We start from the raw sequence: 57,671 nt of genomic DNA, 5'->3' as shown, positions 1-57,671 counted from the left end.
CCTTAACGCCCAATGGAAAAATAGATCGTAAAGCCCTTCCTGATCAGAATACACCTATCTTATTAACTGACATTGAATTACCTGAAAACCCTACAGAAGAATTACTGGCAGGTTTATGGGCTAAACTACTTAAGTATGAGGTAATTTCTCGACAAGATAATTTCTTTAATTTGGGAGGACATTCACTTTTAGCGACCCAGTTAATTGCCCGTATTCGTGACCAATTAAAAATAGAATTACCCCTAAGTAAAGTATTTGAATATCCCATTCTCAAGGAATTAGCGAACTATCTTGATACCTGTTTATGGGTTAATGCTTCAGAGGATTCTCAACCTTTAGATGAAGAGGAAATTGAATTATGAGTAATGATCAACAAATTATTAAGTTAATGGGCCGGTTGCGGGAACTCGGATGTCGCATTTCCGCTGATGGCGACAATTTACGCCTTCGGAAAACAAAAAATGACATTCCAGCTGAATTAATCCAACAAATAAAAATTAATAAAACAGAAATTTTAGCTTTTTTAAATACAGCTAAAGACCAAGCTGTTACATCTCAAAAAGATATTCCTAAATTACCTACAAATGCCTTAAAACAGCTTTCGTTCGCTCAACAAAGACTTTGGTTTTTAGGGCAAATTGAAAACTCTAATGCCACATATAATATGCCCATGAGTTTACAATTGGAGGGAAAACTTAATGTTGATGCTCTCTTTGAGAGTTTAGCCTATGTCATCGATCGCCATGAAAGTTTGCGAATGTATTTTCCCACTGTGGAAGGGCAACCCAAAATTCGGATTAAAAATATAGAAAATTTTAACATTTTGAGCGTACAAGATTTAAGCAATCTTGATCAACCAACTCAGTCTATAATGGTTCAAACCTTAATCAATAATCATGTTCAAGAACCGTTTAATCTCAAAACTGGCCCTTTATTTAAAGCTAAATTACTACAATTAAAAGACGACCAATTTATTTTGCTGCTAAATATGCACCATATCAGCAGTGATGGCTGGTCAATAGGTATCTTTATTCGTGAATTATGCCATGCTTATCTTACCTTTTCCCAAGGACAAAAACCAACCCTTGAACCCTTACCAATTCAATATAGCGACTTTGCAACTTGGCAGCGAAATTGGTTACAGGGAGAGGTATTAGAAACCCAGATTAACTATTGGAAAAAACAACTAAAAGACGCACCACCACGATTAGAATTACCCACAGATTATCCCCGTCCCCCAATACAAAGTTATAAAGGATCTCATTATAGCCATACCTTAACCCCTGAATTAACTGAGCAATTAAAAACCCTCAGCCAACAAGAGGGGGTGAGTTTATATATGCTTTTATTGGCGGTTTTTAATCTTTTACTCTCTCGTTATAGCCGCCAAGATGATTTATGTATTGGTTCCCCTATTGCCAATCGTCCCCATCCTCAAACTGAAGGATTAATCGGCTTTTTTGCCAATACCTTAGTGCTGCGAAATCAAATAAAGTCGGAACAAAGTTTTCAACAATTTTTACACCAAACTCGTCAAACTTGTTTAGACGCTTATCAGCATCAGGATATTCCTTTTGAGTTTCTTGTCGAACAATTAAAGCCTGTTCGTAGCCTTAGCTATAATCCTATTTTTCAAGTAATGTTTGCTGTGGAAAATAATGACAGTGAAGCTCTCAATTTGCCAGGATTAAAGATTGAATGGATAGACTCAAGTTATCCCTTTGCTAAGTTTGATTTATCCCTTTTAGCTTTAGAATCTGATGGTCAATTAAATTGTAACTGGGAATACGCAACTGATTTATTTGAAACAATAACCATTCAGCGAATGGCAGAACATTGGGAAGTTTTATTACAACAAATTGTTACTAACCCACAGCAAACAATTTCGACCCTATCTTGGCTAACCAAAGCTGACCAAAAACAATTAGAACTTTGGAATCAAACCAATACAAATTATCCTCAAGATAAAACCTTAGTTGATTTATTTGAAGAACAAGTAAATAAAACCCCTGACAATATAGCATTAGTCTTTGAAGAACAAAGTTTAACTTATCAAGAACTAAGTCAAAAAGCTAACCAGTTAGCTCATTTCTTGCATCAAAATTATCAAATTAAACCTGATACCTTGATTGGAATTTGTATTGAACGTTCTTTAGACATGGCGACCGCCTTATTGGCAGTTCTTAAAGCAGGTGCAGCTTATGTTCCGATTGACTCCAATTATCCAGAAGAGCGAATTAAATATATATTAGAAAATAGTAAAATTTCGCTCTTATTAACGCAAAGTTTTATCAATGATAAATTATCTGGGTTTTTCTCGGAGTTTTCTGGTCAGTTAATTAATTTAGATCGGCTTAATTTTGAGTCATTTCCCTGCCATAATTTAGCACTTCAAAGTAAGCCTAATGACCTGGCTTATGTGATTTATACTTCGGGTTCAACAGGACAACCCAAAGGGGTGATGGTTGAACATAAAGGGTTGTGTAACTTAGCTCTGGTTGAAATTGAAACTTTTGATGTGCATCCCTCAAGTCGAGTGCTTCAGTTTGCTTCCTTTAGTTTTGATGCTTTTATCTGGGAAGTTTTGATGGCTTGGGGAGGGGGAGCAACGCTTTATTTGGGAAATAAAGACAATTTAATGCCTGGTTTACCCTTAGTTGAGCGATTACGGGATGATGCTATCACCCATATTACTTTACCGCCGTCAGCCTTAGCAGTGCTACCCTGGGAAAATCTACCCTCTTTGCAAACTATCATTGTTGCGGGGGAAGCTTGTTCCCCTGAATTGGTGAAAAAATGGTCACAAGGACGAAATTTCTTTAATGGTTATGGCCCAACAGAGGGAAGTGTTTGTGCAACGATCGCAAAATATACATCTTTTGAGGAGAAAATAACCATTGGTCGTCCGATTCCCAATGTGCAGGTTTATATTTTAGACTCTCACTTACAACCAGTTTCTATCGGAGTACCAGGGGAATTACATATAGGAGGAGCAGGATTAGCCAGGGGTTATCTGGATCGTCCTGACTTAACGGCGGAGAAATTTATTGAAGTTAACCTATTAGGAAAAATCGAACGAATTTACAAAACGGGAGACTTAGCTAAATGGCAAAATGATGGCAATATTGAATTTTTAGGACGCATTGATCATCAAATCAAATTGCGGGGATTTCGCATTGAATTAGGGGAAATTGAAGCAGTGTTGTTAAAGCATCCTGCCATTAAAGAAGTAATTGTCAATTTACATAAAACTGAAAATAATCAGCAATTAGTGGCCTATGTCACAGGCGAACTAATTGATGATCTTTCCCAACAATTAAAACAACACCTGAAAACTCATTTACCTGATTATATGATTCCTAGCCAAATTATAAGGTTAGATGAATTTCCCTTAACCCCCAATGGCAAAATTGATCGTCAAGCTTTACCCCATCCTAACCATGAATCCCAAAGTCTATATGAAGCTCCTCGTAACAACATTGAACAACAATTAACCGAAATTTGGTCTTTAATAGTTGAATGTGAAAAAATTAGCATTCATGATAACTTTTTTGATTTAGGCGGCCATTCAATACTAGCAATTAAGCTCCTAAATGAGATTCAAAAAAACTTTAACCAGGAACTGTCTTTAACCAGTTTGTTTCAGAATCCCACCATTGCTCAATTGGCACAACAACTATCTCAATTTGAGGTACAACCGTCTATTTCTGACTTATTAGTATTGCAACCTTCAGGGCAGAAAATCTCTATATTTTGTGTTGCTGGGTCTAATGGACACGCCTTCTATTTTCGAGATTTTGCCATGAATTTTGCCGATGAACATCCTGTTTATGGACTAGAAACACCAGGCAGGGACGGTTCTCATTCTCTCCCCATTTCAGTAGAAGATCATGCCAGTTCGCTGATCAAAACCTTACAACAAAAACAACCGAAAGGGCCTTATATCTTAATAGGATATTCATCGGGTTGTTCTGTTGCCTTAGAAATGGCTTTTCAACTAGAACAACAAGGGGAAATAATCAGTTTACTGGGAATATTTGATGCGGGACTGGTGGCTAATCCTGATTATATTACCAAAAGAAGCGACCTAGATTGGATCTGGAATATGATTGAACGAATTGAGGCTGTTAAAGGAATTTCTTTAGGTCTTAACTATGAACAATTAGCCGCCCAATCCGATGATCAAAACCGTTGGTATCTTGCGGCGGAGGCGTTATATCATCACAATGTTTTACCAGAACACTCTACCCTATCTTTGCTGAAAACCAATCTTGAGGTGATGAAACGAGTTACTCTTAATTATGCGGCTTATCAACCTAATTTTGTAATTTCTGCCCCTATTGTTTTATTTCGCGCCCAAGATGTCAAAGAAATTGTGGTGCAAGAACATCAAGCCATGTCCCATTATCAGCAATCCGATTGGGGATGGCAACCTTATAGTAACAAACCTGTGCAAGTGATTTCCGTACCAGGAAATCATGGACAAATGCTCTATGAACCCAATGTCAAAATTTTGGCTGATCAACTTAAAAAATCAATACAAGAGCATTTTAATCAACCTGAAACCTAAAGCAAAGTTTTGCTTGCTGATCTGTAATTTAATCAACTACCCTATTGGAAAAATTCATTTACTTAATTTATAACTATGCAATCACAACATATTCCTAAGCAAGCGCAAAAAAAATCTGATTCAAAGCTTAATTTTCTAGAATTTTGGAATAAACTGAAGTTAGTTCTTGAAGCCTATTGGTATCCAATGGAAGCAGATGGTAGAGTTTTTTCTGAGGTTATTAAATCCTGGGGAATGTTAATACTTTTGCTATCATTAATCATCTGTTTAGTGGCTGTTACTGCCTTCAATAGTTTTATTTTGCGTCAATTGGTTAATGTAATTGATGAGAAAAATTTATCTGGGTTTACGAACAATCTTTTTATTTTGGTTGTTAGCTTTGTGTTGATCACTCTCTTAACGGGACTTTCTAAGTTTGTGAGAGAGAAAATAGCCCTTGACTGGTATGAATGGCTGAATGATTATATGTTGCAGAAATATTTTAGCAATCGTGCCTATTATAAGATTAACTTTGACTCAAACATTGATAATCCTGATCAACGTCTAACCCAAGAAATTAAACCCATCGCCAAAACAACCCTCAGTTTTTTTGCAACTTGTGTCGAGAAAATCTTGGAAATGATAGTTTTTTTCGTGATTCTCTGGCAGATTTCTAAAACCATTGGAGTGGTTTTGATTATTTATACCACTATCGGTAATTTGATTGCCTTTTATTTAAGCCAAGAATTTAATAACATTAATCAAGAAGAACTCGAAGTTGAAGCCAATTATAATTATGCTGTTACCCATGTTCGTAATCATGCCGAATCCATTGCTTTTTTTCAGGGAGAAGATCAAGAATTTAATATTCTTAAAAAACGATTTAGTTCTTTAATTCAAACTGCTTTACAAAAGATTAATTGGGAAAGAAATAAGAACTTTTTTGATCGAGGCTATCAGTCAATTATTAACGTGTTTCCCTTTTTACTCGTCGCCCCTTTATATATTAGAGATGAAATTGATTTTGGACAGGTAAATCAGGCTAGTTTAGCCGCCAATCTTTTTGCCACAGCTTTGGGTACATTGATCACTGAATTTGCAACTTCAGGACGACTTTCTAGTTATATTGAGCGTTTAGTGACTTTTTCAGAAACCTTAGAAACGATTACCCAGGAAGTTGAGGGTGTAAGCACCATTAAAAGCATTGAAGAAAACCGCCTCGCTTTTGATCATGTCACCTTACAAACTCCTAATTATGAAAAAGTAATCGTTGAAAATTTAACAATTGAGTTAGCATCAGAACAGGGTTTATTAATTGTTGGACCGAGTGGACGTGGCAAAAGTTCTCTTTTAAGAGCGATCGCCGGTTTATGGAATTCAGGCACTGGACGTTTAATACGACCACCAGGCAAAGAAATCCTCTTTTTACCCCAGCGTCCATATATCATTCTAGGAACATTACGCGAACAATTACTTTATCCGAATGTAGATCGTCAAGTGAGCGATCAAGAACTCAGTGAAGTTCTACAACAAGTAAACCTTCAAGATGTGCTTACCAGAGTTGGAGGCTTTGATCAAGAAGTCCCCTGGGAAAATATATTATCACTAGGGGAACAACAACGTCTGGCTTTTGCCCGAGTATTAGTGACCCGTCCTCATTTTGTTATCTTAGATGAATCAACTAGTGCTTTGGATTTGATCAATGAAAAGAATTTATATCAACAGTTAAAAGAAATAAAAACAACGTTTATTAGTGTGGGACATCGAGAAAGTTTATTTGATTATCATCAAACAGTTCTAGAACTTTTGCCAGATTCGACTTGGAAAATTTCTCCCGTTTCTGGGTGATTAAATATAAAATGTGGGATAGGCATCCTGCCCGTCCAAAGGCTAGAAGCTTGTTCTACTTCTAAGAACTAATTAAGCCCACTTACTTGTCCCAATTTCTTCAAGTTCTTGTCTGGATTAATTCCAAAACTTCCATTAGGTAATTTTAAAAATGAAACATCTGATCAACGAACATATTAGAGCATTAAATGCTCCTAAAGCTGACTTATTGAATCACGACAGAGGCGTTTTTTTGGACAAAAGTGAGTTGCCCTATGGACCGTCTCCTCTCGTCATCCAAGAAATGATCAAGGCCGCAACGACAGTTAACAGATATCCGGAAATTTTGCATCATTCTCTACGGACTGCAATAGCTAATTATACGAATACTAGAAAAGAACAAATTTTTGTAGGAAATGGCTCAGATGCTATCATTGAATTACTGCTCAAGATTTTTGTCAAATTCGGCGAGAATGTTTTAATTCCGATTCCAACATTTTTTGTTTACCAACACGCAACAAAAATTGTTGGCGGTAATCCAATTTTTGTTAATAGATTAGATGACTTTGGGTTAGAAGTTCCTCGTCTTTTACAGAAAGTCACCCCTGAAGTAAAACTTATTTTTATTGCTAATCCGAATAATCCTACCGCTAATTATGTCTCACGAGAGATTATTATCAAAATTCTTAATGAAGTGGATTGCATTGTAGTGGTGGATGAATGCTATTATGAATTTTGCCAAGAAACGGTAATAGACCTAGTTGATCAATATCCTAATTTAGTCGTTTTGCGTAGTTTCTCAAAAAGTTTTGGTCTGGCTGGGCTTAGGGTAGGTTATAGTATTGCTAATGAAACAATCATTGATTATCTTTATCGAGTTGCTAACCCATTTTCAGTCAATGCGATCGCTCTTGCGGCTGCTGTTGTTGCCTTAAAAGATATAGATTATGTAAATTCCAATATTGAAAAAATCTGTCAAGAAAGAGAAATTATGGCAAAGAATCTAGCGCAATTGGGTTGTTTGGTATATCCATCATCCACCAACTTCTTGTTTATTGGAACCCATTCATTGAGAATTCCATCAAAGCAGTTGGTTCAAGCACTTCAGGACAAGCAAATTTTTGTTCAGGATTGTGGTTTGCAAGCTGGTTTAGATGAATATTGTTTTAAAGCTTCGATTGGTACATCTGCGGATAATCAGGTTTTACTTAAAGGTCTGAAGGAAATTCTTCAAATTAGACCTAATTAAACAACAACTTTGGGAGGCAATTGGTAAATGAACGTAACGGAGACATTAACTATGTATCAGTCTATTAATTCTCAAAATATTACAGCCAATGAAGAATTAATCGTTAATTTATTTGAGGCTATTGATTCTTCTGATTTTAAATTATTAGTCAAGTATTTTGATAAAAATATTATCTATCAACGTCCAGGTTATCACGATTTGATTGGTATTGATAAACTTCTGCATTTTTATCAGTATGACAGAATCATTGTATCTGGTAAACATCTTATTGAACATATTGTTGTCGCAGAGAAGTATGGTTCATGCTGGGGACAGTTTATTGGCATACATAAAAATGGCTCTCAACTGAATGAGGGTTTTGCTGATGTGTACTCTTTTGAAAACAATAAAATTAAAACTCGGCGCAGCTACTTTTTTAGACCAGCAATCTAGCTGTCAGTAGTTAGCTATCAGCCCTCAGCTTTTTGGCTCTTCGTTACTTGGTATGGTTCGATAGGGGGGCATAAATCGACTAAATCCTTATCTGGCAAGAAATTTAATTGATTAGTTCGCTCTAGATCAAAAACAATTGACAAAAATCGCCAAATATCTTTCTCTATCTATAAGGGTTTCATCTCTTATAATCCTGTCCGTTGCATAAGACAAACCGAAGAGCCTTAAACTCTTCAGACTTTTTGCTGTCACATTGCTCCAACAAGCGCGTCAAATTAGCTTGAAAAACCTGAATTGTTTCATCAGGCTTGATTTTCAAGTAAACCCGATTTAAGGCTTGTTTGAGTTCTCGCTTATTGACAATCATAAAAGTTTACCTCTAGGGAAACTACCGACTAATCTTATTATAGCATTGCCAAATGATCGGTTAAAATAGAAGGATAAAAGTTGCAATCGAGGTCAATCTGTAGAAGCCAAGAATTTCTAACAGCAATGGGGAAAAAATCCCCCGTCACAGCCTAGCTTTACGGGGGGAGTATGTCACTGTTGTAATGCTTTTAAGAAGCGTCCCATAGTAGCAAATAAACCAGACTTTTTGGCTTTATTAGCAGGATTAGAACCATCATTAGGAGTATTACTAGAAGCTTTCAGAATCAGATTTTCTAAAGCTTCGCCCATGGGTTTAGTGGATTGTTCAGAAATTAACTCATAACCGTCTTCTTTTTCTAGCCAAACTTGCCACAAGGAAGGATAGGAACGATACACGATCGCTGATTCCAAGGGACGAAAATAATAACAACTTTCTAGGATACTTAAAAATCTTTCTCGCAATTGTCGGGCTGCGTAACCGATACCCACTACCGATACATCTTCCAATTGAGGAATTAGAAGAACTACGGGGCGATCTTCGGCAAGGTAACAGAGTTTTTCTACGGAATTAATCTCAACCGAGGAGGGGCAAACAACTAAAAAAACTTCATCTTCGGGCTTAATTTTGTTTTCGACAGGAATAAAACGACTACCTAAATCTCCCAGTTGAAAAACTGTTTCTCCCCAATCCCTTCGAGCTAACATGGCAGCCCCAGTATCGGGAAAAATTACCCTTAAACCAGAACCATAACTGTCAAAAATAGAGGCAAAATCAAGGGCTAAAGCTTGCGCTTGCAGGGCAATTTCTGGGATGACTAATTCCACTTGTATGCGTCTAGCTCCCGATTCTAGAGCCAGTTGGGTGGCGGCTTTCGCTTGCAGGATAGTTTCTTCTAGGGAATTGGGTAGGGTCATTTCAGTTATCAGTTATCAGTTATCAGTTATCAGTTATCAGTGACTACCTCTGGTCGTCGGTGACTTAAAATCAGAAAGATTTTAATTTTTATAAAAGGTAGGGTTGATTCATAGTAGGGTTGATTCATAGTAGGGTTGATTCATGAATCAACCCTACCCTTAATAGATGAAGTGTGACGGGATTTGGCATCATCCCCAGCATTAAGATAACTCCTATAAAATACCTTTAGTTTTTAAGAAGAAAGTCGGTAATCGGAGAAAAGGTGAAGAGAGAAAGCTTAGGAAAGCTGATAGGAGCCGTGACGTTGGGCATAATAATCGAGAATTGCCGTCACCAGAGCGCGATCGCTTTCCTGAAAAGTCTCGGTATAGTTAATTTCTAGACTACCGATCTGACTTTGGTGATAATCGAATTGTTGGAACTGCTGGGGAGTGAGATGGGTTTCCACACCCTGAACCTGTTGTAAATGGCTGGCTAACTCTCGATAGATAGCCAAGGGCATTTGGGGATAAATAATGGTTTGTTTTTGTTGAATAGCAATCGATCGCACGGGTTTTATTCTCCTGATTCGGAAATATTATAGCTGATCGAGGCTTGCGGTGCTGCGGCTGGTCTGGGGACATCATCCCCTAAGCGACGGGTAATAGTTTGACCGTATTGTTCTAAGACAATATAGAGGTTATCGGGATTAGTATCGATCGCTTTAACTAAAATTAAACCATTAGAGAGGGTAGAACCGGGGATAACTCGGCGTTCCGTGGCTTCTCCGGGGGCTTTCACGATCGCCATGGCAGTGGTAGGTAACTGGAAGATGCCCGATACTTGCACTTCTTCCGCTTCCGTCGGTTGCGGTGGTGGTGGTGGAGCTTTTACTATCGATCCTCCGGGGGTGGGAGGATTGCCCGTGGCTGCGGCTGCGGCTGCGGGGGTGGAACGATTGCCTGTGGCTGCGGCTGCGGGGGTGGAACGATTGCCCATTGCTGCGGGTGCGGTAGCCGCCGGAGTCCCAGCCGGGGGTTTTTCCGCCACTGTAATCGTAATATTTGGTTGTAGGGTAAAAGGGGCAAAGGGATCGCTGCGACCGCGATTAATTTCCGCCCGTTTTTGGTCAGGATCGGTGGCGGGAATCAATCCAGGTACTTTTGGGGTGGCTGGTTTGGTAGCCGGTTGCACAGCACCGCTAAAGGCAGGAGGTTGGGCAGCTGGGGGACTAGGAGAGGGGGTGGGGGTGGGGGTTTCTTGGGTAATCGGTGGGGATTGATTAGCTTGGTTAGAAGCTGGACATCCCACCAACAATAAAGCGACACTCCCCACCGATAGGATTAGCGGCAATTTTTTCATGGGGAAACAAAGACAAAATAGCCCGGTCGGACAGCCTCACATACTAACATAACCTATGCTTTCCAGAAATCTAGGCCGATGATAGGGGAAAAGTCAGGAATTTTGCGCCGCTAGTCCAGTTTTAGTACTGACTACCGGATTTACGATGACCGATGGCGGTGACACCGTTACTATCCAAAACTTGACCCCGCTCGACGGTAGCATAGACTAACCAGCGATCGCCGCAGAGTTGTCGCTCTTTGACCGTACACTCTAGATAGGCGAGACTTTCGCTTAAAATCAGACAGCCATTTTCCCCGACTTGGGTTTCTAATCCTGTAAAGACATCGCCGCCAGATTTGATGCGATTGGAAAAATGGCGGCGTAAATTGCGCCCTTCCTTGAGAATATTCAAGATAAAGACGGTTCCCGAGTTAATTAGGCGATCAGCGGCTTGCTCGTCAGCAACGGCGATAATTAGCCCCGGGGGGTTAAAACTGGCTTGGGATACCCAAGAGGTCAAGAAACCAGCATGATCCTCGCCCTGACGAGTGGTGAGAACAGAGAGGGAACCGACGATCCGACCAACGGCCTGGGCAGTGCGATCGATTTGTGTTTCGGTCATTCCCTGTTGGGGAACCCGCAATTTTTTGGTTTTTTTCAAGGTCTGGGCAAAAGTTTCTCCGGCTAAATAACCTGCTTGTAAACTGGTTTCTGTGGGGTTAAAACGCACGCGCAAGGATTCAAAACCAAGGCGATAATTGGCATCTTTGAGTTTAGTTTCAATTAAATCTACCGCTTCCCCACTCCAACCGTAGGAACCAAAAACCCCAGCTAATTTAGTTTTTGCTGCCGTGGAAAGAACGATTCCTAAAGCAGTTTGGATCTGGGTAGGAGCGTGACCGGCTAAGGTGGGAGAACCGATAATAAATCCGTCACAATTTTCGATCGCTTGACTAATTTCGGCAGGGGTGGCAAACTCACAATTTATTGATTCTACGGCCAGATCATTTTCTAATAATCCTCGTTCGATCGAGCGGGCCAAGGTGGCAGTATTTCCGTAGGCAGAAGCATATAATAAAGCCACTTGTAGGGGTCTAGTTTTTTGTTCTTGACACCAATAGCGATAATCGTGGGCAAGACGACTAAGACTATAGCGAATTATCGGACCGTGGGCGGGTGCATAATATTGGGCGGGAAATTCTTTAATTTTGTCGAGGGCTGTTTCTACCGCTTTGGATTGCACGGCATGGAGACAATCAAAATAATAACGACGATCTGCGTCTAATTGTTTCCAATTTTTATCCCAAATATCGTCACTGCACAGATGCACACTAAAGAATTTATCGCTGTATAAAATTTGGGTTTTTTGGTCAAAAGTGCAGATACCATCAGGCCAGCGGGGGGTAGGGACATTAATAAAACTGAGTTGATGACCTTGCCCTAAATCAAGGATTTCATCGGTTCGTATGCCCAAAATTTGGGCATCGGGAAAAGCATTTTTCAGGGTATTGACGGCAGATTTAGAACAGAGGATGCTGATTTGATGGGTTTGGTCTAATAATGCCTTTAAAGTGACGATACGATTGGGATTAACGTGACTGAGAATCAGATAATCGAGACGATGTAAGGGGACATATTGACGAATTTCTTCCAAATAAATTTCGGTGAAGGATTCTCCGGGGGGATCGATTAAGGCGGTTTTATCGCCCCGGATAAGATAGGAATTCGCGGTGGTTCCCCGTTGACGAGCATATTCTATTTCAAATTTTAATCTTTCCCAAGTACGCGAGCGAAAAACCCACGTTTGCTCGGCAATTTCGGCGGTTTGAACATCGCGGGGGCGATTATTAATAGCAGGATTGGAAATTAAAGTATTAGTGGTCATAATTGTTAAGTTGTTTATTAGCTGTACTGATAAATGATAACTGATAACTGATTAAGTTTTGCTGTTTATTTCAGTTAATTCTTTAACTAAATGTTGACGATAACGTTCAGAAACTTTTTGTTCAGGATCGATACCTTCAAAGGTGGGAGGCAGCCAAACTCTTAACACCATTAATGTACCGAGAACTATTAGAAAAGCACAGGCGGCTAATACTTGTGTCCAATTAGTTTCTAGGACTCCTCTGACAATTAATTCTCGCAAAACCGAAACGATAGAAACTTCCACGGCAACACCGATAGAAACTCGTTTTTCTTGCAAATAAATAATTAACAATCGGAACAATTCTACTAGAATTAAGAGGAATAAAATATCGGCGGTAATAATCCGAAATTGAATCGGTGGCAGCAGCGACATAAACATTTCTCTGACTTCTAACACCATGAAGCTAAATAAACCAATACAGAGAGAAATGACAATTAAATCTTGAATCATTTCTAAGACTTGCACTACCCGCACCATCATTGGGGAAGGTTTTTTAATTGGTTCGTACATTTTATTCCTCCTAAGATTGATAGAATTGGATGTTTCAGTTATCAGTGAGCAGTAAACAGTAATCAGTGAAAATAAAGCGGCAACTTCCTACTTAACACTATCCACTGAAAACTTAAATCTGATAACTGATAACTGATAACTGATAACTGATAACTGTTAATAATGGTTGCCAACTTTGCGATGATGGACAGCAGTTAAGACATCTAAACGGGCAACTCGTCCACTATTAACGGTACAATAAACTACCCAATGATCGCCGCAATCTAAACGACTGGTGACTTCACATTCTATGTAAGCTAAGGCATCGGCTAAAATTGGTGATCCATTATTGGCAGTATAGGTTTTAATGCCTTCAAAACGATTGGCACCGGGAGAGAAACGCTTGAGGAAATGTTTCATTAATTTCTGGTAATTATCCTCAGCCAAAACATTTAAAACAAAGGTATCGCTAGGCTGTAAAAATGATACCATTGCCCGATCTTTGGCCACTGCAATCGCCACACCTAAAGGATTTAAACTTGCTTGTGTCACCCAAGAGGCAATCATGGCACTGGATAAATCGGCTTTTTGGGAAGTAATTAGATACAATCCGGTACTAATACGGCCTAAAGCCTTTTCTAAGTCGTTGTTAATCGACTTAATTTGTTTAATCGTTTTTTCTCGGCTTAACCATTGGCCGAGGTCGGTTCCTGCTTCATCGGCAATAAAATCGAGGGATTGATTGGTATTATCTTTAACTAAAAGAGGAGGAAAAGCTTCGATCACGACCATTTCCTGTAATTTATTTCTTAAGGGAAAAATTGGTTCATCTTCCCCACCTCCTGACTCAAATAATCCTACCGCTTGTTTGCCATTGACCGAAGCAAGAATCGTGCTTAAAATCGTCTGGTTAATCGGGGAAGATTGGGGAGGCATTCCGATGACAACTCCTTTAGACTGATTGATTAATTCTCTGACTTCGTGGGGATCAGCATTATTCATGTCGACTAATTCTGTCACCACATCAGTTTTAGTCAAACCCTGACTAATCATAGTAGCTAAATGTTCGCTTTGTCCGTAATCTTGGGTAAAGAATATAGCCACTAAAGTATCGGCAGAAGTTTGTTCTTGACTCCAAGCTTGATAGCGTCCCACCCAATCAGAAATATGGTGTTTTAATAGGGGACCGTGACCGGTGGCAATGAGATTAATCTCGAATTTCTCGATTCTTTTAATTGCCCCTAAAACTGAACGAGCATTCGGTCGCATCAGACAGTCATAATAGGTTTGAAAATCGGCTTCTAGCAGGTCTTTTTCTAGATCATAGGTTTGATCATCACAAAAGTGCATTCCGAAGGCATCACAGGTAAAAAGGGTGGCAGTTTTAGCATCAAAAGTGAAGATAGTATCAGGCCAATGAAGATTAGGGGCTGAAACAAATTCTAAAACATGACCATTACCTAAGTCTAAAGTATCACCACTTTTAACGATTAACTGTTTAAAGGGTCTGTGTACCATGTTTTCGAGGAATTGCATGGCAACTTTTGCCCCCACCACGGTAACTTCTGGGACTAATTCCAAAACTTCTTTGACTAAACCACTGTGGTCGGGTTCGGTGTGACTGATAATTAAATAATCAAGATGATTGATGTTGATTAGTTTAGTTAATTCATCCAGATAAAGGCGATCAAATTTGCGGTGAGATGTATCAATTAGGGCGGTTTTTTCCCCTTGAATAACAAAAGAGTTATAAGTCGTACCGTTTTCTAAACCAAACTCGATATCAAAACGATCGCGGTCCCAATCCAAACAGCGTAAGGTAAAAGTATTTTCGGCGATTTCTTGGATTTGTGTGGTTAAACGGCTGGTTTTAGCGGGTTTTGGAGTGATTAAAGCCACCATAATTTCTATCTCCCACAGGATTTGATTCGGAACTGCATTTGCTTAATTCCTATGGTGACTTGCTTTCAGCGATTTGTAAAATACCAATTACTCAAGTAAATGATTAGTTGAATTTATATAACCTTTTGTCTATGGTTGCGCCTATTAAACCCCCACCAGCTAGAGAACTAGAATTTTTTGGCAAGAGCAGATAGACTCTAGAGACTGGGAACGAAAAAGAGACCTAAAATGCCGAAAGTGGATTGGAAACGTTGCCATCAAAGTCTAGAAACCAGAAGAGCCATAATTCATAATTCATAATTCATAATTCATAATTCATAATTCATAATTCATAATTCATAATTCATAATTCATAATTCATAATTCCCACGCGAGCATTTTTGGGGATTAATCCCCTTCCTCTAGCCATTTTTGCCAGAGATCTGGACGACGCTCCTTCGTGCGATCGAGTTGTTGTTGATAGCGCCAATCAGCGATATCCTGATGATTACCCGATCGCAAAACCGGCGGCACTTGCCAACCGCGAAAGACTGGGGGCCGGGTATATTGGGGATAATCCAATAAACCCGCCTCAAAACTCTCCAATTTCAACGATTCCGCCTTACCTACTGTACCGGGTAACAACCGGGTCACCCCGTTAATAATCGCTAAAGCAGGAATTTCCCCACAAGTTAGGACAAAATCCCCTAAAGATACCTCTTTAGTCACCAAATGCTCACAAACCCGCTCATCTACCCCTTCATAATGCCCACAGATGAGAATTAACTGCTGATAACTACTGGCCCAAGTTTTCAGTAAAGCTTGATTGAGAGGTTCCCCCTGGGGAGTCATCAGCACGATCTCCCGGGGTGGTAAAATTTCTAAAGACTCGATCGCCTCAAAAATTGGCTCTGGTTTTAATAACATTCCCACACCACCACCGTAGGGTTCATCATCGACGCGACGGTGTTTATCGTGGGCAAAATCCCGGAGATTGACCAAATTTACCCTAGCGATGTCGCGTTCGAGAGCTTTTGCCAACAACCCCGACTGCAGCGGTGAAGTAAAAAAATCGGGAAAGAGAGTAACAATGTCAAACTGCACGGGAAAAATTAAGGCCTAGACTGGAATAGTGTTTAATGTATCATTTTGTCACGGCTCGATCGGTTAAAATCTTGCTAATTTTGCGATAGTCTATCTCAATAACATGATAGACTATGCTGTACTGTCTAGGGGTTTTTCTGGCTCTAGCTTGAGTGATCGAAGTCTAGCCTAGACTTAAAGTTAACTAAAAGTCCGTGATTGCCAGTGGATCGAAGAAAATTGCTAAAATCGCCTCTACTATTGCTTGATGTCCCGAAAAATATCCCCAAACCGCATTTTTTTCCGTCAACCGTTCAGGGAAAATAACATCAAGATACTTGTCCATCTTCCCGAAAAACCTTCCATCCCTAAAAATGTCTATTCGTTCAGTGACATGATCATCGAGCTAGAAACCCAACACCACGAAAATCCTGCCCCCATATCTCTCAAAACGGCGATTTTAGTCATTGGAGGTGCCGAGGATAAAGTCCACGGTAAAGAGATACTGCACACCTTTTGGAATCGCGCTGGGGGTAGCGAAGCAGTGATCGCTATTGTTCCCTCCGCTTCCAGAGAACCAGTTTTAATCGGCGATCGCTATCAGAAGATTTTCGAGGAAATGGGGGCAAAATACGTCAAAGTTATCGATATTCGTGATCGCGTACAGGGAGAAGACCCCCAATTCCAGGCCTACATCGAAGAATGTACAGGTGTATTTATGACCGGAGGCGACCAGCTGCGTTTATGCGGTTTGCTCTCCGATACTCCCCTGATGGAAAGAATCAGACAAAGAGTGCAACAGGGAGAATTAACCCTAGCTGGAACTAGCGCCGGGGCCGCCGTTATGGGTCATCACATGATTGCTGGGGGCAGCAGCGGGGAAGCACCTAATCGGGCCTTAGTGGATATGGCCATGGGATTAGGTCTCATTCCTGAAGTCATTGTCGATCAACACTTCCACAATCGCAACCGCATGGCTCGGTTAATGAGCGCTATCTCTGGTTATCCCGAACGTTTAGGAATTGGCATCGATGAGGATACCTGCGCTATGTTTGAACGGGATGGCACGATGACGGTAATCGGCTGCGGTACAGTAACGGTAATTGATGCTAGGGAAATGTCCCACACCAACCACCATCACGTCACCGCAAACGAACCTCTGAGTCTGCATAATCTGCGGGTACATATTCTTGCCTACGGTGATGGCTATCATCTCAAAAAACAGCAAGTGATCCCTAAATTGGGGTAAAAAAACTCCTGAAAAACTGTTCACGATGAACAGTTTACCCATCTCGGAAAACCAGACAATAAACAACGGCTTCTTTGTGCTTCTCAACAGCGAACATCAGCTATATCATGAAAATTCTCAGAACCCAAACCCTGCGCGGTCCCAACTACTGGAGTATTCGTCGCGACAAGCTCATTGTTATGCGTCTAGATCTCGAAGATCTCGCAGAGAAGCCATCGAATGAAATCCCAGGCTTTTACGAGGGATTAATCGACGTTCTCCCCAGTTTAGTCGAACATTACTGCTCCCCCGGTTATCGCGGTGGTTTCTTTGAACGAGTCCGCACTGGCACTTATATGGGCCACATCATTGAACATATCGCCCTAGAATTGCAGGAATTGGCAGGAACTCCCGTCGGGTTTGGTCGCACGAGAGGCACCTCCACCCCCGGAGTCTATAACGTGGTGTTTGAATACGTTGAGGAGCAAGCGGGACGTTATGCGGGTCGGGCTGCCGTGCGGTTGTGTCAATCGATTGTCGATACGGGAACCTATCCTAAGCAAGAATTAGCCCAAGATTTAGCCGATTTACGCGATTTATGCAATAATGCCTCCCTCGGTCCGAGTACAGAAACCATCGTCAAAGAAGCACAAGCTAGAAATATCCCCTGGTTACTCCTGAGCGCTCGTGCCATGGTGCAATTGGGCTATGGCGTTCACCAAAAGCGCATTCAAGCCACTTTAAGCAGTTTTTCGGGGATTTTAGCCGTTGAGTTGGCCTGTGACAAGGAAGGCACAAAAACTATCCTCAAGGATGGTGGGATTCCAGTCCCCCGGGGTACGGTGATTCAATACTTGGATGAGTTGTCAGCGGCAATCGAGGAAGTGGGAGGGTTTCCCATCGTGATTAAACCCCTCGATGGCAACCACGGCCGGGGCATCAGCATCGATGTTAAAACTCAACAGGAAGCAGAGGAAGCCTATGATCTAGCCAGTGCCGCCTCGAAAACCCGCAGCGTGATCGTAGAAAGATACTATAAAGGCAGTGATCACCGAATTTTAGTCATAAATGGCAAAGTTGCCGCCGTGGCCGAACGGATTCCCGCTCACGTCGTCGGTGATGGGCGCTCAACTATAGAAGAATTAATCGAAATTACTAATCAAGATCCCAACCGGGGTGACGGTCATGCCAACGTTTTAACTAAAATAACTATTGACAAAACCGCCCTTAATGTGCTAGAGAAACAGGGCTATGAATTAACCAGCATTTTACCCCAAGGTGCAATCGCCTATCTGCGGGCCACCGCTAATTTAAGCACCGGCGGCATCGCCGTGGATCGTACCGACGAAATTCACCCCGAAAACGTCTGGATCGCCCAAAGAGTGGCAAAATTAATCGGTTTAGACATTGCCGGGATCGATGTGGTCACAGATGATATCCGCAAACCCCTGAAAGAAGTGGACGGGGTAATCGTAGAAGTCAACGCCGCTCCCGGTTTTCGGATGCACGTCGCCCCCAGTCGCGGTTTACCCCGCAATATCGCCGCTCCAGTTATCGATATGTTATTCCCCCCCGGTACTCCCAGTCGCGTGCCAATTCTGGCGATTACGGGAACTAACGGCAAAACCACCACTAGCCGCTTAATCTCTCATATTTGCCGGCAAACGGGGAAAGTAGTCGGATTTACCACGACGGACGGCGTATATATCGATGATTATCTGGTAGAAAAGGGCGATAACACCGGTCCCTACAGTGCCAGTATGATTTTGAAGGATCCCACGGTGGAGATTGCCGTGCTAGAAACGGCCCGGGGTGGTATCCTGCGATCGGGTTTAGCTTTTAATCAGTGCGATGTGGGAGTGGTGTTAAATGTGGCCGCCGACCATTTGGGTATCGGCGATATCGACACCATCGAACAAATGGCGAAGGTAAAAAGCGTTGTGGCCGAGGTGGTTAGCGCCGAGGGTTACGCGGTTTTAAATGCCGATGACCCCTTGACCGCTAGTATGGCCGAAAAAGTCAAGGGAAGAGTCGCTTATTTTTCCATGAGTCCCGATAACCCGATTATTCACGACCATATCCGTCGCGGTGGCATGGCCGCCATCTATGAGAATGGCTATCTGTCGATTCTAGAGGGAGAATGGACGCTGAGAATCGAGGAAGCGGTCAATATTCCCGTGACTATGCAGGGAATGGCTCCTTTTATGATTGCTAACGCCCTGGCCGCCTGTTTAGCCACTTTTGTGCAGGGTATCGATATCGAGTTAATTCGCCAAGGGGTGCGGACTTTTAAACCTTCCGTGGCCCAGACCCCCGGCAGGATGAACCTGTTTGACTTGGGACACCATCACGCTTTAATCGATTATGCCCATAATCCCGCCGGATACGAAGCCGTCGGCGGTTTTGTCGGCAATTGGTCCGGGGAAAAAGTCGGCGTGGTTGGGGGGCCGGGCGATCGACGCGATGATGATTTAATTTTATTAGGGAAATTATCGGCCCAAATGTTCGATCGAATTATTGTTAAGGAAGATAACGATACTCGCGGTCGCCGCCGAGGAGAAGTGGCCGATTTAATTCTCCGGGGAATTAGCCAAGAAAATGCCAGTTTGCGACCAGAAGTTATTCTCGATGAAACGGAAGCTTTAGAGAAGGCTTTAAGCACGGTTTCCGAGGGTGGTTTAGTGGTAATTTTCCCGGAAAGTGTCACCCAGGCGATCGATTTGATCGAGAAACATCGACCCCTGACCGATAATCAGGGTTAAAAGTTGGGATATTCTGCCTATAGAGTCACTTCTAGCCCGATGGTCTGTTCCCCTCTCTAGGCAATCGTTGATCTACAATGATTATTGTAGGCTTTCATCGAAGGAATAATAATATTGATGCAGTTATTCACCATCGGTCACTCTAATCACGAAATTGCCTCATTTATGCTTCTACTTAAGAAGCATAATATAACTGCCCTTGCTGATGTTCGTTCTCATCCTTATAGCCGATTTCTCAAGCATTTTAATCAGTCAATATTGTCAAATGCTTTAAAAAGTGAAGGCATTTACTATGTGTTTTTGGGCAAAGAATTAGGAGCCAGACCGAGCAGCGAAGAATGTTATGTCAATGGTAAGGCTTTATACGAAAAAATTGCTAAAACATCTGATTTTAATCATGGAATTGAACGAATTTTACAGGGAGTGAAAAAACATCGAATTGCCCTTATGTGTGCGGAGAAAGACCCGATTGAATGTCATAGAGCGATTCTGGTTTGTCAACATCTACGTCATTGCGATTTAGATATTTATCATATTCTAAAAAATGGTGACTTGGAATCTCATGACCATTTGGAAGAAAGAATGCTGTTCAAACATAGTTTGACCGATTTTTCAGCCAGTAGTCAAAAAGAAATTCAGCTTTCTTTATTTGTCGAGCCAAATAGCAATCTTCTCACAAAAGCAGAATGTTTGGAGAAAGCTTATAAGCTTCAGGGTGATGCAATTGCTTATATAGAAACAAGTGGTAATTATGATGAACAGGACAATCAATCTCTTTACAATTGGCTTTACTCAAAAGACTGCACAGAAGTTCTTTGATGACTTACAAAAAGCTGGTGTTAAGAGAGTTATAGATACTCGTTTAAATAATGTTTCCCAATTAGCAGGATTTAGTAAAAAAGCTGACCTAGAATATTTTTTAAAAGTCATCGGTGGCATTGACTATGTTCATGTTTTAGACTTAGCTCCAACTCAAGATATTCTTGATGAATATAAAAAGAAAAAAGTTGATTGGACAATATACGAACAAAAATTTAGACAACTTATTAGTAGCCGGAGGATTGAAACAAAAGTTTCTCCAGATGTAATTAATAACGCTTGTTTACTCTGTAGTGAGGCAAAACCTCATAATTGTCACCGTCGTTTAGTGGCCGAATATTTAAAGGAGAAATGGGGGAATGTCAATATATGTCATCTCTGAAAAAAATTGTCTGTCTTGCTAATTCATGGAAATTAAATGAACGCTGTATCGCTGGAATTGATATTGGTTCAGGAAATTGGGTTCGTCCTGTGTGTGATTCTCTTTATCCAGAAGATGGCAGGGTTCCACGAGCAGTTAGACTAATTTCTGGTAAAGAACCAAAAGTTTTAGATATTCTCGAAATTCCCCTGGCTGATACTGGCAATGATTTTGGGTTTGAATCGGAAAATTTTTCCGTTTTACCCGGTGAGTGGAAATGTGTAGGTAGATTCAATATCAATAATTTGGGAAAGTATTGTAGAACCCCAACAAAAATACTGCACAATTCAATTAAATATGTTAATCCTTCTTATTTGAAAAACCTTAATTTCAATCAACGTTATACTCTCCAGTTGATTCAAGTGCAGAGTTTTAGAGTATATCAAAAAGAAAATTCAAAAGGAAATTTTGAGTGGCGTGGCACAATTACAACAGCGAATGGTAACAGTTTGACAGAAGCAAAGATAACTGATCCCGTATTTGTCGAGAAATTAAATACAGGCTATCAACCTCAGCAAAACTGTTTTGTTACCGTCAGTCTTAGTCTGCCTTGGATCTCTTCGGCAAATTGGGAAGGAGAAGCTCCCTGCTGGAAATTAATAGCAGCTGTAATTGAATTATAGGAATTACGGCTAGACAACTTTTTTATAGGTTGTTGGCTCGAAAAAATCTCTGTTCGTGAAATTTTCAGAGCTATGAACAGTTGAGTTTAACAGACTGAAGTGGGCGAGGTAAATTTAGCATAAATGCTGGAGCGATCAAGCGAAAATAAGGCTCTTCTCAACTTTGTGTGATAAGTTTAACTTATATAGTAGCGATCGATCTTTGTGTCCTCTGTGTCTCTGTGGTTCCTTCGACTCCCTCGCCCGCAAGACTGTATCTTAGAATACATTTTACCCACCAAATCCAAAAGAACCCCATTTCCCTATCCTTGTCAATTGTGGATCAAAGCAGCTTGACATTCATATCTTGATAAAATTATCAAAGTTACTCTGGTTTGAGACTATCTAAAATTAATTGTATATCTAAATCAAGAGCTTGAGCAATTTGTTCGATCGTTAATCCTAATCCTATTAGTTTGGGAACAGTTTCTAGTTTTGCTTTAATAACATTGTTTTCAGTTTTATAAATATGATAATTTTCTATTTCTCGATTATTAGAAGGGTTATGACAGAAAGTAACCTGATCAATTTTTACAGATTTATTACCCAAATTATTAATACTATTGCTGACAATTAACCTTTCAATTGCTGATCGAACAGTTGATTTATTTAATTCTTCCCCTAACACTTCCGAAAGAATGCGCCAAAGTTCATAGGCTTTATCTCTGGCATGACCTTCAGAACAATTATATTCTTCTGCTATTTTTGCATATTTCTGACCATCAAAAACGTTCTTTAAAATCCCTAATTGCAATGTATCGAGATGCTTTCCCGTGTGGCCAAAAACCAGATTATCAATAAGTGAGAAGACTTCTTGGGTATCCATGGGAGTAATGTTAAGATTTGGGGACATAATACCGTCATTATCCGTTATTTTCCGATATTTGTAAACATAGTTAACAAAACCTCCGACAATATCCGTTTTTTTCCGTCTTGAAATAATTTTAACTGGTTGATACATTGTCGGTAGTGTGGCTTGTTAGTTGTGTCAAATTTTCAGGAAATAAAATTATGCTCTATCCAACAAAAAAATCAATCAGTGTGTTGACTTTAGCAGGGTTTTTTTCAATCCTCCAGTTTACAGTATGGGTAACTAATTCTAACGCACAAAGTAGTGAAGTTCAGCAATTGTTGAGAGAATTAAACAGTATGGAGGGGGAAGCTGGCCAGCTAATACAGCAAATGATAGCTGAAGACTGGCAAAGAATTTATAGGCTTTCTTGTCAAGGATTAATTCAAGAGGCCAATCAACTCACGAAAAATGGAGATTATTGGGCGACTCAAGTTAATATACCACATTATGCAGCTAGGGCATCGGGAAATTATGCCGCCTCTGAACGGAGATATCAAGAATATAATAGAAGATGTCGGTAATGCCAGTCCATTAATCGGGTGTATCTCAAAATGTTTTTAACCTCAAAGTCAAATCAAACTTATCGCTCAATTTGGTAAAAATCACATGAAAAGTATTCTCGTAACAGCTTCAGCATTTTTATTGGTCATGTCTCCTATTAACCAAGCAAAAGCTTCTACTCCTGATAATGTACAAACTAAAAACATATTGTGTTTAGACGTGTCAACAAATCAAACTTTTGCTAATACCGAAACTATTTTGTTGGTACAGCAACCTGTAGACCCGGTGTATATTGCTCCATCAACAGGACCAGACAGCAAATGTACTTATTATATAGTGCGTGGTAAAGATGGAAAAATTTATGACTGCCGAAAATGTACATATGGCGGGCCGTATTGTTTTAGAAGAGAGTAGTGCGACTGTTATTTAAGATTCTAGACATCTGGTCAACAGAACTTCTCGCAATACTTCACTTTTCATGTCTCTGGGGATGCAAGAGAAAACCCTATCGCCATTAGACGATTTAGGTTTAAGGGAAAAATGAAAAATAAACTATAGCAAAGAGCGGGGTGGTTAGGACAATCAATCGCTGAAACCCTTGACCGATAAGAGTTTGAAAATTGAAAGCGTCCTAACTAACTCGTTCTATGCCATACTATTGATCTTGAATGTCTTAAACTTATGTTTTTGCATAGCTTTAGCTACCTTGTTGGCTATTATGGGTGAGCCAATACCTGCATTTTTGATTGGATTTATTGTGTTTATCTTACTAGGGATAGTTCTTGGAATAATCTTCCCAAGTCGGTAGCCTTAATATCTTAGCCCAGACTCTTGAAAAATGGCTTAAATTCATTTTAAATAGGTTGTTATAAACTTACTACTGTTGCTGTTCCTTTTGTTACTGTTGCCAAAACTTCTAAAACTTTAGGAACCAAACGATTTGATTGTGATTGTAAAATAATAATAGCTAGATTAAACTGCGGTAAATTTTGCTCAAATGGCAAATTGTTATCCACTGTAATAAAAATATCAAATTCTTGTGAAGCTAAACCTAACAGTTGACCATTCTTGATCCCAGTCCATCCCATTTGCGGAACAGTTTTGATATTATAACCTGTAAACTCCCTCATTAATCTTCGGTCAATACATTCATCTAAAAAAAGCCTCATTTCACGCTACCCTATCAATAAGCTCTTTTTCAAATTCTGCAAGTAAGCTAATAACTCGTTCTCTTGTTACCGTCGGAAAACCCTCTAAAAAATCATCAATTGATTCTCCTGCTTTAAGATAATCAAAAAGTGTTTGTATCGGAACTCTAGTACCTGAAAAAACAGGAACACCACTCATAGTTTCAGGAGATACATTGATAAGAGGCGAATATTTAGCCATTTTGATTACCTTCTTAGCTTCTACAGAGTAGATTAACCCAGAGCAATGCGTCTTGTCTTCATATTCTAGCCTAGATTCTTGAAAAATGGGTTAAACTGATGCTAAATAGGGTTTGCTGACAAAGTACGGGCGAAGCATTCGGGCAATAACCTATCGGTGAAACCGTAGATTGGCTCTTCTAGGTTCTGTGTGATGAGTTTAACTTACTATATGATCGATCTTTGTGTCCTTTGTGTCTTTGTGGTTCGTTCCACCCCCTCGGCGGGCCGATGAAGACGCAAGGTTTTGAAGCACGATTCTCTCAAAATCTTGCACCTGTTTCGCGAGAAAAGCCACAAAACCCTTACCTTGCCTACATTTCACCTTTATTCAGCAGACCCTAAATAGGTTAGGGAAGTGGCTTTCGATTAATAATACTAAAATGAACAATAATCTAAAATCAAGCCGATAATGACTAAATGCAACCGACGGAAGCCCAACTTAGACAACTCTATCAGCTAATTTCAATAAAGTCCGAAAACTATGCACGGGTAGGTTCTTTATGGGAGGGGAGGTCGGCGATGACCTTCTCGACCCCTAATGATTTAGTATCAGTCAACGATTTTTAAAAGCTTCGATCGCCGCCGGCAAAGTATAGTAAATCCTCTCCTCGCTAATTTTATCTAACAAGCGGGAACGTTGCAATTCTAAGTACAGATCGTGTTTAACCCTAGCGAGGGCGAAAACTATACCCTGTCTTGATAATTCTGCTGCTAATTCCTCAAGAATCTCCACTGCTGTACTATCCAATTCCCCAAGGGCCTCCGTATTCAAGACAAACCATTCTACCGGTTTCGTCTCCCGGGCAATGGCACTGAGAGCGCGACGTTTAAAGTCGGCCGCATTAGCAAAAAATAAGGGGGCATCGTAACGATAGATAACCAACCCCGGTATTGTTTGCGCTTCCGGCCAATCCTGGAGTGCGTGTAAACCCATCACCCCCGGAACCGTACCCAAGACCGCATCATCAGGCCGAGTAATGCGGGCCAATAAATCGATAACCGAGAGACCGATGGCGATGGCAACCCCGCTTAAAATCCCCGTGGTTAGCACCCCCACCATGGTCAGGACAGCGAGATTAAACTCACTATTGCGAAAGCTTTTTAGTCGTTTAGCACCGGCAATATCCACCAGTTTACAGGCCGCATAAATCACCAGCGCACCCAAAGCGGCCTTGGGAAAGAGTGCCAGTATCGGACCGAGCAGGAAAATGACCGCCACCACCACCACTGCCACCACCAGGGAGTAAAGCTGACTTTTACTGCCCACGGAATCGCCCACCGCGGTGCGACTGGCGCTGCTGCTGATGGGAAATCCCTGACAAAAACCCGCCGCCAGATTCCCCAGTCCCAGGGCTAAAAATTCTTGATTGGCATCGATTTCTTGGTTATGGTGTCTGGCGAAGGCTCTAGCGGTCAAGACGTTATCGGAATAGCCCACCAGGGCAATGCCGACGGCTGCGGTCACTAGGGGTAGTAATTGGGAAAAATCTAGGGTTGGTAAGCCAAAATTAGGCAAAGTTTTGCTAATTTTCCCCACTACTGCCACCCCCTCTTGATCGAGATGGAGGGTGGCGACGGCGAGGGTTCCCAGTAAAACCGCCAGCAAGGGACCCGGTGCTTTGGGAAAATATTTTTGGATGACAAATAGAAATAGTAACAGCAATAGAGCTAGGCTAAGGGTTGGCCAGTGCCATTGGTTTATTCCCCGAAAAAAAGCTAAAATTTCTTTAAAAACCGTATTTTCACCGATTGACAAACCACTAATTTTACCCAGTTGTCCGGCAATCATGATCACCGCCACTCCCGCCATATAACCGATTAGGATCGGTTTGGAGAGTAAATTAGCTAGAAATCCCAAGCGGGCGATATAACCAACTAAACAGATTAAACCGACCATTAGGGCTAAAAAAGCCGCTAAACTGCCGTAATTTTCTCCTTGAAGGCTCACCATAGGTGCGATCGCTGCCGCCGTCATCACTGCCGTGGTCGATTCTGGTCCGAGGGATAGTTGCGATGAGGAGCCGAAAAGGGCGTAAACTAGGGCGGCCGGCACGAGAGTCCATAATCCCACCACGGGATCGACCCCGGCCAGGTCGCCGTAAGCCATACACTGGGGAATAGCGTAGGCCGCCACGGTGACACCAGCGAGTATATCTCGGCCCAGCCACTGCCATTGATAGGATCGCAGGTTTTTTAGCCCGGGTAAATCAGGAAAATCGACTCGTCGGGAGTTTTTACTCATAGTTTCTCTCTTAACGGCGACTTAACCTAATTTTAACGGAGGAATTAGCTAGGAAAAGCCCTTAGGTTGAGATATTTTCTGTCAGCAGGATATTTATACCATTTTAGCGGTAATTTTAGTTAAACTGGCTAAATATACTCGGAAATATCCTCTTGACAATCATCGGCTAAGTATGATAAAGCCCGGAAGCGTAAACCGACTAATTGCTCGTAGAGAGGATTTAACTTGCACAGGGGCGGAATATGGACTAATTTATGGCCAAACAGCACGATATCGCGTTCAAAAGGACATTGAGGCGGCACCATTTTGCAGATAAACCGGGCCAAGCGCGGATCGTGCATTTCCACCCCATCTAACCAGTCTTTGAGGGGATGCAGCAGATCCGGGTGGGGATGTTCGGCACTGATAAACTCGGATTTATTCGCTTCTGTGGTAATTTCGGGAATTTCACAGATAGTATGTTCTAAAGCTGACAGGGCCTCGATTTCTAACCCGAAAGCATCCCGATAACTACGCAGTAATTGCGCTTCTGCGGGGGAATAAATGCCATCGGCGATCGCTACCATAACCGCCGTGCGGAGGAAGTTTTCTGATATTTTGGGGTCATGACCGAAACTTGCGGCCAATTCTTCGGGACTAATCGACTGATAGAGAACGTGGTCGTCATCTAATTCTAATTCGTGAGCGAAACGGGCGATCGATTCCTGTTCGCTGGTGCTATAATCCCCATCACACCAGGCAATTGTCAGTAATCCCCGTAACCAGTCCCTAACTTGTTCGTTAGTGTAGCGGTATTGAACAGAGCTAACCATAGGTATTGCTAAAACTGATTTCTAGTTTCTCAATTCAATTCTACCTATCGCCCCCGGATTCTAGTAGCCCCGTTCACATCATGTAACTATAGCCAATAACCCTATGGTTAGCTAGGAATTTTTGGGTTTTCAGCTGGCATAATCGGGCAGTTTTCGCCCCTAAGAGCAGGGGTAAGGGTTGGTGCTTATTGTCCCTTCCCCAACCGCGTCATTCCTGCTGAAAAGGCGGATTCCTGGGATTAACGGCCAATACCGAGGTAACGGAAACCGGCTGCTGTCACCACCGCAGGATCGAGGAAATTGCGACCATCAATTAACACGGGTTCGCGCATGGTTTTAACCATTTTGCCGTAGTCGAGACGGAGAAATTCTTGCCATTCCGTCACCACCACCAAAGCGTCACAACCATCGGCCAATCTTTCTGGATCCGATTCGATAATCACACCGCTTAAACCGTGACTTAAACCACTTTGGGAAACGATCGGATCATAAGCTTTTACCTTAGCACCTAAACGATTTAACTGTTCGATCATGGTTAAAGCCGGAGCATCGCGCATATCATCGGTATCGGGTTTAAAAGTTAATCCCAACAAACCGACGGTTTTACCCTTGAGGATTTTTAATTCCTGTTGCAGTTTTTCGATCGCAATTGTCCGTTGACGTTTGTTAACATTGATAGCGGCGTTAAGTAATTCCGTTTCGTAACCGTAGTCTTCTGCGGTATGTACCAAAGCCGACACATCTTTGGGGAAACAGGAACCCCCCCAACCGATCCCGGCCGAGAGGAACTTGCTGCCGATACGGGAATCTAAACCGATACCTTTAGCCACTTGGGTGACATCGGCCCCGACGCGATCGCAGATATTAGCTACTTCGTTAATAAAGCTAATTTTGGTGGCTAGGAAGGCATTAGCGGCGTATTTAATCATTTCCGCCGAACTGAGATCCGTAACCACCACGGGAACGGGAGGCAAGGAGGGATCGTCAGCGAATTGGCGTTTAACCAAAGGAGCGTACAATTCCTTCATCATTTCAATGGCTTTCGGGTTATTACTGCCTAAAACAATGCGATCGGGGTTAAAAGTATCATAAACTGCCGAACCTTCGCGTAAAAATTCGGGATTGCTGACCACATCGAAATCCGCTTCGATGCGTTCTAGTGTACTAATACCGCCAACCGCAGCTACGAGATTTTTTTGTCTTTCGGCCACGCCATCGAGGACGATCATCCGTACCCAATCCCCAGAACCGATGGGAACGGTCGATTTATTGACGATTACTTTATAACCACCGTTGAGATGGGCCCCAATACCCCGGGCCACCGCTTCCACATAACGAGTGTCACTTTCTCCCGTGGGTAGTGCAGGTGTACCAACAGCGATAAAGAGAATTTCACCGTGTTTAACTCCCGCTTCTAGGTCCGTGGAGAATTCCAGATTGCCAGAGGCTGCCGAAGACTGCATTAATTCTGATAACCCCGGTTCATAGATGGGAGATTGTCCCGATTTCATCAATTTGACTTTTTCTTCATTGTTGTCAATACAGATGACATGATGGCCGATATGTGCTAGGCAAACCCCCGTGACTAAACCCACATAACCGGTTCCGATAACACAAACACGCATGATAATTACTCCAGTGACAATTAAGTTAAATTTATTGATTAGGGATTAGCTGAGACGAGAACGGAAATCCTCGATCGTCATTTTTAAACCCTGACTTAGAGGAATAGTTGGACTCCAATCCAGATAGGTTTTAGCACGAGTGATATCTGGTTGTCGTTGCTTGGGATCATCTTCCGGCAGTGGTTTATAGACCAATTCGGCCTCGGGATTAATCATGCCTTGGATCACTTGCGCTAATTCCAGAATTGTGTATTCGTCGGGATTGCCGAGATTAACTGGCCCGATAAAGTCCCCATTCATCAAACGCATTAACCCTTCCACCAGGTCAGAAACATAGCAAAAACTGCGGGTTTGGGAACCTTGACCATAAACCGTCAGGGGTTCACCGCGCAAAGCTTGCACGACGAAATTACTCACCACTCGACCATCGTTTTCCAGCATTCGCGGGCCGTAGGTGTTGAAAATCCGGGCCACCCGGATATCGACCTTATGCTCCCGATAATACTCAAAAGCCAGGGTTTCCGCCACCCTTTTACCCTCGTCATAACAGGAACGCGGTCCAATGCAGTTGACATTACCTCGATATTCTTCCGTTTGGGGATGCACATCGGGATCGCCATAGACTTCTGAGGTAGAAGCGAGCAAAAATCGCGCTTTTACCCGTTTAGCTAGGCCCAGCATATACATAGTCCCTAAAACATTGGTTTTAATCGTTTTGACGGGATTATATTGATAGTGGATTGGGGAAGCAGGACAGGCCAGGTGATAGATTTGATCGACTTCTAAACGGATCGGCTCGGTGATATCGTGACGAATTAGCTCAAAATAAGGATTTCCTAGCCATTTAACGATATTTCGGCGCGTCCCCGTGTAGAAGTTATCCAGACAGATCACTTCATGACCCTGTTCCATCAAGCGATCGATTAGATGGGAACCAATAAAACCCGCACCGCCTGTAACTAGGATTCTCATGTAATCGAAAAGTACTCATCTAAAATTATTATTAAAATACCCTTACGCTGGCTTTTTGGCAAATATTTTTTTTGACAGGGTGTTATCAGCGATCGCCGATTCAAGGCTAATGGCTGAATAATGGCTCGGTAATCCTTAAAATGGAAATAACACGCAAATTTGAGGCTAGATTATGAACAGTGGCGAGCAAAATAAGCTATTTATCCTGATCGATGGGCATTCTTTGGCTTTTCGTGCCTATTATGCCTTTGCTAAGTCTCGCTCTGGTCCTCTGCGTACTTCTAGCGGCATTCCCACCAGTGTTTGTTTTGGGTTTTTAAATTCTCTGCTGCAGTTACTAGAAACTCAAAAACCCACTTATTTAGCAGTTGCTTTTGATTTAGCAGTCCCTTCTTTTCGCCATGAAGCTGATGTCAATTATAAGGCTAATCGGCAAGAAACTCCCGAAGAATTTCGCCCCGATTTAACTAATCTGCAAAGTCTCTTGACAGTGATGAATATTCCTATTGTGACTTCCCCCGGTTACGAAGCAGATGATGTTTTAGGAACTTTGGCAAAACAAGCCGGTGATCATGGTTATACTGTTAAGATTTTAACAGGCGATCGAGATTTATTCCAATTGGTAGATGAGGAGAAAAAAACCACGGTTCTCTATCTGGATATTAATGCGGTAAAAAGTACATCAGGACAGGGTTATACAGAATTTAATTCCCAAGCTGTCACGGAAAAGTTAGGGGTGACACCAAAACAGGTAGTAGATTTTAAAGCTCTTTGCGGTGATAAGTCTGATAATATCCCCGGGGTGCGCGGAATTGGCGAAAAAACAGCGATAGATTTATTAAAAAAATACGATAACTTAGAGGATATATATACCAATCTGGAATCGATTAAGGGAATGGTAAAAACTAAATTATTAGAGGGAAAACTCGCCGCAGAAAGTTCTCGCTATTTAGCCAAAATTGCCCTTGATGCCCCCGTTAGTCTCGAAGAGGATAAATTTCGTCTCCGAGGTTTTGATCGGCGTTTAGTTAAACCTTTATTGGAAAAATTAGAGTTAAAGAAAATTCTCCAGAAACTCGATCAAATTCAACAGCATCTAGGTGGCACTCCTACCCTAGAATTAACTAGCGATGCTGATTCTAATCAATTGTCTCTGTTTGATTTACCCCCTATTTCTCCACCGGTTCTAATTGCTCCCGACATTATTGATACTATTCCTAAGTTAGATGCTTTACTGGCAAAATTAACAACTTTCACTAATCCACATTTTCCCGTCGCTTGGGACACCGAAACCACGGATTTAAATCCTCGTGTAGCCAAATTAGTCGGGATCGGTTGCTGTTGGGGAAAAGAATTAAATTCTATGGCCTATATTCCCATAGGCCACCAGAGCGGTGATAATTTAAATCTAGAGATAGTTCTCGAAAAATTACGCCCAATTTTAGCCAGTGATAATTATCCGAAAGTCTTCCAGAATGCGAAATTTGATATTGATGTTTTTTATCATCAAGGAATTACCGTTAAAGGTCTAGTTTTTGATACTATGGTGGCTAGTTATGTCCTCCATCCCGAACTAACTCATAATCTCGAAGATTTGTGCGATCGCTATTTAGACGGTATCACTTCCCTTAGTTATAAAAGTCTCGGTATTCCTACGGGAAAAACCATCGCTGATTTAGATATTGCCACTACTGCTACCTACTGCGGATTAGATGCCTACGCTACCTATTTACTTCGAGAAAAATTACAGGCAGAATTAACTAAAATTCTCCCTTTGTATCAATTATTCTCTGAAATAGAATCTCCCTTAGTGATGGTGCTGTGGCAGATGGAAAATTATGGTATAAAAATTAATATCAATTATCTAAAAAACTTATCCCAGCAACTAGAAAGAGACCTAGCAGACATAGAAAAAAAAGCTTATGAATCCATCGGAGAAACTTTTAATCTTAGCTCTCCTAAACAGTTAAGTGAAATCCTCTTTGATCGATTAGCACTCAACCGCAAAAAATCCAGAAAAACTAAAACAGGTTACTCCACCGATCAAAGTGTTTTAGAGAAACTACAAGGCGATCATCCCTTAATTGATTATATCCTTGAACATCGCACCTTATCTAAATTAAAATCCACCTATGTGGATGCTTTACCGAAATTAGCCGAACCAAAAACCGCAAGAGTGCATACGGATTTTAATCAAACCATCACCAGCACCGGACGCTTATCATCCTCCAATCCTAACCTACAAAATATCCCCATTCGCAGTGAATTTTCCAGGCGAATTCGTCAAGCTTTTATCCCCGAAGATGGTTACTTATTGGTGTCAGCGGACTACTCACAAATCGAGTTAAGAATTCTCGCTCATCTCAGTCAAGAACCAGTTTTATTAGAAGCGTATCGTAGTAATCAAGATGTTCATAAAGTCACCGCTCAATTGCTCTTTGATAAAGGGGAAATTACCCCCGAAGAACGCAGTTTAGGAAAAACAATTAACTTCGGAGTTATTTATGGCATGGGAGCGCAAAAATTCGCCCGTGAATCGAAATTAACCGTAGAACAGGGCAGAAAATTTATTGAAAAATATCATCAACGTTATGCCCAAGTATTTGAGTATTTAGAGAATAGTAAAAAACAAGCAATTGCTCAGGGATATGTGGAAACAATTTTGGGCAGAAGACGTTATTTTAACTTCGATAATCCCCTCTTAAAAAGACTGCGGGGACTGTCCTTACATGACATCGATTTAGATAGCCTCAAACTCAACAACGAGGAAGCACAATTATTAAGATCGGCCGCTAATGCGCCCATTCAGGGTTCCAGTGCTGATATTATTAAAGTAGCGATGGTAAAATTGGCCGAGGTACTGCAAAATTATCGAGCGAGATTACTGCTGCAAGTCCATGATGAATTAGTCTTGGAAGTACCGAGGGAAGAATGGCCATCCCTAGAGTCAAAAATCAAGACGACTATGGAAGAAGCTGTCTCCTTGACGATCCCTCTCTTGGTAGAAATAAAAGCCGGTGACAATTGGATGGAAACCAAATAAAACTATGATCGAAAACAGACAATTTTTAACCCCAGAAGAATCCGCAGATGTGGACGCTGCCCTCTTGACTTCTCCCGAAAAATTCCTGACTCGTTTAACGATTTCTTCCCTACGCTTACTAAAAATAATCGCCGAAGATACGGGAGTAACCCTAGAAGAACTAACCCATAAACAGGTCATTCAATGGCTAGAAAAAGATAGTAAACTGCGTCGGGAACAGGGGATCGAAGCGGCAGTGCTGAAATGGTAAATAAACTCTTAAAAAATCAGCTACCCCTGACAATTTATGCTAGTTTTTAGCTATAAAGTTACTGGAGTTACAACAATGACAATTACCCTAAAAGTGCCTAGTATTGCCTGTGAAGGTTGCGCTAATACCATTACTAAAGCGATTAATAATCAGCAACCAGCAGCCCAAATATCGGTGGATGTAGCCAATAAAATCGTCACGGTAGAAACCACCGCATCCCGCGCAGAAATTGCCCAATGGATCAGCGAAGTCGGCCATACTGTTGAGTCTAGCAGTGAGGGTTGACATTCTCCCCCGTTAAAAATAAACCTCTGGTAAAAATCAACAATTGTCGTGATTATTGTTGAATGTCATCTCGAATACTGCTCGACTGACACCTTCCACAAAGCTAAGTGCTTTATTTGCTGTGTCAATCATGTGTTCAACATACACTTGATTATCTTTTTGCGACATAACACACCTCTGCTGTTGCTAAAACACGCTCACGAATATGATGATTAAGAGATTTGATGGTAACGAGATCAATAGTACGTCCATCAAATAATTGAGATAATTCTTCTTGAATTTGATGAAGTTTGAAAAAACTAGGGGTAAAACCAAGTTCAAACTCAACGAGCAGATCAATATCACTATCTGCGGTGAAATCATCTCGTAAAACTGAACCAAATAAGGAAAGTTTATGAATATGCCAATGTTGGCAAAGTTGTGAGAGTTTTTCTTGAGGAATTTTCATATTTTTGTGTTGATCAGATTAGGTTTACTCCCAAGCTTTCTAATTGTTGGTTTATCCGAGCAGTTGCCGTTTCTTCATCGGTTTCTAATAAAGGGTCTATTTAGAGATTTTTTGCAACTTCATCCCTATTTTTCTCATTTTTGAACTCTCAAAAATTAATTATCCAAGAAGTCTAATCGAAGATTTTAACCGCGGCTAAAACTTCTTCTTTGAGCATAAGTATAGCTTCTGTCATTGCGTTTGTTAGAGAATCAATATCTTTTAGGACATCACCTGAATATCCATTATTAAGTGCAATATGAGCGCGAGGCCAAACATCACAATGAGGCCAAGAAGCATCTGAACATTCAATGTGAAGGTGTAAGCTTTGTTTATATTTAGCATGAGCAGCATCATCAGGTTCATTAGGATCGCAATGAAGTAAACAAAATTCTTTTTCTGCTGGTTCTGGTAAGGTTTTATCAATGATATAAAAATGAAGATAAGCACGGTCTAGATAAAATTTTTCTTTTTTGCCTTGATAGGTTTTATACCATCTTTCATAATAGGTAGCTTGTAAGTCAGGGACAAAAGTTTTAAAACGGCTCTCAGTATATTGATTCGTTGTTGATTGATAAGTATCTTTGACAGACGCAACATATTCGTCACCTTTACTAACAGGTTGAACAAATAGATTATTTTTTAAAACAAGTGGACTTAGCATCTTTTTAATTAATTGACGACGCTTGTTCAAATCTTGAGAGTTTATTTCAATTCTCATCTTTTGTATTCATACACCATAAATAGAACAATCTTCTTCAGTAAATCCGTAAAGCTTAGAGACAGCTTTATCAATTTCAATTTCAAGTTGAATTGCTTCTTTTCCTGATGCTAAAAAACGCTGATCAACAAGACGTAAAAGCTGAGACATATCAAAGGATGACACTTTTGTTGGATCAGGAACAGGAGTTTTTAAAAGCGTTTTTGGTTCTAACATTGAGTAACCACTACCATATTTATGCGAATGTTCAGAAATATAGCGATAGCAAATACTAGAATTCAAAATTGCGACAAAATACCGCAGTAAATCACTCTCCAGTTGACGATCTTTAGGATAAATAATTGGGGAACGAATAACAGCAAACTTGCCTTCAATATCAAGGGAAAAACGAGGCATAATTGACAAATGGGGACTAATAATTTTAGGTCTAAGTAAATAATCACAACGGGGGCTATCTAATTGCCACCATGATTTATTTTCCTTTTTTACGGCGTAACGAGATTCTAACATTTCTTGATGTAGTAACAAATATTTCCAAGTTTTGGGATATTTATTTCTAATCTCATCCTCTTCCAATAATTTTTCCTCAAAATAAGGATAAAAAAGATATTGACTAACTTTCTGAGGAGTAGTATAAACTTCCATTTCTCGATCAGATAAATAAGGAATAAAAATAGCTTCCTCTCCTTTAGGAATATGAGATTTGGATACAATAAATACCTTGTTGTTGCCAGTTTGCACTCCAACGCGAATATTCATAAACTCTGAAAGTTTTGGTAAAGTTTCTAGCTTTTGTTGAATTCGAGCAATTGAAGGAGGTTTGATCAACCAGTCTTCCCCATTAAAAGCATTTTGAGGAACTTTAAAAACACTGTAAAATTGACTTTCTACTTCCCTTCCTTCTACAACATCTTGTAAAGCACGTCCCACTAATTCTTGACAATGAGAAATCGTCGCTAAAGGTTCTGGTTGTACATTAAATCGCTTCTGAAAAATGAGAAGAACAATGTAAGTATCTACTTGACCAAAAATTGGGATAGCAGATAGATCAACTAAGCAACGAATCCAAGCTTCTTGGGTGATAAGTTGACGAATTTTAGCATCACTTTTTGACAAAAGAAATTTATGAGGTAAAACAAATAATCCATAACCACCCGGTTTTAATACTTCTAATGCTATTTTGATAAAAGCTAAAGATAAATCAATTCTTCCCCTTCCATCATCTCCCATAAATTGTGCAATTCTTTTTCTCATTGCTTCTGTTTGATCCGACAAAGCAACAAAGGGGGGATTAGTAATAACTGCACTAAAACTCTCTTTTAATTCGGGATGATCTTGATAGTATTGAATTGACTCTGCTGTTTTAATGGATAATTGTGACGGTAATTGATCTGTCAAAACTAAGTGAAGAAGTGAAAGAGATAAAAGTGCCGCTTGACAAGCATTAGGATCAACATCCAATCCAAAAACATTCTGAAAAGCTGATTGAATCAATTCAGTTGTAACTTCTCCCTGCATAGGATCACACTGAATTTCTAATAAAGTTCTTACAAAGATTCCTGAACCGATAGCAGGTTCTAACGTTTTTAATTGTTGAAATTCAATGGGAGGCATTTGTTCCCGTAGATACCGAGCAAAAAACCTCGCAATAAATTGAGGAGTATAAATACTTCCATAAGCTTTATTTCTCTGCTCTGTTGGTAGGGGGGGAAATAAGCTTAGTTGATCGGATTCTTCAACTCTTAAAATACTGGTATATCTTTCATAAATTCGACTAAGAGCGTGTTTAGAAATGAGAGAAAAATCATATTCGTAAGGTCTTGCAGATTTAATTCTATAAAAATCCTGCAGCAAAGCTTTCACAGTTTGAGTATTTAAACTATCAAAAGCACTGAGTAAGGAGCGATCAATTAAATACTCAGGTATGTTAGTTTGTCCAAAATCTTCAAGAGTTTTAAGAATTGACTCTCGAATGGTTAAGGAATTGCTGTTATTTTTTAAGAAGGTTTCAAATAGGGTATTTGAATTAGAACATTCGTCATACCTTTGGGGATCTGAGCGGCGATAATTATCTTCAACGGCTCTCGTAAAAATAATAGCATTAAACAAAGCCGAAAACTGTTGATTAGATATATTTTCTTCCATTTCGGCATATAGATTTCGCTTCCAGAATGAAATCGTTTCAATCAAAGCATCATCCAAAGCAGGAAGATTAGGATGATGGCGTTGCCCTGAAATGGCTTCAAATACTCCGCTTCTGAGATTGTCTAAATTTTCGCGAGAAATTGGATATGATTTTGCAATTTTTTCTGGGCTACATCTGTTAAAAACATAAAGGATTTTCTCGGATTCAACTTGAATATGCCAGTCAAGTAAATTATTATAGGAAATGCCCAAAAGATTTTTTTTCTGAGTATAATTAAGGTCGGCATAGGGTCTTTTCAAAAAAGTAATAACAGCCTGATGTTCTAATCCATGTTCAACAATAAGATGAGCATTGGCAAAATCATTCGTTGATGGAATATCTAAGCTATCACTGGGTGTCCATTCAAAATTATAGGCAAAATCATTAAGTATTTTCCTAGTACGATCTACAGTCAGCAATGTCGATGACGATGGTGCTGTCAGTTCCATTACTATACTGTAAAGATTTTGTACCATGACAACGATTATCCTTGCTATCGAAACTTTATATCTCCATCAAACAAATGTATCATACTCAGGCAGAATTAGAAAAGTATTTTGACTAGGTTGTTATGGTCATTTCTTTGATGACCGTTAATGGCGATCGCATTTGGGGCAGCTTTGCCGTTCCCATTCTCCCAACTCCCACAAAGCAGCAATCTTCAATCTCTTACCACAGTTCCGACATTGAGACAATTGGGGAAGTGAGGGCAAAGATTAACTGATGGCTGTGGCAATTGTCCGTGACTCAATATCTGTAATAATCTAATACAGCCCTTGTAAACCTTCTTTAAGCTCTGGGTTTTCGTCTTGATCGAGATGCACAAAATCGCCCTTAGATGAGAATTAGTTTACAAAAATTTACATTTGGAGATAAGGAGCAATGAGTCAAGTTTCCGGTACAGATGTTCCCGATTTGGGTCGTCGTCAATTTATGAACCTGTTGACCTTTGGTACAATTACCGGAGTAGCAGCGGGGGCTTTGTATCCGATTGTTAAGTATTTTATTCCCCCCTCGGCCGGTGGTACGGGTGGCGGTGTCACCGCAAAAGATGCCCTAGGCAATGATGTGATTGTCAGTCAATTTCTGACCAGCCATAACGCTGGCGATCGCACATTAGCCCAAGGCTTAAAAGGCGACCCCACCTATTTAGTCGTCCAAGAGGACAAAACCCTGGCCAACTACGGAATTAACGCCGTCTGTACCCACTTAGGTTGTGTGGTGCCTTGGAATGCCAGCGAAGAAAAATTCATGTGTCCTTGCCACGGTTCCCAGTACAATGCCGAAGGAAAAGTAGTTCGCGGTCCAGCGCCTCTATCCTTAGCCCTCGCCCATGCCAACGTCACCGATAATGATAAAGTCGTCTTCTCCACTTGGACGGAAACCGACTTCCGCACCGGCGAAGAACCCTGGTGGTCCTAGATTATTCAATGTGACGAGATTTGGAATTATTCAACCGATAGAGATGAGAACATTCAACTTTTTAAGCTTCCCGCAAGTCCACAGACAGGCCCTAGTGAAAGCCGTCCTCGTGGCGATCGCTACCGTTTCCCTACTCCTAACCAGCGATGTCATTAACCCCCAATCTGCCCAAGCATATCCTTTTTGGGCGCAACAAACCGCCCCAGAAACCCCCAGAGAGGCCACAGGTCGGATTGTCTGCGCGAACTGCCATTTAGCCCAAAAACCCGCCGAAATTGAAATCCCCCACTCGGTATTACCCGATAGCGTCTTTGAAGCAGTGGTAAAAATCCCCTACGATCCCGCCAGTCAACAGGTGTTAGGCGACGGATCCAAGGGGGGTTTAAACGTCGGTGCAGTCTTAATGCTACCAGATGGTTTTAAAATCGCGCCCCCCGATCGCATTCCCGAAGAAATGCAGGAAAAACTCGGTGGAGTCTATTTCCAATCCTACAAAGAAGGTCAAGATAACGTGGTTATCGTCGGCCCCTTACCCGGGGATCAATACAAAGAAATCGTTTTCCCCGTCCTGGCCCCCGATCCTAGCCAAAATAAAGGTATTCACTTCGGTAAATATGCTGTGCATTTAGGGGCCAATCGTGGTCGCGGTCAAGTGTACCCCACCGGTGAACCGAGCAATAATAACGCTTTCAAAGCTTCTACCGCAGGTACAATTAGCCAGATCAGCAAAACCGAAGCCGGTGGTTATGAAGTCACCATCACTTCCGAAGCTGGCCCCGTGGTGGAAAATATTCCCGCGGGACCTGAATTAATCGTCTCGGAAGGTCAGGCCATCGAAGTGGGACAATTTTTAACCAGTAACCCCAATGTCGGCGGTTTTGGTCAAAAAGAGACGGAAGTTGTCCTGCAAAATCCCGGCCGGATCAAAGGATTAGTTTTATTCCTCGGTGGTATTATGCTCTGCCAAATCCTCTTAGTGATTAAGAAAAAACAAGTGGAAACAGTACAAGCGGCCGAAATGAATTTCTAATCGCAATATTTCGGTTATTTTTGCTAGAAAGCGGGTTATTTGCCCGCTTTTTAGCTTTGGGTCGGGAAAACGCTCACCCCTCGCTGCCGTCTGATACAATCGGTTCAACTTAACCGATAAGTGTCAATTTTTATGAATCAGTCGCTTGTTCCAGTCATTCTCGCCGGTGGTAAAGGGGAACGTTTTTGGCCCCTCAGTCGTCTAGCGCGTCCGAAACAGTTTCTCTGTCTTGATGGTAGTGGTCGCAGTCTTTTACAAGCAACGGCCGATCGTCTATTATCTTTAGCGGCAGGTTGGGAAAATCTCTGGGTAATTACCGCTAGTGCGATCGCTGATGGTGTCCGCGAACAACTCCCCGATTTACCGGAGAGTAACCTATTAGTGGAACCGGTGGGCAAGGATACGGCCCCGGCTGTGACTTGGGCCACCTTAGAAGTGATAAAACGTTATGGTAAGGAAGTGGCGATCGGTTTTTTTCCTGCCGATCATTATATTGGTGATCAAGAGGCTTATATTAACACTTTAAAAGCGGCCGTAGAAGTGGCCGTCAGCCAAAAAGCGATCGTTACTTTAGGGATTAAACCCGATTATCCCTCCACCGGTTACGGTTATATCGAACAGGGAGAAAATCAGGGCGAATTTAATGGTTTACCCGTCTATAAAGTGAGTCGTTTTACGGAAAAACCCGATCGCACCACGGCCGAAAAATTCCTAGAAACGGGACTTTTTAGCTGGAATAGCGGAATGTTTATCTTTCAGGGACAAGTGGTTTTAGAGGAGCTAAAAACCCACGCTAATAATATTTTACAGCCTCTGATCGATCGGGGCATCGCTGCCTATGAGGATTTAGAGAAAAAAAGTATCGATTATGCTTTGATGGAAAAAACCCAACTCGCTTACGTTTTACCCGCTAATTTCGGTTGGGATGATCTAGGAGATTGGAATTCTCTGGAAAGATTACTAGAAGCAAAGGGCAAAAATATTGAACTGGCCAATCATGTCGGTTTGGACACGGAAGGGGCTATTATCTATGCTAGTGATGAGGAAGAAGTGATCGTTACTATTGGTTTAAAAGATCTGGTAATTGTTCGCGACGGTAAAGCGACTCTCGTTGTCCACAAAGATCGTACCCAAGATATTAAACAAGTTCTCAAGCACTTACAAACCGATCCCAAATTAAAGAAATTGTTATAGGATCGATATTAGTTACCAGCTTTTTCAGTAATCAGTAAACAGTAATCAGTGAAAAGACAGTAGGAAACTTCTATTTAATACTGCTAACTTAAAACTCAAATCTGATCACTGATAACTTACCCACTGATAACTGATAACTGATAACTGATAACTGAAAGGGGTACATCTCATTTTTGTAAATCTACTAAGTTGGGATTTTTTAAGGGAAACTTCCTACTAAAATCGGGCGTTACTTTCGGTTTTATCGCTCAATCCAAGCTTTTGGGGGGTTCTACCCCCCAAACCCCCCGTCGGGGGACGAAGCGCCTCCCCCGAACCCCCTGCGCATTAGTTTTTCGGTGGGATGCTTACACGCAGCTGCTGATATATCTGTAATAATTTAAGAGTCACTGATAATTGCTGATTATCGGTATTTCTGCAAATGTGGGATGCACCCATCGATAAGTACCTAACTTACCCACTGATAACTGATAACTGATAACTGATAACTGATAATACCGTGTTCTCACTCCCCCAAACCAGTCAAAGACAAAAAGAAATCCTGGAGATAGTTCTCGGCAACGGTTGGGACTATATGCGCGGGGTTTTAACCCTAGGAAAAACAGAAAATCCCCAGATTCCCACCCCAGAAGTTCTCAAAAAAATCCTCGTGGAATTGGGGCCTTTTTATGTCAAATTGGGACAGTTACTTAGTACCCGTCCCGATCTGCTACCTGCTAATTATATCGAGGCTTTAACTGCCCTACAAGCGCAAGTTCCTCCCGTTGCTTGGACAGATATAGAAATAGTCATCACCGAACAGTTAGCAAAACCGATCGAACAGGTATTTAAATATATTAATCCCCAACCGATCGCCGCGGGATCGATCGGGCAAATTCATCGGGCAACTTTATTATCTGGGGAGGAAGTAGCGATTAAAGTCTTGCGTCCGGGGATTGAAAAAATTGTCGCCCAAGATAGTGCCTTAATTAAGGTAATTGCTGATTTAGTTGCCCTCACAGAATTTGGTCAAAGTTACGACGTTGTTAACTTAGCAGAGGAGTTTATTAAAGCAGTCAATGCGGAATTAGATTTCACTCAAGAAGGTCATTATACTGACCAATTACGCTATAATTTAACCCAGAGTCGGTGGTCAGAACCAAAACAGTTAGTTATTCCTAAAATTTATTGGCACTTAACTAATTCCAAGCTATTAGTGTTAGAATGGTTAGAAGGAAAACAAATTTTAGAGGCCGATGTTTCTAGACCGCCAACTGAGCAAGCAATTTCCCAAAGAAAAAGCGAAATAACTAGAATTTTGTTTCGGTCATTTTTTCAACAAATTTATATTGATGGCTTCTTTCATGCCGATCCTCACCCGGGTAATATTTTCTATCTTGACGATGGTAGAGTAGCTTTAATTGACTGTGGTATGGTGGGCAGATTAGACCCACAAACTCAACAAATTTTAACAGAATTGTTATTGGCAATTGTTGACTTAGATGCGAAAAGATGCAGTCAACTAACTATTAAACTGTCCGAGTTAGTAGTCCCGATTACTTTAGTCCAATTAGAGGTGGATTATGAGCGGATGCTGCGAAAATATTATAACCTCAATTTAAATCAAATTAACTTTAGTGAGGTGGTTTATGAACTTTTGCAAATTGCCCGTCGCAATAGAATTAAACTTCCGGGTAATTTAGGTTTATTTGCCAAAAGTCTCGCTAATCTAGAAGGAACTGCCCGAAAATTTAATCCTGATATTAATATCCTCGAGGAAGTCAAACCGCTATTAACTAATATTCTCGAACAACAGTTAATCGGTAGCACTCCCCTACAAACTGCCCTAAGAACAGTTTTAGACTTGAAATCTTTTTCCCTGAAATATCCCCGTCAAATCGAAGTTTTACTAGATGGTTTAACCTCGGAAACTTTAAATGTTAATCTGAAAATTCGCGACTTAGATAATCTCCGTCGCAGTTTAGATAATTCCGCCAATCGACTAGCTTTTAGTGTAATTATTGGTTCCTTAATTATCGGGGCTGCCATCGTCACAGCCAGCGCCCAATCTCGGCAATTAACTATTATTAGTACCGTATTATTTGCTACAGCTAGTTTTATCGGTTTATGGTTAGTTATCGGTATCCTGCGATCAGGAAGATTGCGCTAGAAATTATCGCCATTAAATTAAGATTTGTTGTTGTAAAAATTTCGCCCACCGACTGGCCAATTCAACTTCAGTAAAAGGAATTTTTTCAGGCGATCCCTCCTTAAAAATAAATTCTAGAAAAGGGGAACCCTGCGGGGGAAGAGCATCTAAATCCACCACTTGATTATTAACTAACAAACGGATTTCTTTGACCTCCTCTAGGGAAAAAGTTTGTAAATTAATCACTCCCTTACGAGTTGGTTTTCCCCAAGTGATAATTTTATCTTTTTGACCTAAGACAGAATATATATCATACTTAGCTCGATCGAAGTTTTCCGCCCATTGTCGATAGATTTCCACTTTTTGGTATTCATTCCAACCACTCCAAGCCAACCAAATAAACAGAATTAATAAAGGTGTCCACAATAAACCGCGTTCCATAAACTATCGCCCCAAAATCCTGGTCAATTAATCGTATTTTAGGCTAATTTGCAGCCAGTAATTATCAGCCGTCGGCCTTTTTTCCCCACTTCCCAACCCGAAACGGTCAAACCCTTTGCTAATTTTTGGCTTTTTACTTGCTATAATCGAGTGTCGAATTTGAGTAGGAGACGGGAGAAAATGGCCGATTGGCAGGAAATAGAGGGGGGGATCACGGCCCCAAAAGGATTTAAATCCGCAGGGATGGCCGCGGGCCTAAAACCGTCCGGTTTGCCCGATTTAGCCCTAATTGTCTCGGAAACAGAAGCGATCGCCGCCGGAGTCTTTACCACCAGTCAAGTGCGGGCTGCTTGCGTCGATTATTGCCGTCAACGCCTACAAACTAAAGCCAGCGCCAGGGCGATTTTGTGTAATGCCGGCCAAGCAAACGCCGCCACGGGGGAAGCTGGATGGCAAGATGCTCTCGATAGTGCCGCCGCCTTGAGCCAAGTTTTAGGGATTCCCGCCGATGCAATTTTGCTGGCTTCTACAGGAGTGATCGGGCAACGGATTCGCATGGATGCGTTAACCGCCGCTTTACCGACCTTAGCGGGTTTATTGTCGGAAAATGGCGGCGAAAGCACGGCCCGGGCGATTATGACCACGGATCTAGTCCCCAAATCGATCGCCTTGCAAACCACTATCGATGGTCGTCCGGTCACAATTGGGGGAATTGCCAAGGGATCGGGGATGATTCACCCGAATATGGCGACGATGCTCTCCTTTATTACCTGTGATGCCGCAGTATCGACGGTTCTCTGGCAAAATATGTTAAGTCGGGCGGCTAATAAAAGTTTTAATCAGATTACGGTGGATGGGGACACCAGTACCAATGACAGTCTGATCGCCTTGGCTAATGGTCAATCGCGCACCACAGCGATCACAGAAATGGGCCGGGATGCCCAAAAGTTAGAGGCCATGTTAACGGAAGTTTGTCAATACTTGGCTAAAGCGATCGCCCGGGATGGGGAAGGAGCCACCTGTTTAATAGAAGTGCGGGTTTCGGGGGCGGCCGATGATCAGTCCGCTCGTCAGATTGCTCGCACCATTGCCGGTTCTTCCTTAGTAAAATCGGCGGTTTTCGGTCGGGATCCCAACTGGGGACGAATTGCGGCGGCCGCGGGCCGGGCCGGGGTTGTCTTCCATCAAGAAGACCTACAAATCAAGTTAGGCGACTTCGTGATGATGGAAAATGGTCAACCGCTGGCGTTCGATCGAGCTAGTGCCAGTAATTACCTGAAAGCGGCAGCAAGCGGGGCTTATTTACGAGAAGATACCGTTTTAATGTCTATCTGTATCGGTAACGGTTCGGGAACAGGTACGGCCTGGGGTTGCGATCTTAGTTACGATTACGTCAAAATTAACGCCGAGTACACCACTTAAAGCGATCGATTCTCTAAACAGGCTCTCTTGTCCTTGCTGGATTGTAGCCCAACAGCTTGATCAAAGGTTGACGTTAGGCTCTAGTCTATACTGGCAATCTCGATGAAATTAAATTAAAAATGGATTTTAGGTTCGATCCCCCCTGCCCCCCTTGATAAGGGGGGTGCCGATCCCCCCTTAGTCCCCCCTTTAATCCCCCCTTAATAAGGGGGGCATCTGACAACTTTTAACGCCTACCTACTTACTTCTTTTCAACCAACCTCGAAAACAGTTTTGTCAGTCCCTCAGTCCCTTGGCAAAATCCATCTATTGGTGGGGAAAACGCTGCATGGTTCCGAGAAAATCACCACGAATTCCTTTAGAATTGCACCAGATCAAGGCTCACCAGTTTTATCAAAAACGGCTGGCATCGGGTAAAGAAGGCAATGAGATAGATGACTGGCAGCAAGCGAAAGAATATTTTAGCCAACATCCCAGAGCGATTCTTGCTTGGAATCTAAAGATGCCCTATCGCGGGGGAAAAAGGCTAATTAAAAGATTGTTGCTATCGCTCCAGTCTCTTGTCAGAGTTGCTTGGAAACTGCTAATCTTTCCCTTCTGGCTATTTCAGCAAATACCGGGGCTTTTTGCCCGTGAAGACAAAGACAGCCGCACCTTTGCCATTGATGTGGTCAAAACGATTATTTCTGCCCTGGGATTAATTGCTACCCTTTCGGCAGGAATCGGACTTTTTGTCAATTATCTCAATTCTCAAGCGGAAATACAACTGATTCAGGAACGTCTCATCACTGAGCGCTTCTCGAAAGCTGTCGAGCAAATCGGTAGTGGTAAAGAGGAGGTGGTAATTGGCGGCATTTATTCCCTAGAGCGAATTGCCAAAGATTCTCCCAAGGATCAATGGACAATTATGGAAGTCCTGACTTCCTACATTCGTAAAAATTCCCCCATTCCCTCGAATATTCAACAACTGGAGCCAGAGGAAAGACAGAAGGCCCTAGAAAAACTCCCTTCCGTGAGTATTCCAGTTCAGGCCGCTTTAACGGTAATCGGGCGGCGTAAAGTTGAGAATGACCAAGCTGGGGATAATTTGGCTGAAACAACTTACTTTAATAAAACTAAAATTCTTGATTTAAGCCAGACAAATTTGAGGGAAGCCAACCTCATCCTAGCCAACCTCAACGGAGCCAACCTCAACGGAGCCAACCTCATCGGAGCCAACCTCATCGGAGCCTACCTCAACGGAGCCTTCCTCGTCCAAGCCAACCTCATCGGAGCCAACCTCAACAGAGCCATCCTCAACGGAGCCAACCTCATCGGAGCCAACCTCACCGGAGCCGAACTCTTCGGAGCCAACCTCAAGGAAGCCGGCCTCTTCGGAGCCGAACTCAACGGAGCCAACCTCATCGTAGCCAACCTCGACGGAGCCAACCTCGACGGAGCCGAACTCAACGGAGCCAACCTCGACGGAGCTAACCTCAACGGAGCCATCCTCAACGGAGCCGAGGGTCTTAATCCAAAACAAATTAAATCGGCCTGCTTTTGGGAAAAAGCAATATACACGGAATCCAAGTGGGATGAAGATAAACAATTATGGGTGGCTGCTGACCGGGAAGCCAATCAACGAGAAATCGAGAAACTCAAAAGGGACAAAAACTCAGATCCGCCAAATCCGATCGATTGTAATACTAAATAGGGTTTGCGGCAAAAAGTACGGGCGAAGCATTCGGATAGAAAATCTCCGGTTTCACCGATAGGTTATACTAAATCCGCTGAGTATAGGCTACATATCAGGAGAGGCACTTCTGCAAGGGGAGTGACTGTTAAATTATGACAGATGTATTGGCAGCTGCGTGTAAGCATCCCACCGAAAAACTAATGCGCGGGGGGTTTGGGGGCGGCGCCACGCCCCCAACGGGGGGTTTGGGGGGTAGAACCCCCCAAAAGCTTGGATTGAGAGATAAAAAAGGAATTTAACCCTCGGTTTCCTCTCTGGTTTGGATAAACAGAATCAAGAGGAAAACAGTGGGTACTAGGACGAATAGAATACTAGCGATAAAGCCGAGATTATTTACCTGCATGAGTTAACTCCCTTAAGTGACAACGGATTTGCATTAAAGATTAACTCCTAGAATATCATCCCAGAGGGCGTTGCTGATTTGAGAGGGGGACTGGGGAAGTGGCAGAAAGTCCCGAGGTTTCCTTCCCTACACCCTACACCCTACACCCCACACCCTACACCCTACACCCCACACCCCACACCCCACACCTTACACCCTACACCCTCTTTCAAGTCAGGTAGTCACCTTTTCACCCCCTTGCCTCGCGCGTCTTTAATTGGTACTTTTGGATCGGTGGCGATGATGTGAAGATCGATATTTTTCTGCCAGATCAGGCGCATGAGTTTTTGGGTGAAAGAACCTTTGATGAAATTCTTCCAGCGCGATTGAAGGCTCTCCCCGATCACAATCTGGGTGATCCGTTCCCGTTCGGCCACTTCGGCGATCGCTGCCGCCACCTGATAGCTTTTAACCCGTAAGAATTTCCCCTCGAATTCCCGACATAAACGTTCGCAGGTTTCGATATGTAAAGCCTCCTCTTTCGTGAGAAAGCGCTCGGGTTTATCGACGAAAATCACGAAAAATTCCGCGTTCATATACCCCGCTATCCGCGCTCCCCGACGTAATAATCGTAAAGAGTTGGGATAGGTGGAAATACAGACTAATACCCGTTCGTGAACGGGACAGGATTGACCGATAAATTTTGTGGAATTACTCGCTTCTTCTTCTACTGTATCGGCCACTTCGCGCAAGGCCAGTTCCCGGAGGGCGATTAAATTACGCCGTTGAAAGAAATTATTTAAAGATTGTTCGATCTTTTCGGGAGCGTAGATTTTTCCCGCTAATAATCTTTCTTCTAGGGTTTCGGCGGTAACATCTACCACAATCACTTCATCAGCTTCCTCCAAAATTCGATCGGGTATTCGCTCCCGCACCACCACCCCAGTGATTCGGGCAACCAGATCGTTTAAACTCTCAATATGCTGGATATTCACGGTCGAGTAAACATCGATTCCCTGAGATAAAATTATCTCCACGTCCTGAAAACGTTTCTCTCGCTCCGAACCTGGTGCATTCGTGTGGGCTAATTCATCGATCAGACACAGCTGCGGTGAGCGGGCGATAATCGCTTCTGTATCCATTTCCGAGAGAGTGACTCCCTCTTTCTCTAGGATTTTTCTCGGTACAATTTCCAACCCCTCGGCTTTTGCGGCGGTCTCTTTCCGGCCGTGGGTTTCCAGCAGTCCAATCACCACGTCAGTTCCCTGCTTTCTGAGGCTATGGCCCTCCTCCAGCATCTTGTAGGTTTTCCCGACCCCCGGGGCCATCCCGATAAAAATTTTATGTCTTCCCCGTCGCACAATTGTCTCCTTTTTGGCAACTTCCCCTTACAGATTAAGATAATTCGATCGTAGCCTGGCGGATTGAATATCATCAATGATTCGTTCATTTTTCCTCTGTTTGGTTCATTTAATCCAGAAAATTATTGAGACCATTGTTCAAAAAATTGCTGAAACTCCTCAAAATAATTAACGGTTAGTGCCAATTTCAGTAACTCGTCTAAAATCGATAATAAGGAAATTTTATCGACCGCTTGCTCAATTGACTTGGCGCGATTATGGGTAAATAAGCTTTTTTACCTAGTCATGGCGCTGACCCCTAGACGACTAGAAAGAAACTTCGCCGATATCATCTAACCCTGGGTGGAATTAAATATAAAATGAACGTAGGTTGGGTTGAAGCATGAAACCCAACGCCCGCATGGGTTACGCTACCGCTAACCCATCCTACAAATAATTGTGCCTACCTACTTATGGTCGGCCTATAATAGTAACTGTAGTCACCCCTATCCTTTAGGGATAATTCTTGGTTTAGGGTTGATGTCCTTCAGCGCAAGCGAGATCGGTTATGAAAATTAGCGAACTAGAAAACTACTTGGCTCAGGTTAAGTTAGAGATTGGTGACATCGATATCGTCTATCAATGTCACAACCAGCACTATAGTTGGTTGGACAAAATTAGAAGCCATCAACTGAAAGTGTTAAAAAATACCGCAGACACTAAATTATTAATTTCTCTGTGATAGCCATTTTCTCTTGCTAGATGCCGGCAAGGTAATCCAGTCTGTCTAATCTGCTTAACAGTTTATCTTTTCTTCACTGTCGATAGGTTCTTAAACCAGCCGCGTCGCCAAAAGAAAATGATTAAACTGAAAGCAACGGTTAGCATCAACACCCAGACGAATACATAGCCCCAATACCATTCTAATTCGGGCATATTATAAGGGGATTTATCAGTATTAAAGTTCATGCCATAAATACCGACAATGAAGGTGAGCGGGATAAAAATCGTCGAGATTACCGTTAAAGTTTTCATAATCTCGTTCATTTTATTACTCACGGAAGATAGGTAAAAATCCATTAAACCATTGGCAAATTCCCGGTAATTTTCGATAACATCGAGGATTTGTACCACATGGTCATAACAGTCTCTTAGATAGGGTTTAATGGTTGTATCGATGACAATATACTCATCGCGTAAAAGAGCATTGAGGGTGTCTCTTTGCGGCCAAATTGCTCGTCGCAGGGAGAGTAATTCCTGACGTATTTGGTAAATTTTTGATAAAGTCTGTTCCGTGGGACTAGCTAAAATTTCGTTTTCTAACTCCTCGATTCTTTCTCCGTAGGACTCTAAAACAGGAAAATAACCGTCAATAATGGCATCCCAAATCGAGTAGGCTAAATAACCCGATTTTTGCTGCCGGATGGAACCTTTATTTAAACGGATTCTTTCCCTAACTCCTTCCAAAGAATCGTATTGTCCTTCTTCCTGCACAGTTAAAATATAATTCTTCCCGACTACTAAACTGATTTGTTCTAACAAAAAACCCTGATGATCGATCAGGATGGCCATTGGCACTATAATTAAAAGATAATTCTCGCATTCTTCCACTTTTGGTCTTTGGGGAATACTGACTATATCCTCAAGAGTTAAGGGATGCAAATGAAAAATTTCCCCCAACTCTTGCAGTTTATCTTCATTACCCAAACCGACGATATCAACCCAAGAGATGGAATCATCGGATAAATATTTAAGACAGTCTTGAGGTAAAAGATTATTAACTATAGTGGCTTTTTGAGAATTATAATTAATTAAAAATATCTCGGTAGCAACGGCATTTTCATCGATGGTGATTAACCCCGGCATCGTCCCGGGTTGATTATAGTGATAATCATAAAGGTGGGGTTTTGTCTGGGAGGATTTTCGCCCTTTTTTATACCTAGTTAATCTTTTGTTATTGCTCATAGTTGAGATCGATCGCTGTTTGCCTTTTTCTTAGCATTGATCGCTCAAACATTCCTCAATTTTTAGCTAACTTTAAGATTGTCCAAGATTGTTAAAAAACGAATATTAAACGTAAATGCCAATTATTAGCCGTTTCCCTCTCGATTTCGATGCGACGGATAAACTCGCGAAAATAAAAACGGCGCTCGATTTCCGATAAATCTCGCCAAAATTGCGGAAAAGCAACGGCACGAGCGATAATAGTCAGGTTATCGGGGGGTAATTGGTCTAAACGTCCTTGAATCTGCGCGATCTCGTTTTTCAGTTTATAGGCCCGTAGATTAGCCGTTTCTTGATCTAAAATTCCCGCCGCTTCTAGGGAGGGCAATTGGGACAAAATATCGTTTTTTTGTCCTATTTCCTCGCTCATTCCCCGTTTGATCCCCTCTAAATCCGGTAAAGATATCTGAGCGATCGTCGGTGGTAGGTCTTGACAAATGCGCTCGATTGTGCTATTGAGAATTTTTTCATAAGCGATCGCCGAACATTTTTTTGTCCGGGGACATTGCAAAGGTCGCAAATAGAGGTATTCTAGGCCCTTTCCTCGCGCTGTCACTTTGGTAATCGTCATCCCCGATTGACATTGACTACAGACGACTAAACCCGCTAAGGAACGCGGGGCGCTGGCACTGCGGGGGGGTAATTTGCGATTATTTCTCAGGATGCGATCGATCTGGGCCGCTTCTTCCCGGGAGATAATCGGGGTGTGGGTATCGGGGATAATATCTTGACCGAGATAGCACAAATCACCGCGATAAACGGGATTAGTCAGCCATTTATGGGCAGTAGCTACCGATATCTTTTTACCGTAGCGTTTTTCTAGATAGCGCACCGTGGAACGCAGGGAAGCGGAAATCAAAAAGCGATCGAAAAAGTCTTTGACTACCGGCGCGGTACTGCGATCGAGTATATAACGCTCCTTGCCACGACGATAACCGTAGGGTGCTTTTCCGGGGGGAGGTAAAGCTTGCAGACGATTGTGAGCGTGACCTACTTTTAAACGATTACTTAGTTCGTTTTTTGATATTTCTTGCAGAATCTTGGCAAAATTCAGCTTATAATCTGGGTCTTCTAGGGCAATTATATCTATGTCGAGGGCTTCTAAGGATTGTAAAATTTTGCTAACTTCTGTGCCATTGTCTCCCAATTCTGCTAGGCGACGCAGGATCAGCAGTCGGGGGGGAGTCTCTTGACAATCGCGGAGCAGTTGCTGCCGTTGTGAGCGATTGCCAAAATCCTGATACACTTGTTCGGGAGAATGGTCCCAAATCGAGGCATCGGGGGGACTATCGAGCAGGGGATTGGTATAGGTGTAGGCGATAATTTTCATGTTTTGCCGAAATCCTGGTATAGATAAGCTGTACTGCCTTGAAACCGCGTCTTGAAAAGTTTAGTACAAATGCTCGAACTACCTCTCCCCGCTCCCAACTCCGGCACTCATAGACAGTCTTAACCAGTAATTTAGATAGGGTTTGCTGAAAAAGCTTTTCCTGGGGGCAGGGTGTGGGGTGTGGGGTGTGGGGTGTGGGGTTTTACCGATTTTGAGGTAGTCAATTACCTAATTTTCAGGGAAAAAGTACCTGAATTTTCCCCCCGATCCCCGCAACGGCTGGCACTTTTTGAGGAAAAAAAAGTCTAAAAGTCTTATCCAACAAGGTTTTTAGATTTATTCAGCAGACCCTAGATAGTCAACAGCTTACCTGCGGGCGAATGGAAAAGGAATTTCTGCCCATCTCCATAACCCCCGCCAGCTGGCGATCGTTCCGCTAGACTTGGCAATTTCTAGGCCGGGCGCGATTTGTCTAGGGAGAGGGTAAAGAGCGAAGGAAAACCGTGAGTATGGCGGTAATAATCGCGACGGTTACGGGGATAATCAGCGATTTCGCCCCTTTTAAATCGGATATATCCTTAACTAGCCCCGATTGTTCGTTTTCTAGCCTTTCTAACCGCTTATCCATTCCCTCGACTTTCTCGATTAATTTTGCCTGTCCTACCTCTAGTTTTGTCAGGCGATCATCGATTCGATCGATCTTTCCCTCGATCCGCGTCAGGATGGCTTCTAGGGAATAGGTGACGGTTTCTCCCGATTGACTCATAAACTAAATTCCTTGTTGCGGGGGATACTTCGCATTCTATCACTCCCGAAAGATGGCAGAATTACCAATCCAGAGGCAACGGCAACGATTATCAGCCTACAATATTACTAGGCGATCGAATATTCCCGGAAATTCAGATGAGTCAATCCCCCGTCACCGATTCCCTAGAAATTATCCTGACAAATATCACGGAAAAATTAGACTCTTTACAGAAAGATGTCACCGATCTAAAAGTAGATATGGCCGAGGTGAAAACCGAACTCAAGATTATTGATAGGCGATTGGAAAAAGTAGAGGGAACACAGAACGCTTTAATTAAGGATGTATCCGACCTTAAGGGAGCAAAATCGTTGATTATTCCCGTGGTAGTAGCAGTATTAACCAGTATTCTGACTCTGCTGGTGCGATCGATCCCGAATCCTTAAAAGTTTCCCCGTTTGTATAGTAAATTCGTAGGTCGGGTTGAGGCAACGAAACCCGACATAAATCCTCGGTGGTTGGGTTTCACTCTGTTCAACCTAACCTACAGCTATGAGAGTTGATTCATGAATCAACCTACGGCAACTTATCCCTCGTTCCGACGACCTTTAACCCCCAGTAAACCCAATCCGAACAGGGACAAGGCCGCGATCGCACCAGGTTCGGGAGTGCTGGCCACCGGACCGGTTATCTCGGTTGCGTTGATCTGGAAACTGTTAAAAACGGTACTGGGAGAGAAACTCGCTCCACTACTCAACCGGTATCCCGATGACGTGGCGATGCCCGTCGGGGTTGTGCTAGGACCAGAGGCGTTCCAGCTGAAACCTCCACTGGTGCTGGTAACGTATAACCAGTATTTAGTACCGGCGGCAAACGTGAGGGGGCCAGTGGGAGTGAAGGTGTAGTTAAAGACTCCCAGTCCTTGAGGGGTAGGATTGGTGAAAGTGGCGAGGACGGTACTGCCCGGATCGCTACCCCCGACATCATTGCGGATCTGGACGAGGGGAGTCTCTCCTGTAGCGTAGCCACCGAGTCGCAGGATGGCGTTGTCGAGGCTGTAATTGTTACCCGCGGGCAGGGTAAAGGCGAGCGCTTTTACGTTGCTGGTGCTAATGCCACTACTATCATCATCATTCGTTTCTGGGAGATTCCCGATCAGAACTGCCGCGCGGACAGGGTTTACCCCCCCCCGTTAGAACAAATGAACTACTAATTCCCGCTAACACCAAAGACATAGGTAAGGTTTTCATGATTTCTAAAAAAGTTCAGAAAGATTGCCTTAATTCTATAGCAGCCGTCTCTTCTGTACGACCATTGATTAGATTTTGTCATCATTTACCGTCTGGTATGATATTTAAATCTATAGGGTGTTGACAAAACGGCTAGAAAGTGGTAGGCAACATCGGGCAGTTTCTGGTCGTGCCAAGTGCGATTCCTTTAGGGAGAGGGTAATAGATCCTCGGTGGTTGGGTTTCACTCCGTATTAACCCGAAGTGATATTTTTTCATCAAAAAAAACTCGATCGCATTTAAGTGATCGAGTCAAGAAAAAACAGACTAATTATTAATAGTCGAAGTCACCACCGCCAGCGGGAGGAGCGGATTTTTCTTTTTCGGGTTTATCCACCACAATACACTCGGTAGTTAAAACCATACCGGCGATAGAAGCGGCATTTTGTAGGGCAGAACGAGTCACTTTAGCGGGGTCAACGATACCCGCCTCAAACATATCGGAGAACTCACCAGTAGCGGCATTATAACCGACATTAAAGGGCTTCTCTTTCACCCGTTCGGCAATAACTGCACCGTTTTGGCCGGCATTTTCAGCGATCCGTTTTAAGGGGGCAGCAATGGCGCGAGAAACGATTAAAGCACCGGTTAATTCTTCATGCTGGAGGGTTTCTTTAGCCCAGGTTTCCAATTGGGGAGCGAGGTGAGCTAAAGTAGTACCACCCCCGGGGACGATACCTTCTTCTACGGCTGCTTTAGTGGCGTTAATCGCGTCTTCTAGGCGCAATTTGCGGTCTTTCATTTCCGTTTCCGTAGCGGCACCGACTTTAATCACTGCCACACCGCCGGCTAATTTAGCCAGACGTTCTTGCAGTTTTTCTTTATCGTAGGAAGAATCGGTTTCCTCGATTTGACGGCGAATTTGCTCACAACGGGTTTTCACTGCCACGTCGTTGCCTTCGGCGACGATGGTGGTGGTATCTTTGTTCATAGTGATACGGCGGGCCGTACCTAAGCTGTCAATTTTAGTGGTTTCCAGTTTTAAACCCGCATCTTCGCTGATTACTTGACCACCAGTTAAAACGGCGATATCTTCTAACATCGCTTTTCTGCGATCGCCAAATCCGGGAGCTTTCACCGCAGTGACGTTAAGAACACCGCGCAGACGGTTAACCACTAGGGTTGCCAAAGCTTCTTTTTCGATGTCTTCGGCGATAATTACTAGGGGTTTGCCTTGACGGGCAACTTGTTCGAGAATGGGAACCAAATCCTGTACTAAACCGATTTTTTTGTCGGTAATCAGAATAGCGGGATCCTCAAAAACGCATTCCATGCGCTCGGTGTCGGTGACAAAGTAGGGAGAGATATAACCTTTGTCAAAACGCATCCCTTCGGTGATTTCTAGTTCGGTGGTCATCGATTTCCCTTCTTCTAGGGAAATTACGCCTTCTTTGCCGACTTTATCCATGGCCGAGGCGATCATTTGACCGACTTCATCATCGTTACCGGCAGAGATAGCACCCACTTGTGCGATCGCTTTGGAGTCTTCTACGGGTTTCGCGTGTTTGGCGATTTGACTGACGAGGAAATCGGCAGCTTTATCGATACCTTTTTTCAGAGAAATCGGGTTAGCACCGGCGGCGACGTTGCGTAAACCTTCTTTAACGATAGCGTGGGCGAGAACGGTGGCGGTAGTTGTACCATCACCCGCTACATCGTTGGTTTTTGAGGCGGCTTGGCGAATTAAAGCCACACCGGTGTTCTCGATATGGTCTTCCAGTTCGATTTCTTTAGCGATGGTGATGCCATCATTGACGATTTGGGGTGCGCCAAATTTCTTTTCGAGGACGACGTTACGACCTTTGGGGCCAAGGGTGACGGCTACCGCTTCGGCCAGAAGATCCATGCCTTTTTCTAGGGCGCGACGGGCATCTTCGTTGTAGATAATAGATTTAGCCATAATGTCTCGTTATTCGTGCAAAATAGGGGTTTTCAAGGGGAGATGATTAGGAAACGACGGCGAGAATGTCTTTTTCGGAGAGGAGAACGTATTCTTCGCCACCAAGTTTGATATCGGTTCCGGCATATTTGGAGTAGAGAACTTTGTCACCCACACCCACTTCCACAGGGGTGCGGCTACCGTCATCGTTGCGTTTGCCAGCCCCGGCGGCCACGACTTCCCCGATTTGGGGTTTTTCTTGCGCGGCATCGGGAAGGAAAATACCACCGGCGGTTTTTTCTTCGCTGGGGCTAACTTTAACGAAAACTCGATCGCCTAGGGGTTTAACAGTTGTTACGTTGATGCTGACTGCAGCCATGGAATATCCTCCGTTTGTCTTGTATTTGGGTAAGTGTCTTTTCCAGATTAGCACTCTTACCTTCCGAGTGCTAATTTACCGAAATACGAGGCCCCCTGACAACGGCTCGATCGGTACGGGTTCCCGAACTATGGTGTTAAGCTAGGGTTTGCGGCAAAAAGTTTGTTGGTGGGGTTAGGGACTTGCGTAGGAATAATATCCCAGCCAGAAAATCGCTCTGTAGAAGAACCAGACCAGCCAGATGGCGCATTATCAAAGCGCAAGTCCCTAACATCTCGAAGGCTCTCCCCCTACTTAGGGTGATCAGCAAACCTGATCGATCGGAGGGCGCAAGCATTGCGCCCCTACAGTAACGGATTTTGTCCACAATGTAGGGGCGAACTGCGTTCGCCCAAAAGGTACATTATCAAAGCGCAAGTCCCTTAGGAGTCAGTATTCTCCGAGTCAGGAGAATTAAGAATAAGCATTAATCAATTAAATGCTCTATTTAGGGATTTTAGGCAATTTTATGCCTATTTTTCTCATTTTTGCCCTCTCAAAAATTAATTAGGGTTTGCTGAATAAATGTGAAATGTAGGCAAGGTAGCGGTTTTGTGGCTTTTCTCGCGAAACAAGTGCAAGATTTTGAGAGAATCGTGCTTCAAAACCTTGCGTCTTCATCGGCCCGCGTCCTGTAGGGGCGAAGCATTCGGGCAATAACCTATCGGTGAAACCGGAGATTTTCTATCCGAATGCTTCGCCCGTACTTTTTGCCGCAAACCCTACTTATGCAAGAACTCTAGTGTAAGCTGTTGTGCAAAAACAAAGGAGTTGAGCGGAAACACTCAACTCCTTTGTTTTTTATGCTTGATTCTATCTATAAAGTGTTATTGTGACTGCCAAAAACTTGCGCTTTTAGTGCATCAATTTCGGCTAATAACTCGCGACGATTTTCATCCTTGAGCAGATAGCGCCAGACAAACCAACCAGTATAAACGATCCCAACTAATTGTAGGATAGGAGCAAGGAGGGGAATATCATCGATCGCATCTAAAACCGCAAGGGTAACTTTCACGGTGACAAAACTCGCTAAAATTGCCCCCAGAACGATTAAAGGTTTTTTGTATCCAGAGAAGAAACTACCGATATAATCGGGGACATTAGCCAGATAGGACATCACCGAATCCCAAACGGGTTCTACATATTCAGACCAAATCTGTTCGGTGCTGCTGCTGGGTTTGCTCAGAGAGCCGGGTAAATCTGTTCTAATCGGATTTTTGGTCTCGGTCGGTTGCATTGATTCCATATTAACTGATCCTCATCATAAAGGTTAGACAGTGCGCGAATACGACCAACGGGGGTCAATTTTAACAGACTGAATAGACTAACTCGCTGTTGCCCATATTATCGGACAATTTCGATAGTAGGCGGAAAGTTTCTCAACAACTATTAAGAATCAAGGATTTAGCTTCTCAATTTTATCGTCAGTCTGACCGCAATTCTCTATTCTAACAGCAGGTAGCGATCGGGGTTGAGGAATCAGGGGGGGGTCAGTTATCAGTGAACAGTAATCAGTTAAGTAGGTAGGCGAAAAAACTTATAAAATAGCAGAGAACCCTTTATGGAGGAGGAATAAAACCTTGCCAGCCCCTCTAAAAATTGATTTAAGTGAAGAAGAAGACAAAAACC

The 57,671-nt window shown here is 42.4% G+C and carries 53 protein-coding genes and 2 pseudogenes (1 of these 55 running past the window's edge); 25 read left to right on the top strand and 30 right to left on the bottom strand.

The window, feature by feature from the left end; genetic code table 11:
* The 5 genes from LW728_RS08845 to LW728_RS08825 form a co-directional block, all read left to right on the top strand.
* A protein-coding gene (locus tag LW728_RS08845; RefSeq protein ID WP_287766334.1) for a non-ribosomal peptide synthetase crosses the window boundary here: on the top strand, positions 1 to 362 show its 3' portion. The gene continues 7,360 nt to the left of window position 1, outside the view; the window shows 362 of its 7,722 coding nt (coding positions 7,361–7,722); its start codon lies off the left edge, out of view; it ends in the stop codon at positions 360 to 362.
* On the top strand, positions 359 to 4,570 hold the full coding sequence (locus tag LW728_RS08840; RefSeq protein ID WP_287766332.1) for a non-ribosomal peptide synthetase: 4,212 nt from the start codon (positions 359 to 361) through the stop codon (positions 4,568 to 4,570). The genes LW728_RS08845 and LW728_RS08840 overlap by 4 nt, the downstream gene beginning before the upstream one ends.
* A gap of 75 nt (positions 4,571 to 4,645) precedes the next feature.
* Positions 4,646 to 6,397, top strand: a complete 1,752-nt coding sequence (locus tag LW728_RS08835; RefSeq protein WP_287766329.1) for an ABC transporter ATP-binding protein/permease — start codon at positions 4,646 to 4,648, stop codon at positions 6,395 to 6,397.
* Positions 6,398 to 6,548: 151 nt separating this feature from the next.
* Positions 6,549 to 7,625 (top strand): histidinol-phosphate transaminase, encoded by a 1,077-nt coding sequence (hisC, locus tag LW728_RS08830; protein ID WP_287766327.1) that lies wholly within the window; start codon positions 6,549 to 6,551, stop codon positions 7,623 to 7,625.
* A gap of 51 nt (positions 7,626 to 7,676) precedes the next feature.
* On the top strand, positions 7,677 to 8,057 hold the full coding sequence (locus LW728_RS08825) for a nuclear transport factor 2 family protein (protein WP_223211207.1): 381 nt from the start codon (positions 7,677 to 7,679) through the stop codon (positions 8,055 to 8,057).
* A gap of 17 nt (positions 8,058 to 8,074) precedes the next feature.
* Here LW728_RS08825 and LW728_RS23385 read toward each other — a convergent pair.
* The 10 genes and pseudogenes from LW728_RS23385 to LW728_RS08785 all read right to left on the bottom strand — a co-directional run bounded on the left by LW728_RS23385 (position 8,075) and on the right by LW728_RS08785 (position 16,391).
* Positions 8,075 to 8,270: pseudogene (locus LW728_RS23385) on the bottom strand (hypothetical protein).
* Positions 8,271 to 8,283: 13 nt separating this feature from the next.
* Positions 8,284 to 8,424 (bottom strand): annotated as a pseudogene (locus tag LW728_RS23380) (DUF7149 domain-containing protein); the annotation flags it as partial.
* Between the two features lie 173 nt (positions 8,425 to 8,597).
* Entirely contained in the window at positions 8,598 to 9,341 is a 744-nt protein-coding gene (locus LW728_RS08820) for a DUF1995 family protein (protein WP_287766326.1), read from the bottom strand.
* 278 nt (positions 9,342 to 9,619) lie between these two features.
* Entirely contained in the window at positions 9,620 to 9,892 is a 273-nt protein-coding gene (locus LW728_RS08815; RefSeq protein ID WP_002804170.1) for a hypothetical protein, read from the bottom strand.
* 5 nt (positions 9,893 to 9,897) lie between these two features.
* Positions 9,898 to 10,683 (bottom strand): hypothetical protein, encoded by a 786-nt coding sequence (locus LW728_RS08810; protein WP_287766323.1) that lies wholly within the window; start codon positions 10,681 to 10,683, stop codon positions 9,898 to 9,900.
* Positions 10,684 to 10,804: 121 nt separating this feature from the next.
* Positions 10,805 to 12,550, bottom strand: a complete 1,746-nt coding sequence (locus tag LW728_RS08805) for a diflavin flavoprotein (RefSeq protein ID WP_287766320.1) — start codon at positions 12,548 to 12,550, stop codon at positions 10,805 to 10,807.
* A 51-nt stretch (positions 12,551 to 12,601) separates the two neighbouring features.
* Complete coding sequence (locus LW728_RS08800) at positions 12,602 to 13,102, bottom strand: phosphate-starvation-inducible PsiE family protein (protein WP_002769278.1); 501 nt, start codon at positions 13,100 to 13,102, stop codon at positions 12,602 to 12,604.
* Between the two features lie 156 nt (positions 13,103 to 13,258).
* Complete coding sequence (locus LW728_RS08795; RefSeq protein WP_287766317.1) at positions 13,259 to 14,983, bottom strand: diflavin flavoprotein; 1,725 nt, start codon at positions 14,981 to 14,983, stop codon at positions 13,259 to 13,261.
* A gap of 387 nt (positions 14,984 to 15,370) precedes the next feature.
* Complete coding sequence (trmD, locus tag LW728_RS08790; RefSeq protein WP_002804174.1) at positions 15,371 to 16,066, bottom strand: tRNA (guanosine(37)-N1)-methyltransferase TrmD; 696 nt, start codon at positions 16,064 to 16,066, stop codon at positions 15,371 to 15,373.
* A 184-nt stretch (positions 16,067 to 16,250) separates the two neighbouring features.
* The gene (locus LW728_RS08785) at positions 16,251 to 16,391 is read right to left on the bottom strand and encodes a hypothetical protein (RefSeq protein WP_157404799.1); all 141 of its coding nucleotides are present in this window, start codon (positions 16,389 to 16,391) and stop codon (positions 16,251 to 16,253) included.
* Positions 16,392 to 16,439: 48 nt separating this feature from the next.
* On the opposite strand from LW728_RS08785, the gene LW728_RS08780 reads away from it, so the two are divergent.
* The 6 genes from LW728_RS08780 to LW728_RS08755 all read left to right on the top strand — a co-directional run bounded on the left by LW728_RS08780 (position 16,440) and on the right by LW728_RS08755 (position 22,248).
* Positions 16,440 to 17,294 (top strand): cyanophycinase, encoded by an 855-nt coding sequence (locus LW728_RS08780; protein WP_149976600.1) that lies wholly within the window; start codon positions 16,440 to 16,442, stop codon positions 17,292 to 17,294.
* Between the two features lie 107 nt (positions 17,295 to 17,401).
* On the top strand, positions 17,402 to 20,035 hold the full coding sequence (gene cphA, locus LW728_RS08775) for a cyanophycin synthetase (protein ID WP_002804175.1): 2,634 nt from the start codon (positions 17,402 to 17,404) through the stop codon (positions 20,033 to 20,035).
* Positions 20,036 to 20,152: 117 nt separating this feature from the next.
* Positions 20,153 to 20,854 carry a DUF488 domain-containing protein gene (locus LW728_RS08770; protein WP_287766314.1) on the top strand — a complete coding sequence of 234 codons (702 nt, stop codon included), beginning with the start codon at positions 20,153 to 20,155 and terminating at the stop codon, positions 20,852 to 20,854.
* Positions 20,790 to 21,236 carry a DUF488 domain-containing protein gene (locus LW728_RS08765; protein ID WP_024969514.1) on the top strand — a complete coding sequence of 149 codons (447 nt, stop codon included), beginning with the start codon at positions 20,790 to 20,792 and terminating at the stop codon, positions 21,234 to 21,236. The genes LW728_RS08770 and LW728_RS08765 overlap by 65 nt, the downstream gene beginning before the upstream one ends.
* Positions 21,224 to 21,898 carry a dual OB domain-containing protein gene (locus LW728_RS08760; RefSeq protein WP_287667583.1) on the top strand — a complete coding sequence of 225 codons (675 nt, stop codon included), beginning with the start codon at positions 21,224 to 21,226 and terminating at the stop codon, positions 21,896 to 21,898. The genes LW728_RS08765 and LW728_RS08760 overlap by 13 nt, the downstream gene beginning before the upstream one ends.
* Positions 21,899 to 22,065: 167 nt before the next feature.
* Positions 22,066 to 22,248 carry a hypothetical protein gene (locus LW728_RS08755; protein WP_287766312.1) on the top strand — a complete coding sequence of 61 codons (183 nt, stop codon included), beginning with the start codon at positions 22,066 to 22,068 and terminating at the stop codon, positions 22,246 to 22,248.
* A gap of 14 nt (positions 22,249 to 22,262) precedes the next feature.
* On the opposite strand, the gene LW728_RS08750 is transcribed toward LW728_RS08755, so the two are convergent.
* Positions 22,263 to 22,763 carry a helix-turn-helix domain-containing protein gene (locus tag LW728_RS08750; protein ID WP_287766352.1) on the bottom strand — a complete coding sequence of 167 codons (501 nt, stop codon included), beginning with the start codon at positions 22,761 to 22,763 and terminating at the stop codon, positions 22,263 to 22,265.
* Positions 22,764 to 22,948: 185 nt separating this feature from the next.
* Here LW728_RS08750 and LW728_RS08745 point away from each other — a divergent pair, with 185 nt between their 5' ends.
* The gene (locus tag LW728_RS08745; protein ID WP_287766310.1) at positions 22,949 to 23,311 is read left to right on the top strand and encodes a hypothetical protein; all 363 of its coding nucleotides are present in this window, start codon (positions 22,949 to 22,951) and stop codon (positions 23,309 to 23,311) included.
* A gap of 85 nt (positions 23,312 to 23,396) precedes the next feature.
* Positions 23,397 to 23,705 (top strand): hypothetical protein, encoded by a 309-nt coding sequence (locus tag LW728_RS08740; protein ID WP_287766308.1) that lies wholly within the window; start codon positions 23,397 to 23,399, stop codon positions 23,703 to 23,705.
* A 452-nt stretch (positions 23,706 to 24,157) separates the two neighbouring features.
* Here the strand turns inward: LW728_RS08740 and LW728_RS08735 are convergent, their stop codons facing one another.
* The 6 genes from LW728_RS08735 to LW728_RS08710 form a co-directional block, all read right to left on the bottom strand.
* The gene (locus LW728_RS08735; protein WP_287766306.1) at positions 24,158 to 24,460 is read right to left on the bottom strand and encodes a DUF5615 family PIN-like protein; all 303 of its coding nucleotides are present in this window, start codon (positions 24,458 to 24,460) and stop codon (positions 24,158 to 24,160) included.
* Position 24,461: 1 nt separating this feature from the next.
* The gene (locus LW728_RS08730) at positions 24,462 to 24,680 is read right to left on the bottom strand and encodes a DUF433 domain-containing protein (RefSeq protein WP_002794870.1); all 219 of its coding nucleotides are present in this window, start codon (positions 24,678 to 24,680) and stop codon (positions 24,462 to 24,464) included.
* Between the two features lie 594 nt (positions 24,681 to 25,274).
* A complete protein-coding gene (locus LW728_RS08725) occupies positions 25,275 to 26,963 on the bottom strand; it encodes a SulP family inorganic anion transporter (RefSeq protein ID WP_287766303.1) in 1,689 nt (562 codons plus the stop codon).
* Positions 26,964 to 27,091: 128 nt separating this feature from the next.
* Positions 27,092 to 27,775, bottom strand: a complete 684-nt coding sequence (locus tag LW728_RS08720; RefSeq protein WP_002746178.1) for a Mo-dependent nitrogenase C-terminal domain-containing protein — start codon at positions 27,773 to 27,775, stop codon at positions 27,092 to 27,094.
* 239 nt (positions 27,776 to 28,014) lie between these two features.
* Positions 28,015 to 29,400 carry a UDP-glucose dehydrogenase family protein gene (locus LW728_RS08715; protein WP_287766300.1) on the bottom strand — a complete coding sequence of 462 codons (1,386 nt, stop codon included), beginning with the start codon at positions 29,398 to 29,400 and terminating at the stop codon, positions 28,015 to 28,017.
* A gap of 45 nt (positions 29,401 to 29,445) precedes the next feature.
* Entirely contained in the window at positions 29,446 to 30,372 is a 927-nt protein-coding gene (locus LW728_RS08710; protein ID WP_002804188.1) for a UDP-glucuronic acid decarboxylase family protein, read from the bottom strand.
* 172 nt (positions 30,373 to 30,544) lie between these two features.
* Between LW728_RS08710 and polA the strand changes: the two genes are divergently transcribed.
* The 3 genes from polA to LW728_RS08695 are packed head-to-tail and all read left to right on the top strand — an operon-like array spanning position 30,545 to position 33,950.
* Positions 30,545 to 33,415, top strand: a complete 2,871-nt coding sequence (gene polA / locus LW728_RS08705) for a DNA polymerase I (RefSeq protein ID WP_287766298.1) — start codon at positions 30,545 to 30,547, stop codon at positions 33,413 to 33,415.
* A 4-nt stretch (positions 33,416 to 33,419) separates the two neighbouring features.
* The gene (locus LW728_RS08700) at positions 33,420 to 33,665 is read left to right on the top strand and encodes an NDH complex assembly factor CRR9 (protein ID WP_002736270.1); all 246 of its coding nucleotides are present in this window, start codon (positions 33,420 to 33,422) and stop codon (positions 33,663 to 33,665) included.
* A 36-nt stretch (positions 33,666 to 33,701) separates the two neighbouring features.
* Positions 33,702 to 33,950, top strand: a complete 249-nt coding sequence (locus LW728_RS08695) for a heavy-metal-associated domain-containing protein (RefSeq protein WP_002781454.1) — start codon at positions 33,702 to 33,704, stop codon at positions 33,948 to 33,950.
* A gap of 151 nt (positions 33,951 to 34,101) precedes the next feature.
* Here the strand turns inward: LW728_RS08695 and LW728_RS08690 are convergent, their stop codons facing one another.
* From LW728_RS08690 to LW728_RS08680, 3 genes are all read right to left on the bottom strand, one after another.
* Positions 34,102 to 34,398, bottom strand: a complete 297-nt coding sequence (locus tag LW728_RS08690; RefSeq protein WP_002754691.1) for a nucleotidyltransferase family protein — start codon at positions 34,396 to 34,398, stop codon at positions 34,102 to 34,104.
* A gap of 172 nt (positions 34,399 to 34,570) precedes the next feature.
* Positions 34,571 to 35,158: a hypothetical protein gene (locus tag LW728_RS08685; RefSeq protein ID WP_287766295.1), complete on the bottom strand. Its 588-nt coding sequence runs from the start codon at positions 35,156 to 35,158 to the stop codon at positions 34,571 to 34,573.
* A gap of 9 nt (positions 35,159 to 35,167) precedes the next feature.
* Positions 35,168 to 37,819 (bottom strand): Eco57I restriction-modification methylase domain-containing protein, encoded by a 2,652-nt coding sequence (locus tag LW728_RS08680; protein ID WP_287766293.1) that lies wholly within the window; start codon positions 37,817 to 37,819, stop codon positions 35,168 to 35,170.
* A 95-nt stretch (positions 37,820 to 37,914) separates the two neighbouring features.
* Here LW728_RS08680 and LW728_RS08675 point away from each other — a divergent pair, with 95 nt between their 5' ends.
* From LW728_RS08675 to LW728_RS08655, 5 genes are all read left to right on the top strand, one after another.
* Positions 37,915 to 38,067, top strand: coding sequence for a hypothetical protein (locus LW728_RS08675; RefSeq protein WP_170863890.1), 153 nt, complete (start codon positions 37,915 to 37,917; stop codon positions 38,065 to 38,067).
* A 158-nt stretch (positions 38,068 to 38,225) separates the two neighbouring features.
* Positions 38,226 to 38,765 (top strand): cytochrome b6-f complex iron-sulfur subunit, encoded by a 540-nt coding sequence (petC, locus tag LW728_RS08670; RefSeq protein WP_002781457.1) that lies wholly within the window; start codon positions 38,226 to 38,228, stop codon positions 38,763 to 38,765.
* Positions 38,766 to 38,808: 43 nt separating this feature from the next.
* On the top strand, positions 38,809 to 39,795 hold the full coding sequence (gene petA / locus LW728_RS08665) for a cytochrome f (protein ID WP_002754684.1): 987 nt from the start codon (positions 38,809 to 38,811) through the stop codon (positions 39,793 to 39,795).
* A 132-nt stretch (positions 39,796 to 39,927) separates the two neighbouring features.
* Positions 39,928 to 40,989: a mannose-1-phosphate guanylyltransferase gene (locus LW728_RS08660; protein WP_287766289.1), complete on the top strand. Its 1,062-nt coding sequence runs from the start codon at positions 39,928 to 39,930 to the stop codon at positions 40,987 to 40,989.
* A 499-nt stretch (positions 40,990 to 41,488) separates the two neighbouring features.
* The gene (locus tag LW728_RS08655) at positions 41,489 to 43,138 is read left to right on the top strand and encodes an ABC1 kinase family protein (protein ID WP_287766286.1); all 1,650 of its coding nucleotides are present in this window, start codon (positions 41,489 to 41,491) and stop codon (positions 43,136 to 43,138) included.
* A 12-nt stretch (positions 43,139 to 43,150) separates the two neighbouring features.
* On the opposite strand, the gene LW728_RS08650 is transcribed toward LW728_RS08655, so the two are convergent.
* The gene (locus tag LW728_RS08650; protein WP_287766283.1) at positions 43,151 to 43,558 is read right to left on the bottom strand and encodes a hypothetical protein; all 408 of its coding nucleotides are present in this window, start codon (positions 43,556 to 43,558) and stop codon (positions 43,151 to 43,153) included.
* 180 nt (positions 43,559 to 43,738) lie between these two features.
* On the opposite strand from LW728_RS08650, the gene argJ reads away from it, so the two are divergent.
* Together argJ and LW728_RS08640 are read left to right on the top strand one after the other, a co-directional pair.
* Positions 43,739 to 44,980 carry a bifunctional ornithine acetyltransferase/N-acetylglutamate synthase gene (gene argJ, locus LW728_RS08645; protein ID WP_002759624.1) on the top strand — a complete coding sequence of 414 codons (1,242 nt, stop codon included), beginning with the start codon at positions 43,739 to 43,741 and terminating at the stop codon, positions 44,978 to 44,980.
* A 328-nt stretch (positions 44,981 to 45,308) separates the two neighbouring features.
* A complete protein-coding gene (locus tag LW728_RS08640; protein ID WP_287766280.1) occupies positions 45,309 to 46,673 on the top strand; it encodes a pentapeptide repeat-containing protein in 1,365 nt (454 codons plus the stop codon).
* A 277-nt stretch (positions 46,674 to 46,950) separates the two neighbouring features.
* Here LW728_RS08640 and psbM read toward each other — a convergent pair whose 3' ends face one another.
* Both psbM and LW728_RS08630 read right to left on the bottom strand, forming a co-directional pair.
* On the bottom strand, positions 46,951 to 47,058 hold the full coding sequence (gene psbM / locus LW728_RS08635; protein WP_002745897.1) for a photosystem II reaction center protein PsbM: 108 nt from the start codon (positions 47,056 to 47,058) through the stop codon (positions 46,951 to 46,953).
* A 221-nt stretch (positions 47,059 to 47,279) separates the two neighbouring features.
* A complete protein-coding gene (locus LW728_RS08630; RefSeq protein WP_287766277.1) occupies positions 47,280 to 48,398 on the bottom strand; it encodes a universal stress protein in 1,119 nt (372 codons plus the stop codon).
* 547 nt (positions 48,399 to 48,945) lie between these two features.
* On the opposite strand from LW728_RS08630, the gene LW728_RS08625 reads away from it, so the two are divergent.
* Positions 48,946 to 49,119, top strand: coding sequence for a hypothetical protein (locus tag LW728_RS08625; protein WP_002804198.1), 174 nt, complete (start codon positions 48,946 to 48,948; stop codon positions 49,117 to 49,119).
* A gap of 62 nt (positions 49,120 to 49,181) precedes the next feature.
* On the opposite strand, the gene corA is transcribed toward LW728_RS08625, so the two are convergent.
* The 3 genes from corA to LW728_RS08610 all read right to left on the bottom strand — a co-directional run bounded on the left by corA (position 49,182) and on the right by LW728_RS08610 (position 52,477).
* On the bottom strand, positions 49,182 to 50,342 hold the full coding sequence (corA, locus tag LW728_RS08620; protein ID WP_287766275.1) for a magnesium/cobalt transporter CorA: 1,161 nt from the start codon (positions 50,340 to 50,342) through the stop codon (positions 49,182 to 49,184).
* 91 nt (positions 50,343 to 50,433) lie between these two features.
* A complete protein-coding gene (locus LW728_RS08615) occupies positions 50,434 to 51,711 on the bottom strand; it encodes a recombinase family protein (protein WP_287766273.1) in 1,278 nt (425 codons plus the stop codon).
* 472 nt (positions 51,712 to 52,183) lie between these two features.
* Positions 52,184 to 52,477, bottom strand: coding sequence for a hypothetical protein (locus tag LW728_RS08610; protein WP_002759475.1), 294 nt, complete (start codon positions 52,475 to 52,477; stop codon positions 52,184 to 52,186).
* Positions 52,478 to 52,614: 137 nt separating this feature from the next.
* Here LW728_RS08610 and LW728_RS08605 point away from each other — a divergent pair, with 137 nt between their 5' ends.
* Positions 52,615 to 52,902: a shikimate dehydrogenase gene (locus tag LW728_RS08605; protein WP_287766270.1), complete on the top strand. Its 288-nt coding sequence runs from the start codon at positions 52,615 to 52,617 to the stop codon at positions 52,900 to 52,902.
* Positions 52,903 to 53,042: 140 nt separating this feature from the next.
* On the opposite strand, the gene LW728_RS08600 is transcribed toward LW728_RS08605, so the two are convergent.
* The 4 genes from LW728_RS08600 to LW728_RS08585 form a co-directional block, all read right to left on the bottom strand.
* A complete protein-coding gene (locus LW728_RS08600; protein ID WP_287766349.1) occupies positions 53,043 to 53,570 on the bottom strand; it encodes a choice-of-anchor R domain-containing protein in 528 nt (175 codons plus the stop codon).
* Between the two features lie 449 nt (positions 53,571 to 54,019).
* Positions 54,020 to 55,645 (bottom strand): chaperonin GroEL, encoded by a 1,626-nt coding sequence (gene groL / locus LW728_RS08595; protein WP_002755764.1) that lies wholly within the window; start codon positions 55,643 to 55,645, stop codon positions 54,020 to 54,022.
* A gap of 46 nt (positions 55,646 to 55,691) precedes the next feature.
* Positions 55,692 to 56,003 (bottom strand): co-chaperone GroES, encoded by a 312-nt coding sequence (groES, locus tag LW728_RS08590; protein ID WP_002759486.1) that lies wholly within the window; start codon positions 56,001 to 56,003, stop codon positions 55,692 to 55,694.
* 856 nt (positions 56,004 to 56,859) lie between these two features.
* Entirely contained in the window at positions 56,860 to 57,288 is a 429-nt protein-coding gene (locus LW728_RS08585) for a CAAD domain-containing protein (RefSeq protein ID WP_002804204.1), read from the bottom strand.
* Positions 57,289 to 57,671: the final 383 nt, after the last annotated feature.

It is taken from the genome of Microcystis sp. 49638_E5 (assembly GCF_021300285.1).
Taxonomy (GTDB): Bacteria; Cyanobacteriota; Cyanobacteriia; order Cyanobacteriales; family Microcystaceae; genus Microcystis; species Microcystis aeruginosa_C.
The sequence above is the reverse complement of the archived record's forward strand: the minus strand, read 5'-3'. Positions and strand labels throughout refer to the sequence as shown.

Bases quoted from the DNA above. Each gene is read 5' to 3' on its own strand.
- LW728_RS08840 (WP_287766332.1), top strand. From the start codon at position 359: ATGAGTAATGATCAACAAATTATTAAGTTAATGGGCCGGTTGCGGGAA.
- LW728_RS08835 (WP_287766329.1), top strand. From the start codon at position 4,646: ATGCAATCACAACATATTCCTAAGCAAGCGCAAAAAAAATCTGATTCA.
- hisC (WP_287766327.1), top strand. From the start codon at position 6,549: ATGAAACATCTGATCAACGAACATATTAGAGCATTAAATGCTCCTAAA.
- LW728_RS08825 (WP_223211207.1), top strand. From the start codon at position 7,677: ATGTATCAGTCTATTAATTCTCAAAATATTACAGCCAATGAAGAATTA.
- LW728_RS08820 (WP_287766326.1), bottom strand. From the start codon at position 9,341: ATGACCCTACCCAATTCCCTAGAAGAAACTATCCTGCAAGCGAAAGCC.
- LW728_RS08810 (WP_287766323.1), bottom strand. From the start codon at position 10,683: ATGAAAAAATTGCCGCTAATCCTATCGGTGGGGAGTGTCGCTTTATTG.
- LW728_RS08805 (WP_287766320.1), bottom strand. From the start codon at position 12,550: ATGACCACTAATACTTTAATTTCCAATCCTGCTATTAATAATCGCCCC.
- LW728_RS08800 (WP_002769278.1), bottom strand. From the start codon at position 13,102: ATGTACGAACCAATTAAAAAACCTTCCCCAATGATGGTGCGGGTAGTG.
- LW728_RS08795 (WP_287766317.1), bottom strand. From the start codon at position 14,983: ATGGTGGCTTTAATCACTCCAAAACCCGCTAAAACCAGCCGTTTAACC.
- LW728_RS08785 (WP_157404799.1), bottom strand. From the start codon at position 16,391: ATGGACAAGTATCTTGATGTTATTTTCCCTGAACGGTTGACGGAAAAA.
- LW728_RS08780 (WP_149976600.1), top strand. From the start codon at position 16,440: ATGATCATCGAGCTAGAAACCCAACACCACGAAAATCCTGCCCCCATA.
- cphA (WP_002804175.1), top strand. From the start codon at position 17,402: ATGAAAATTCTCAGAACCCAAACCCTGCGCGGTCCCAACTACTGGAGT.
- LW728_RS08770 (WP_287766314.1), top strand. From the start codon at position 20,153: ATGCAGTTATTCACCATCGGTCACTCTAATCACGAAATTGCCTCATTT.
- LW728_RS08765 (WP_024969514.1), top strand. From the start codon at position 20,790: ATGAACAGGACAATCAATCTCTTTACAATTGGCTTTACTCAAAAGACT.
- LW728_RS08760 (WP_287667583.1), top strand. From the start codon at position 21,224: ATGTCATCTCTGAAAAAAATTGTCTGTCTTGCTAATTCATGGAAATTA.
- LW728_RS08750 (WP_287766352.1), bottom strand. From the start codon at position 22,763: ATGGATACCCAAGAAGTCTTCTCACTTATTGATAATCTGGTTTTTGGC.
- LW728_RS08745 (WP_287766310.1), top strand. From the start codon at position 22,949: ATGCTCTATCCAACAAAAAAATCAATCAGTGTGTTGACTTTAGCAGGG.
- LW728_RS08740 (WP_287766308.1), top strand. From the start codon at position 23,397: ATGAAAAGTATTCTCGTAACAGCTTCAGCATTTTTATTGGTCATGTCT.
- LW728_RS08735 (WP_287766306.1), bottom strand. From the start codon at position 24,460: ATGAGGCTTTTTTTAGATGAATGTATTGACCGAAGATTAATGAGGGAG.
- LW728_RS08730 (WP_002794870.1), bottom strand. From the start codon at position 24,680: ATGGCTAAATATTCGCCTCTTATCAATGTATCTCCTGAAACTATGAGT.
- LW728_RS08725 (WP_287766303.1), bottom strand. From the start codon at position 26,963: ATGAGTAAAAACTCCCGACGAGTCGATTTTCCTGATTTACCCGGGCTA.
- LW728_RS08720 (WP_002746178.1), bottom strand. From the start codon at position 27,775: ATGGTTAGCTCTGTTCAATACCGCTACACTAACGAACAAGTTAGGGAC.
- LW728_RS08715 (WP_287766300.1), bottom strand. From the start codon at position 29,400: ATGCGTGTTTGTGTTATCGGAACCGGTTATGTGGGTTTAGTCACGGGG.
- LW728_RS08710 (WP_002804188.1), bottom strand. From the start codon at position 30,372: ATGAGAATCCTAGTTACAGGCGGTGCGGGTTTTATTGGTTCCCATCTA.
- polA (WP_287766298.1), top strand. From the start codon at position 30,545: ATGAACAGTGGCGAGCAAAATAAGCTATTTATCCTGATCGATGGGCAT.
- LW728_RS08700 (WP_002736270.1), top strand. From the start codon at position 33,420: ATGATCGAAAACAGACAATTTTTAACCCCAGAAGAATCCGCAGATGTG.
- LW728_RS08695 (WP_002781454.1), top strand. From the start codon at position 33,702: ATGCTAGTTTTTAGCTATAAAGTTACTGGAGTTACAACAATGACAATT.
- LW728_RS08690 (WP_002754691.1), bottom strand. From the start codon at position 34,398: ATGAAAATTCCTCAAGAAAAACTCTCACAACTTTGCCAACATTGGCAT.
- LW728_RS08685 (WP_287766295.1), bottom strand. From the start codon at position 35,158: ATGAGAATTGAAATAAACTCTCAAGATTTGAACAAGCGTCGTCAATTA.
- LW728_RS08680 (WP_287766293.1), bottom strand. From the start codon at position 37,819: ATGGTACAAAATCTTTACAGTATAGTAATGGAACTGACAGCACCATCG.
- LW728_RS08675 (WP_170863890.1), top strand. From the start codon at position 37,915: ATGGTCATTTCTTTGATGACCGTTAATGGCGATCGCATTTGGGGCAGC.
- petC (WP_002781457.1), top strand. From the start codon at position 38,226: ATGAGTCAAGTTTCCGGTACAGATGTTCCCGATTTGGGTCGTCGTCAA.
- petA (WP_002754684.1), top strand. From the start codon at position 38,809: ATGAGAACATTCAACTTTTTAAGCTTCCCGCAAGTCCACAGACAGGCC.
- LW728_RS08660 (WP_287766289.1), top strand. From the start codon at position 39,928: ATGAATCAGTCGCTTGTTCCAGTCATTCTCGCCGGTGGTAAAGGGGAA.
- LW728_RS08650 (WP_287766283.1), bottom strand. From the start codon at position 43,558: ATGGAACGCGGTTTATTGTGGACACCTTTATTAATTCTGTTTATTTGG.
- argJ (WP_002759624.1), top strand. From the start codon at position 43,739: ATGGCCGATTGGCAGGAAATAGAGGGGGGGATCACGGCCCCAAAAGGA.
- LW728_RS08640 (WP_287766280.1), top strand. From the start codon at position 45,309: ATGGTTCCGAGAAAATCACCACGAATTCCTTTAGAATTGCACCAGATC.
- psbM (WP_002745897.1), bottom strand. From the start codon at position 47,058: ATGCAGGTAAATAATCTCGGCTTTATCGCTAGTATTCTATTCGTCCTA.
- LW728_RS08625 (WP_002804198.1), top strand. From the start codon at position 48,946: ATGAAAATTAGCGAACTAGAAAACTACTTGGCTCAGGTTAAGTTAGAG.
- corA (WP_287766275.1), bottom strand. From the start codon at position 50,342: ATGAGCAATAACAAAAGATTAACTAGGTATAAAAAAGGGCGAAAATCC.
- LW728_RS08615 (WP_287766273.1), bottom strand. From the start codon at position 51,711: ATGAAAATTATCGCCTACACCTATACCAATCCCCTGCTCGATAGTCCC.
- LW728_RS08610 (WP_002759475.1), bottom strand. From the start codon at position 52,477: ATGAGTCAATCGGGAGAAACCGTCACCTATTCCCTAGAAGCCATCCTG.
- LW728_RS08605 (WP_287766270.1), top strand. From the start codon at position 52,615: ATGAGTCAATCCCCCGTCACCGATTCCCTAGAAATTATCCTGACAAAT.
- groL (WP_002755764.1), bottom strand. From the start codon at position 55,645: ATGGCTAAATCTATTATCTACAACGAAGATGCCCGTCGCGCCCTAGAA.
- groES (WP_002759486.1), bottom strand. From the start codon at position 56,003: ATGGCTGCAGTCAGCATCAACGTAACAACTGTTAAACCCCTAGGCGAT.
- LW728_RS08585 (WP_002804204.1), bottom strand. From the start codon at position 57,288: ATGGAATCAATGCAACCGACCGAGACCAAAAATCCGATTAGAACAGAT.